The organism is Rathayibacter sp. AY1A4 (assembly GCF_002930955.1).
In the GTDB taxonomy this organism is placed as follows: domain Bacteria; phylum Actinomycetota; class Actinomycetes; order Actinomycetales; family Microbacteriaceae; genus Rathayibacter.
Window position 1 is genome coordinate 1 of the sequence record NZ_PSTN01000011.1, and the last position, 54,954, is coordinate 54,954.

A 54,954-nucleotide genomic window follows, 5' to 3' on the forward strand; every position below is an offset into this window, starting at 1 on the left:
GCAAGCTGGGCTTCATCGTTCGACTTGCATGTGTTAAGCACGCCGCCAGCGTTCGTCCTGAGCCAGGATCAAACTCTCCGTAAAAAAATTACGACCTCCCGAAGGAGAGTCAAGTTTGACCTCTAGCAAATAAGACATCTCTCCGACCCGAAAGCCGGAAGCTGACATCAATTTCCAAAGGAATCCCAACCCGATCCGAAGATCAAGGCCGGGGTATAAAATTGGCATTGAACATAGTGCACGCTGTTGAGTTCTCAAGAATCGGACACATCCCGCCTCCACACCAGAACGGTGCTTCACAACGAAAGTGATCGAAGATGTTGTTGCTTGCGTCATACGCGTCTTCTCGGTAGACTAGGAGAAGTTTCTTTCTCCCTGTCGCCGTGGCAACTTGTATAACTTAGCACATCCGCAGGCCGTGTCAAATCCGGCTTCTTCGCGATGTCGTCACGCTCGTAGGCGCTCCGACGTTGCTCGGTTCAGGACCTGAGTCCTGCGCCGGGCGGCGAAGTTGCTGGATCCGAGGGATCCTGCGAAGGCTTTACATCCGTGCGGCAGACCTGCTCCGAAAAGCCGTCTTGCCGAGTGGATGGTCCCGATTGAGGCCGGGACGTAGGAGCTGCTGCTCTTTCCGTTTCCCTGCGGCCTTTGTGGCGACTCGGAATAAGTTACGCAGCGATCGGGGTGCTGTCAAACGACGGGCCGAAATCGCACATCCCGGGCGTGTCGGGATCGGGGGTCCTCCCCGTCGGCGCCCGGTTCCGCGGGCGGATCCGGGCTCCGAGCCGGCTGCACCGGACCGAGGCGGGCACCCGCGCGCGGGATCCGACTCCACCGAGTGGAAGGACCCTTCCTGGAAACGACGAGGAGCGCGCGGCCCGGATCGCTCCGGTACCGCGCGCTCCTCGAGGGGATGCCGGGACTACGCCCCGATGCCGACCGCCTCGGGGGAGACGTCCGCACCGGGAGCCGAGGGCTCGAGCGCCTCGGCGACGCGCTGCGAGAGCGACGAGTCGACGTTCGCCCAGTACTGGAGCACGCGCTGCCGCAGCTCCGGACGGGTGACCTTCGACACGTGGCCGGCGATGTTCGCGACCAGGCGGGCGCGCGCGTCGTCGTCGAGGACCTCGCGGTAGAGCGTCCCCGCCTGACCGAAGTCGTCGTCCTCCCGGTGGAGGGTCGCCGCGGCGCGCGTCAGCTCGCCGTCGGTCTCCCAGCCGGCCGACTCCGCCGCCCGGGCGGGATCGGCGTGGGCGCCGCCCATCGTGTTCGGCGCGTAGACGGGCACCTCGGACTTCTGGAAGTCGAACCGCATGGGGCCGTCCTTCGAGTACGAGTGCACCGGCGACTTCGGCGCGTTCACCGGCAGCTGCGCGTGGTTGGTCCCCACGCGGTAGCGGTGCGCGTCGGCGTAGCTGAAGATGCGCGCGAGGAGCATCTTGTCGGGGCTGGCCGCGATCCCGGGCACGAAGTTCGAGGGGGCGAACGCCGCCTGCTCGATCTGCGCGAAGTAGTTCTCGGGGTTCCGGTCGAGCGTCATGGTGCCGACCTCGATCAGCGGGTAGTCGGCGTGGGGCCAGACCTTGGTGAGGTCGAACGGGTTGAACCGGTAGCTCTTCGCGTCCTCGTACGGCATGACCTGCACGGACAGCGTCCACGAGGGGAAGTCGCCGCGGTCGATCGCGGAGGACAGGTCGCGGATGTGGAAGTCCGCGTCCTCACCGGCGATCTGGTCGGCCTGCTCCTGGCTCAGGATCTCGACGCCCTGGTCGGTCTTGAAGTGGTACTTGACCCAGAAGCGCTCGCCGGCGGCGTTGATCCACTGGTAGGTGTGCGAGCCGAAGCCGTCCATGTGCCGCCACGAGGAGGGGAGGCCGCGGTCGCCCATGAGCCACGTGACCTGGTGGGCCGACTCGGGCGAGAGGGTCCAGAAGTCCCACTGCATGTCGTGGTCGCGCAGATGGCTGCCGGGCAGGCGCTTCTGCGAGCGGATGAAGTCGGGGAACTTGATGCCGTCGCGGATGAAGAAGACGGGGGTGTTGTTGCCGACGAGGTCGTAGTTGCCCTCGCTCGTGTAGAACTTCAGCGCGAAGCCGCGGGGGTCGCGCCAGGTGTCGGGCGAGCCCTGCTCGCCGGCGACCGTGGAGAACCGCGCGAGCATCTCGGTCTCGACTCCGGGCTGGAAGAGCGCGGCACGCGTGTAGGCGCTGACGTCGGCGGTGGTGGTGAAGCGTCCGAAGGCTCCGCCGCCCTTGGCGTGGACGACCCGCTCCGGGATGCGCTCACGGTTGAACTGGGCCAGCTTCTCGACGAGGTAGTGGTCGTGGAGCGCGAGGGGTCCGTCGGCTCCGACGCTCAGCGAGTGGTCGTCACTCGCGACCGGTGCTCCGGAGTTCGTGGTGGTGAATCGTTCCTCGGTCATGTTCCTCCTGTCGGCGAGGGGCACGGAGCCCGCCGCTGCGGTGTAGCGGATGTCGGTCAGTGGGCCAGGGCCAGGCAGTCGGGGCAGGTGCCCCAGAACGTGACGTCGGCGGTGTCCACGGCGAAGCCGCTCGCGGTCTGCGGATGCAGGCACGGCGCCTCCCCGACGACGCAGTCGACGTCGGCCACGGCCCCGCAGCGCCGGCACACCACGTGGTGGTGGTTGTCGCCGACCCGCAGCTCGAACCGGCGGGGGTGGCCCTCCGGCTCGATGCGGCGGACGATCCCGGCGTCGGTGAACGCCGAGAGCACTCCGTAGACCGCCTGGGCCGAAGCCTCGGGGAGGCCCTCGCGCACTCGGGCCAGGACCGCGTCCACCCCGGAGTGCGGGTGCTCCTCGAGAGCGAGGAGCACCGCGCGCCGGGTGGCGGTGACCTTGAGCCCGGAGGCTCGGAGCCGCTCGTCCACTGTCGTCATGCCGAGGACACTACCCGAGTTGTCTTGAGCGGATCAAAACAACGGGCGGCGTGGCGCGCTCGTCCGGGTGAACGGCCGGGAACGCTCCGGCGGCCACGCGGAGGCTCCGATCAGGCGACCGGACCCTCGACCAGCACGACCTGGGCGGAGCGGGCGGCGCCCGCGGAGTCGGTCCACGAGATCGTCACCGACTCCCCGGGCTCGCGCTGCGCGAGCGAGGCGGACAGCTGATCGGCCGAGGCGACGGCGACCCCGTCGACCGCGGTGACGACGTCCCCCGCCTCGAGGCCCGCCTGCGCGGCCGGCCCGCCCTCGACGACTCCGCCGATCACGGCGCCGGACGCGGTGGTCGCGAGCGCGCGCGAGGTCGGCGACGCGGTGCCGGAGGAGAGGGAGACGCCGAGGAAGGCCGGATAGCCGATCTCGACGGTGGCCGTGTCGGCGCCCGCCTCGATGGTGGCCACGATGTCCAGGGCCTTCGAGATCGGGATCGCGAAGCCGGTGATGTCGGCCGTCCCGCTGGAGGCGGCGGTGTCCATCCCCACGACGCGGCCGGCGGAGTCGACGAGCGGGCCGCCGGAGTCGCCGGAGACGATGTCGGCGTCGGTCTGGATCAGCCCGGTCAGCGTCTCGGCGGAGATCCCCGACTCGGAGCGGGTGGTGATCTGCTGATCGAGACCCGTGACCGTGCCGGTGGCGGCGACCAGGTCGCCCGTCCCTCCCGCGTTGCCGACGGCGGTCACGGTGTCGCCCACAGCGACCCCGTCCGTGTCGAGCGAGGCGGGGGTGAGGCCGGAGGCGTCCTCCAGCTGCAGGACGGCGACGTCGTTCGTCGCGTCGGTGCCGACGACGCGGGCGGTGTAGCTGCGGCCCGTCGACTCCACCGTGACCGAGATCGCGGTGGCGCCCTCGACGACGTGGTTGTTGGTGAGGATCATGCCGTCGGAGGTGAGGATCATGCCGGTGCCGGCCGAGCGGGCGCCCTGGTAGGTGAGCTCGGAGGTGATCGTGACGACGCCGGCGGTCTGCGCGGTGCTCGCGGCCACGGCGTCGGTCGCGCCGGGGGCCGGCTCGGAGGCGGAGGAGCCGCCCTGCGTCGAGCCGTACGGGGAGGAGCCGCCCTGCGTCGAGCCGCCTTGCGTCGATCCGCCCCAGGAGGGGACGATCACGTACCCGCCGCCGAAGGATCCGCGCGAGCCGCCGGGGTAGGCGATCGTGGCGGCGCCGGCCGAGGCCGAGGAGGCCGCCTCGGTGCGGCCGGCGGTGGCGACTCCGCCTGCTGTCGCTCCGATCAGCACGGCGAGGCCGAGGCCGCCGGCGATCAGCGCCCGACGACGACGACGACGGTCGTCCGCGCGCAGCGCGCGCACCTCGTCGGCGCCCGTCGCCTCGGTGGTGGCGGGCTGGTCGGTGAGCTCTCGCTCGTCGGATTCGTGTCGCTCGTTCATGGTGTCGTCCTCGTGCCGGGGCCGCCCCTGACGGCGACCGGTTCCCATTCCACGCCCGGCCTCCCGGCGCCGCCTGGACGATGCTTATGCGGTTCCTATGAGCGCTCGCCCCTCTGAATGGTTGTAGCTTCAACCAAAAGCGGGTAGCGTCTCCGCCGTGACCACCTCCTCTCCCGACCTGCTCGCTCCCGACACCGCGATGGGCGCGGTGACCCTCCGCGTCGCCGACCTCGACGGGATGATCGCCTACTACCGCGACGCCGTGACGCTCGAGCTGCTCTCGCACGACGGACCGGTCGCGGTGCTCGGCCGCGGCGGAGTGCCGGCCGTGATCCTCCAGCACGCGCCCGAGCTGGTGCACGCCTCGCCGCGCAGCGCCGGCCTCTTCCACACGGCGATCCTCTTCGAATCGGAGGCGGCGCTCGCCGCGGCCGTGTACAGCGTCGCGACCCGGCACCCCGGCTCGTTCACCGGCAGCTCCGACCACCTGGTCAGCAAGGCCTTCTACTTCGACGACCCCGAGCACAACGGCGTCGAGCTCTACTGGGACCGCGACCGCACGCAGTGGTCGTGGACGCACGGGCGGATCGAGATGAGCACGCTCTTCCTCGACCCGAACGCGTTCCTGCAGGAGCACCTCACCGAGGAGTCGATCGCGCAGCCGCGCCTCGGCGGCGCCTCCGTCGGCCACGTGCACCTGAGCGTGGGCGACGTCGCCACCGCGAAGGAGTTCTACGTCGACCGGCTCGGCTTCGAGACGACGATCGCGTACGGCGGGCAGGCGCTCTTCGTCTCGGCGGGCGGCTACCACCACCACATGGCGATGAACACCTGGAACTCGGCGGGCGCCGGACGCCGGCAGCAGGCCCTCGGCCTCGGACAGGTCGAGATCGTGGTGCCCGGCGCCGACGACCTCGGCGCGCTCGGCGAGCGGCTGGCCCGCTCCGGAGTCGCCACCCGCGACGACGGCCGCACCCTCGCCTTCGAGGACCCCTGGGCGAACGCGATCCGCGTCACGACCTCCTGAGCGCCGCCGACCGCGGGGACCCCCGCGGGTACGATGGTCGCGCGGAAGACCGCACTCCCCCGAGACTCCGGAGAACACGGTGCCCACGATCGTCGTTGAAGTCATGCCCAAGGCCGAGCTGCTCGACCCGCAGGGGAAGGCCGTCGCCGGCGCGCTCGCGCGGCTGGGCCACTCCGCCCTCCACGGCGTGCGGGTGGGCAAGCGCTTCGAGATCACCGTCGACGAGGTGACCGACGAGGTGCGCGCCTCAGTGCAGCGCATCGCCGACGAGATGCTCTCGAACTCGGTGATCGAGGACGTCGTCGGGATCCACTACCCGGCGGAGGCCGCCCGATGAGGATCGGCGTCATCACCTTCCCCGGCTCGCTCGACGACCGCGACGCCCAGCGCGCCGTCCGGTTCGCGGGTGCGGAGCCGGTCGCGCTGTGGCACGGCGACCACGACCTCGACGGCGTCGACGCGATCGTCCTGCCCGGCGGCTTCTCCTACGGCGACTACCTGCGCTGCGGCGCCATCGCCTCCCACTCCCCGATCATGCGCGAGGTCGTCGACGCGGCGAACGCCGGGACCCCGGTCCTCGGCATCTGCAACGGCTTCCAGATGCTCACCGAGGCGCACCTGCTGCCCGGCGGCCTGATCGCGAACGACATCGGATCCTTCGTCTGCCGCGACCAGCGCCTGATGGTCGCGAGCACCGAGACCGCCTGGACGAACGGCTTCGAGCCCGGCCAGGAGATCACGATCCCGCTGAAGAACGGCGAGGGCGGCTACATCGCCTCGGCCGACACGCTGCTCGAGCTCGAGGCGGAGGGACGCGTCGTCGTCCGCTACCTCGGCCACAACCCGAACGGCTCCATGAACGACATCGCCGGCATCAGCAACCGCCGCGGCAATGTGGTGGGGCTCATGCCGCACCCGGAGCACGCCGTCGAGGAGGGCTTCGGGCCCGACACGGCCGCCGCGATGCGCTCGGGCGTGGACGGGCTGACGTTCTTCACGTCGGCGCTGAAGTCGCTGCTCGCCTCCGCCTGACGCATCCGGTCCGGGCGGCTCCGCCCGCCCGCGACGCACGAGACCCCCGGTTCCGGCCGGGGGTCTCGTGCGTGATGGGCGATGTTCGCGGCGCCGCTCAGGGCCCGGTCAGGACCTCGGGCTCCGGGGTCATCGAGATGGTGGGGATCGAGGCGGTGATCACGGTGCCGTCGGAGCGGCGGGTGCCCTCGATGTCGGACGTGGTCGGCGCGCCGTGCAGGCGGCGGCCCTGGTGCGTGAGCGGGACGCGCACGGGGCTGCCGGCGGCGACGTGCACGCGCTCGTCGCGGACGGTGATCGCGGCGGAGTCGCCGGTCTCGACCGTCAGCAGGACCTCGGTCTGCGTCACCTCGACGCGCACGCGCGTGCCGTGGAGGGTGATGCGGAAGGCGAGGCGGTCCCAGTCGTCGGGCAGGCGCGGGTCGAGCGTGATCCGCCCGCCGTGGTCGCGCATCCCGCCGAAGCCGTAGACGAGGGCGCTCCAGACGCCGCCCGTCGAGGCGACGTGGATGCCGTCCGCGGTGTTGCGGTGCAGGTCGGCGAGGTCGACGAACAGCGCGGACAGGAAGTAGTGGCGGGCCAGGTCGCTGTAGCCGACCTCGGCGGCGATGATCGACTGCACGACGGCCGACAGGGTCGAGTCGCCGGTGGTCAGCGCGTCGTAGTACTCGAAGTCGGCGCGCTTCTGCTCGGCGGTGAACTCGTTGCCCTGCAGCAGCAGCGCGAGAACGACGTCGGCCTGCTTGAGCACCTGGAAGCGGTAGATCACCAGCGGGTGGAAGTGCAGCAGCAGCGGGCGCTTGCTCGCGGGGGTGTTCTCGAGGTCCCACAGCTCCTTCTCGAGGAAGGCCGCGTCCTGCGGGTGGATGCCCGCCCGCGCGTCGAAGGGGATGTGCATCTTCTCGGCGGCGCGCGCCCACTCGAGCACCTCGCCCTCGTCGAGAGCGAGGCGGTCGGCCATCCGCTCGTACGCAGCGGGCTCGACGGCCTTCAGCAGCTCGACGGCGCGGGCGGCCGAGCGGAGGTTCGCCCGGGCCATGACGTTCGTGTACAGGTTGTCGTTGACGACGGTCGTGTACTCGTCCGGCCCCGTCACTCCGTGGATGTGGAAGTGGTCGTCGCCGTTGCTGCGCCAGAAGCCCAGATCGGCCCACATCCGCGCGGTCTCGACGAGGATGTCGATCGCTCCGCGGGCGAGGAAGTCGTCGTCGCCGGTGGCGCCCACGTACTGCATGAGCGCGTAGGAGATGTCGGCGTCGATGTGGTACTGCGCGGTGCCGGCGGCGTAGTAGGCCGACGACTCCTGCCCGTTGATGGTGCGCCAGGGGAACAGCGCGCCGCGCTGGTTGAGCTCGGAGGCGCGCGAGCGGGCCGCCTCGAGCATGTTCTGCCGGAAGCGCAGGGCGTTCCGGGCGACGAGGGGCGCCGTGTAGCTGAGGAACGGGAGGACGTAGACCTCGGTGTCCCAGAAGTAGTGGCCGCCGTAGCCGGAGCCCGAGACGCCCTTGGCCGCGACTCCGCCGCCGTCGGTGCGGGCGGTGGACTGGGCGAGCTGGAAGAGGTTCCAGCGGGTGGCCTGCTGGATCGCGGGCTGGCCGTCCAGCTGCACGTCGGAGCGGGTCCAGAAGTCGTCGAGCCACTCGCGCTGCTTGACGAACTGCTCCTCGACCGGCGTCTCGCGGGCGCGGTCGAGCGTGCGGTCGCAGCGGTCGGCGAGCTCGCGCACGGGCACGCCGCGGGAGGTGTGGTAGGTCAGCGTCTTGACCAGGCGGACCGGCCGGCCGGCCTTGGCCTTCACGCGGTAGACGTGCTTGGCGAGGTCGTCGTCGATCTGGGAGGTCTGGTCCCACTCGTTCTCGGTCTCGAGCTGGTGCTCGGCGCCGCAGGCGACGGTCATCTGGGAGTTGGTGGTGCGGTAGCCGAGGAGGTAGCGGGTGCCGCTGACGCGCTTGAGGCGCGGCTGGAGCACGCGGTCCTCGAACGACTCCGCCTTGCGCGGGTCGAAGCCGGCCCCCTCGCTGCCGGAGGGGGCGTGGTACTCGTCGACGCCGTCCTGGCGGTTGAGGATCTGGCTCGAGATCAGCACGGACGCGTCGTGGTCGAGCATCTCGACCTCGTAGTCGAGGATCGCGAGGTGCCGGTCGGTGAAGGAGACCAGGCGGCGCGAGCGGATCAGGACGCGCTTGCCGGAGGGGGTGCGCCACTCCAGCTCGCGGGTGAGCACACCGTTCGCGAAGTCGAGGCGGCGCGAGTAGGCGAGGACGTCGGCCTCGCTCAGCACGAAGGGCTCGTCGTCGACGTAGAGGCGGATGATCTTGGCGTCCGGCACGTTGACGATGGTCTGGCCGACGCGGGCGAAGCCGAACGCCTCCTCCGCGTGGCGGATGGGCCAGGTCTCGTGGAACCCGTTGATGAAGGTGCCGTAGGCGTAGCCGTCGCGCCCCTCCTCCACGTTGCCGCGGAGGCCGAGGTAGCCGTTGCCGGTGGCGAAGAGCGTCTCGGTGCGGCCCTGCAGCTCGGAGGCGAACTCGGTCTCGACGAGGGCCCACTCGTCGATCGGGAAGCGGTTCCGGTCGAGCGGGTCGGAGGTGATGGGGTTCATGCGGCGTCCTCGGGGGCGGGAGCGGTGGGGAGGAAGGGGAGCAGCTCGGCCAGGTCGTCCACGACCAGGTCGGCGCCGTGCTCGAGCAGGGTGTCGGCCCCGACTCCGCGGTCGACGCCGACGACGAGGCCGAAGCCGCCCGCGCGGCCTGCCGCGACTCCGGAGTGCGCGTCCTCGAGGACGGCGCACTCGGCGGCCGGGAGGCCGAGGAGCTCGGCCGCGTAGAGGTAGGTGTCGGGCGCGGGCTTGCCGGCGATCGAGCGCTCGGCGGCGAGGAGCCCGTCCACGACGACCTCGAAGCGGTCGCGGAGGCCGGCCGCCTCGAGCACCGGCACGCCGTTGCGGGAGGAGGTGACGACGGCGACCTGCACGCCCGCGGCGATCGCGGCGTCGACGAAGCGGAGCGAGCCCGGGTAGGGAGCGACGCCGGTCTCGGCGAGGGTGCGGTTGAAGGCGTCGTTCTTGCGGTTGCCGAGCCCGCAGACGGTCTCGAGCGACGGGTCGTCCTCGGGCGCGCCCTCGGGGAGGGTGATGCCGCGCGAGGCGAGGAGCGCCCGGACGCCGTCGTACCGCGGGCGTCCGTCGATGTACCGGAAGTAGTCGGCGTCGGTGTAGCCCTCGGCGATCCCGCGCGAGGAGAGGTACTCCGTGAACAGCCGCGACCAGGCCTGCATGTGGACGTCGGCGGTCGGCGTGAGCACGCCGTCGAGGTCGAACAGGAGCGCGCGGACGCCGCGGAGGGCGGAGGCGTCGGGGCGCGTCGGGGATGCAGTCACGGCGGGGAGGACCTCTGATCGGGGGCAGGCGTTCGGCGGTTCCGCCGATGACGGTCGTCCGCCGCGGACTGCAGGTATCGTATACGCCCCCCGGCCGCCGTGTGGAACCGTTTACACGTCCGTCATCTGCGCGCCGCCGGGGGCGTCGATCCGCTCGGGGGCGAGGCGGTGCCGCCCGAGGGGGAGCATCAGCGGGGTGCCCGAGGTCGGGTCGGTGATGATGCGGCTGTCGAGGCCGAACACGGCGAGCACCGTCTCCTCGGTGAGCACCGCGGCCGGGGTGCCGGAGGCGTGCACCGCGCCGTGCGCGATGGCCACGAGGTGGTCGGCGTAGCGGGCGGCCATGTTGAGGTCGTGCAGCACCATCACCACCGTCGTCCCGCGGGTGCGGTTGAGGTCGACGAGCAGGTCGAGCACCTCGATCTGGTGGCTGACGTCGAGGAAGGTGGTCGGCTCGTCCAGCAGCAGCACGTCGGTCTCCTGCGCGAGGGCCATCGCGATCCAGACGCGCTGGCGCTGCCCGCCGCTGAGCTCGTCGACGGAGCGGTCGGCCAGGGCGGCGGTGTCGGTCGCGTCGAGCGCGGTCGCGACGGCCTCGTCGTCGTGGGCGCTCCAGCGGCTCAGCATCCCCTGGTGCGGATGGCGGCCGCGGCCGACGAGATCCGCGACGGTGATGCCCTCCGGGGCGATCGGCGACTGCGGGAGGAGGCCGAGCGTGCGGGCGAGCTGCTTCGCCGGCGTCCGGTGCACGGCCCTGCCGTCGAGCAGCACGGCGCCGGAGCGGGGCGCGAGCAGGCGCGACATCGAGCGCAGGAGCGTCGACTTGCCGCAGGCGTTCGCTCCGACGATCGCGGTGATGCGGCCGGGCGGGACGACGAGGTCGAGGCCGTCGACGACGGTCCGGTCGCCGTAGCCGAGGGTGACCCCCTCGGCCGTCAGGGTGTGCGCGGTGGTCACAGTGAGCCTCCCGCTCTGTTGCTGCGGACGATGAGGTAGACGAGGTAGGGCGCCCCGAGGACGCCGGTGACCACTCCGACCGGGTAGCGCAGGCCCAGCCCGAACTGCCCGACGAAGTCGGCGACGAGCACGAGCAGCGCGCCGACGAGGGCCGAGGGGATGAGGAGCGACGCGCCGGGCCCGATCAGGCGGGCGGCGATCGGGCCGGAGAGGAAGGCCACGAACGCGATCGGGCCGGCGGCGGCCGTCGCGAAGGCGATCAGCCCGACCGCGGCGACGATCACGACGAGGCGAGTGGCGTTCACGCGGATGCCGAGCGCGGAGGCGGTGTCGTCGCCGAGCTGCGTGGCGGAGAGGTCGCGCGAGCGCGAGAGCAGGACGGGGGTGAGGACGACGACCGCGGCGAGGACCGGCACGACCTCGCTCCAGCTCGCGCCGTTGAGGCTCCCGGTGAGCCAGCGGGACGCCTCCTGCAGGTCCCACGCGGCGGCCTGCGAGAGCACGTAGGCGGTGAGGGAGTCGAGCATCGCGGCGACCCCGATGCCGATCAGGATCAGCCGGGTGCCGGCGACTCCGCTGCGGTAGGACAGGGCGTAGACGAGCAGGGCGACCACGAGTCCCGCGACGATCGCGAGGGCCGAGACCTGCGCCGCCCCGAGCGAGAGCGTCACGATCGCGAAGGCCGCGGCGGCGCTCGCCCCGGCGCTGATCCCGATGATGTCGGGGCTGGCGAGCGGGTTGCGGAGCATGGTCTGGAAGCTCACTCCGCCGAGCCCGAAGCACAGGCCCACCAGCAGGGCGAGGACGGCGCGCGGGAGGCGGAGGCGCCCGACGGTGAAGCTCGCCCCGGGGACCTGCTCGCCGAGGATCACGCGCAGCACCTCGTCGGGCGAGTAGACGGTCTGGCCGACCAGCAGGGAGACGGCGAGGACGGCCGCGATCAGGACAGCGAGCACGGCGACGACGATCCGGCGGCGGGCCCCGCGGCGGCGGCGGCCGGCCGCGACGGCGCGGGCGGTGGCGGAGGGCGCCTCGACCAGCGCGGTCACAGCTCGCGCACCTTCTGGCGGCGGACGATCGCGATGAACACCGGGGCGCCGACCAGCGCGGTGACGATGCCCACGTCGATCTCGCTCGGGCGCGCGACGACGCGGCCGACGATGTCCGCCGCGATCAGGAGCACGGCGCCGGTCACCGCCGAGAACGGCAGCAGCCAGCGGTGGTCCACGCCGACGAGGAGGCGGCAGGCGTGCGGGACGACCAGGCCGACGAAGCCGATGGGCCCCGTGACCGCGGTCGTCGCTCCGCAGAGCACGACCGCGCCCAGGGCGGCCCCGCCGCGCGCGAGGGCGACCCGCTCCCCCAGGCCCGCGGCGAGCTCGTCGCCGAGCGCGAGGGTGTTGAGGCTCTTGGCCGAGAGCACGCAGAGGACGAGGCCGGCCAGGAGGAAGGGGAGCACCTGCGCGATGCTCGCGGACGTGGCGCCGCCCACTCCGCCGATCTGCCAGGAGCGGATGCCGCCCGCGATGTCGGCGCGCGGCAGGACGATCGCGCTGATCACCGAGACCAGCGCGGCCGAGGTGGCGGCGCCGGCCAGGGCGAGCTTGAGCGGAGTCGCGCCGCCGCGCCCGAGCGACCCGACCGTGTAGACGAAGACCGCGGCGACCGCGGCCCCGCCGATCGCGACCCAGACGTAGGCGGCGGAGCTCGTCAGCCCGAAGAAGACGATGCCCGTCACGACCGCGAGCGAGGCTCCGGTGTTCACCCCGAGGATGCCGGGGTCGGCCAGCGGATTGCGGGTCACCCCCTGCATCAGCACGCCGGCGACGCCGAGGGCCGCCCCCGCGATCGCGGCGAGCACGGTGCGCGGGATGCGCTTGGCGACCGCGGCCTGCGCGAACCCGTCCGTGGACCCGCCGAACGCGGCGACCACGTCGCTCCATGCCACCTCCCGCGACCCCACCAGCACCGAGACCACGGCGGCGGCGAGCAGCACGGCCACGGCCGCGAGCAGCCAGAGGGCGCGCAGCCGCCTCGGGCGGCGCACGGCGGCGACGCCCGAGGCGGCGGAAGGAGCGGCGAGGGTCACGCGGGTCGGGTCCCGGCTCAGGCGGCCGGAGTGCTCTGCGCGGCCTTGGCGGCGGCCTCGTCGAGCAGGTCCAGGTAGTCGTCGAGGACCCACGAGATCGAGAGCGGCGTCGGGTTGGCGGCGGTGCCGAGCGGGGTGGAGGGCAGGCGCACGATGGCGTCGTCGGCGACCGCGGGGATCTGCGAGAGCAGCGGGTCGGCCTTGAGGGTGCTCACGAGCTCGTCGTCGCCGTAGGTGACGATCACGTCGACGTCGCTGAAGGCGTCGGCCTGCTCGGCGCTCTGCGTGAGCGAGAACTTGTCGGTCACGGCGGAGGCGGTGGCGATGCTGCCCGGGGTGGCCATGCCGAGGTCCTCGAAGAACGCGGGGCGGGTGTCGTGCGAGGTGTAGAAGCTGACCTGGCTGAGGTCCGTCGGGTCGACGTGGGTGAGGAACATCGCCGAGGTGCCGGCCAGCTGCGGGTGCGCGGCGACCTTCTCCTCGATCTCGCCCTCGAGCTCGGTGATCAGGGCGGCGCCCTCGTCGGCCCTGCCCATCGCCTCGCTGTTCAGCGTGATCATGTCGCGCCAGGAGGTGCCCCAGGCGGTCTCGGGGTAGGCGACGACGGGGGCGATCTCGCTCAGGGTGTCGTAGTCCTCCTGCGTGAGGCCGGAGTAGGCGGCGAGGATGACGTCCGGGTCGGTGTCCGAGACGGCCTCGAAGTCGATGCCGTCGGTCTCGTCGAAGAGGACGGGGGTCTCGGCGCCGAGCTCGTCGAGCTTCTCGCTCACCCAGGGGAGGAGCCCGTCGCCGTCGTCGTCGCCGAAGTTGGCGGCGGCCATGCCCACGGGGACGACACCCAGCGCGAGCGGGACCTCGTGGTTGGCCCAGTTGACGGTCGCCACGCGCTCGGGCGCCGACTCGATGGTGGTGGTGCCGAGAGCGTGCTCGATCGTGATCGGCGTGAAGCCGCTGTCGGCGGCGGCGTCGTCTCCGGCGGCCGAGCCGCTGCAGCCGGCGAGGCCGATCGTCAGCGCGGTGGCGGCGAGCAGGGCGAGGGGCGTGGTGGCGCGGGGCATGGGTCCCTTTCGAGAGGCTGTGCGGGAGGCGGCGCAGGGTCCGAGTGGACCGGCACTAAGGACAGCCTAACCAAAGAATGTGCGTGCTCTCAGCCCCGATTCCTCGCCTCCCGAGGTCGGAGGCGCCCGGAGGTGCCGCTCGCGGAGCCCGGAGACGGCCCTGCCACGGCCGCGGACGTCACGCCGTCGCGAGCCTCTCGACGGTGCGCAGGTTCCGGGTCGTCGTGGTGGAGCGGTAGGCGGATCGGGCGAGGATCCGTGCGACCGGCGTGTCCGTCGAGGAGCCGCGCGGGCAGCGCCAGTAGAGGACACCGGCGCCCCGGGCGACGAGCTCGACCGCCGGATCCGGCTCGCCGATCGCGGCCTGCGCGGCGTCGAGCGCCTCCTCGTCCGAGCCGAAGACGACGTACGGATGCGCCTCCTCGTCGATCCGCGGGAACGGGTAGGCGGTGAGCACCGCGGCGAGCGCCTCCTGCGTCACGAGCACGATCCAGGCGTCGTAGCCGAACCGCTCGGCGAGCGCCGCCTCGAGCGCGGGCTTCAGCTCGGCGGCCGGGCGATCGGAGTCGAAGGCCGCGTTGCCGCTCGCGAGGACCGTCCGCACCCGGTCCACGCCGATCCCGGCGACCGTCTCGGCGAGCTCGGCGCTGCGGACAGTGCGGCCGTTGACGTTCACTCCGCGGAGGAGGGCGAGGAACCGGGTCATGCGGCCGACGGTAGCGTGACGGCATGGCGCGCGGAAGCGGACGACGACGACCCCGGCGGACCCTCGAGGAGGAGATCCTGCGGGCGAGCGGGCGCGGACCCGGGGCGAGGACGCGGGCGGAGACCGTCCCTCCCTCCGGACGCCGGCTGGTGGCGCCGCCCGCCTCGGGCACCCTTCTCCACGTCGACGTGGACGCGCTGGTGGCGCTCGCCGCGCGGGAGGACCTGCTGATCGCGCTGGAGCGGCGGATCGGCGAGCACGCGGTGGCCGCGACTCCGGTGCTCTCGTGGTGGTCGGCGACTCCGTCGGTCCCGGGCGAGGAGGAGGAGCGCCGGCTCGACGCGCTCGTGCTGCGGACGGTGGAGCTCGGGGCGGGACCGGCCGAGGACGTGGACTCGCGGCTGCGGGAGCTGGCGCACGAGGGCGGTCTGGACGAGCTGGGCTCCGCTCTGGCACTGCTCGCGCGGGTCCCGGATCCGCCGGCGGCGTTCCAGGATCCGGAGGGGTTCCTGCGCGTGACGGTCCCGGAGTCGCCGTTCGAGCGGCGGCTCGAGGTCCTCGCGGAGGCGCAGGGCCGGGCGGGCGAGCTGCTGGTGCTGCTGCGCGACTGCGCGTTCACCGCGACCCTGCCGCGGCGGCGCTCGGCGATCGCAGCGATGAGCGGGCGGATCCGTGCGGCCGCGGACCCGGGGCGCCTCGACTCCCGGCGGCTGGACGAACTCGCGGAGGCGGTGGACGCGGCGCTCGAGAAGCGGTGGACCGTGCTCTGACGGCGGTCGGCGTTACGGGCGCGCCCGTCGCGGTGACCGTTCGCGCACCGGTTCAGCCCCCGCGCACCCCGGGTGAATAGGCTGGACGGATGCCTCTCACCGGTCTCGACCTCCGCCGCTTCCCCGCCGCCCTGAACGACGAGGGCGGTCCCGATGCCGCCACCGCCGCGTGGGCCACCGCGATCAACGCGGGCTTCCACGAGAAGGAGTTCACGCCGGAGAAGCTGCGCGACTGGGCCGAGCACATGGTCGCCGACCAGCGCGTGCTCACCGCGGTCGTCGACTCCTCCGCCCCCGAGGGGCTCGACGGCGCGGGCGTGCCGGTCGGCACCTACGCGGCGTTCCCCGGGGCCCTGCAGGTCGGCGGCGGACGCGAGCTGCCGACGCACCTCGTCTCGCAGGTGACCGTGCGGCCCACGCACCGGCGCCGCGGCATCCTGCGCGCGATGATCACCGAGGATCTGCGCCTGGCGAAGGAGGCCGGCACCCCGGTCGCCGCGCTCACGGCGAGCGAGGCCTCCATCTACCGCCGGTTCGGCTTCGGCCGCTCGGCCTTCACCCGCTCGATCCGCGTCGACACCGGGCCGCGCTTCGGCCTGCAGACCGAGCCCGCCGGCCGCGTCGAGGTGGTCGCGACGAGCTGGCTGCAGCCGCGCATCCCCGCGGTGTTCGCCGCGTTCCAGGCGTCGACCCCCGGCTCGCTGACCCGCCAGTCGCGCTACGAGGCGAACTCCGTCGGCACCGCGTCCGGCGAGACCACGCCCGGCCTCGACGTCCGCTCGGCCGTCCACCTCGACGAGGAGGGGACGCTCGACGGCTTCGTGACCTACCGCGCGGTCGGGCCCGAGGACGACAAGACCCTCGAGATCGTCGACCTCGTCGCCCCCGGCGCCGACGCCTACCTCGCGCTCTGGGGCTACCTCGGCGCGGTCGACCTCGCCTCCGCGGTGACCTGGGACATGGCGCCGGTGGACGATCCGCTGACCTGGGCGCTCCGCGACGCGCGCGTGGTGCAGGTGAGCCACGTGGGCGACCTGATCTGGCTGCGGATCCTCGACGTCGCCGCCGCGTTCTCGGCCCGGCCGTGGACCGCTGACGGCTCGGTCGTCGTCGAGGTGGCCGACGGGCTCGGGCTCGCCGACGGCCGCTACCGCCTCACCGCCTCGGGCGGCTCCGCCACCGTGGAGCGCACCGGGGACGAGGCCGAGCTCGCGCTGGACGTGGCCGACCTGGGCTCGCTGCTGCTGGGCTCGGTGCGGCCGTCGATCCTGGCGAAGGCCGGGCTGGCGCGCGTCACGGGCGAGGCGGGGCGGATGGACCGCCTGTTCGCGCCGATCGCGACGCCGTACTGCATCTCGTTCTTCTAGGGGGCACCGCCCTCCCGGCGGCACCGCCGTCGGGGGCAGCGCGCGGCCGGCGGTGTCCGGCTCCCGCGCCGCCGCCGCCCCCGCGCACCGCGGCCGCCGCGGACTGCCAGCCGCCTCCGGGCGTCCGCGCATCCCGCGTCGGTCATGCTGGAGGACCCGTCCCCCGACACCGGCAGGAGTTCCGCGTGGGTGCATCCGTGATCGTCGACGTCATCGTCGTGCTGAGCCTCATCGGCGCGCTCGTCGACGGTCTGCGGCGCGGCCTGCTCCGGACCCTCGGCGGTCTCGCCGGGATCGTCGCGGGCGCGATCGGCGCCTCGTTCGCCGTGCCCGCCGTCTCGTCGTGGGCGGCCGGCAGCGAGTGGCGCCTGCTCGCCGTGATCGGCACCGCCGTGCTGCTGCTGGGCGTCGGCTACGCGATCGGAGCGACGCTCGGCGCGGTCATCGGCCGCGGAGCCGACCGGGTGAAGCTCGGCCTGCTCGACCGGCTCGCGGGTGGCGTCGCCGGCGTCGCGATCTCCGGCCTGGTCTGGATCGCCGTCACCTCGGCCGTCTCCCTCCTCGGCGTCCCCCTCGTCACGACCTCGGTCGCCGGCTCGACGGTCATCCGCACGATCGACGACCTCACCCCCTCCCCCGTCCGCGCCTTCCTCGCCCAGCTGCAGTCGACCGTGGTCGACGAGGGCACGTCGTGGGTCGTCGAGGCGCTCGACGCTCCGACCCAGGCGCCCGCGATCCCGGACGTCTCGACCGACGACCCGGAGGTCGCCGCCGCCACCCGCTCGGTCGTGCGCGTCTCCGGCACGGCCTGGGCCTGCGACGTCGGAGTGACGGGCAGCGGCTTCGTCGTCTCGGACGACCGCGTCATCACCAACGCGCACGTGGTCGGCGGAGTCTCGCAGCCGGTCGTCGAGGCGCCGGGCGAGGCCCCGCGCACCGGCCGAGTCGTCTACCTGGACCCGGCCGCCGACCTCGCCGTGATCGCCGTCGACGGGCTCGACGCCTCCCCGCTCCCGCTCGACGACGCCGTCGCCGCCGGGGACGACGCGGTGGTCGCGGGCTACCCCTTCGGCGGCCCGCTGACCCTCGGCTCGGCCGAGATCTCCTCCGACGCCACGGTCTCGCTGATGGTCGACGGAGCACCGACCTCACGGGAGGTGCTGACCCTCGCCGCCGTCGTCAACCAGGGCAACTCGGGCGGCCCGCTGCTCTCTCTCGAGGGCACCGTGTCGGGCGTCGTCTTCGGCAAGGCCGCCTCCGTCGACAACGTCGGCTACGCCATCCCGCTCTCGGTCCTCACTCCCGTGGTCGAGCAGGCCGCCTCGCTGACGGACGCCGTCGATCCGGGGGCCTGCCGCTCGAAGTGAGCGGTCACGGCAGCGGTCCGTCGACCAGCACGAGGGTGAGGTCGTCGAGCCGCACCGTCTCGGGCCGCGCCGACTCGAGGTAGGCGGACACGCGCGGATCGACGGGGAAGCGCGCCGACCGCTCGATCGCGATGGCGACGATCCCGGCGGAGGACGGATCGGTCGTCACCCGATCGCCGATGTAGGGCACGTAGACGCCCGAGGACATGCCCTGCGCGAGGACCAGGCCGCCGTCGAGGCCGCGCTCGCGCAGCACGTCGGCCACCCGCGCGATCCCGGTCGGCCGCTCCTGGGCGATCCCCACCGAGGTGGCGATCGCGATCACGAGGGAGGCGGCCAGCAGCACCGCGCCGGCGCCGCGGGCAAGGGGTGCGGGCAGCACGATCCCGCCGTGCAGCGCCTCCGCGATGCCGACGCCCGCCAGCGCGCAGAGGAGCCACGCCCACGCCGCGTAGTAGTGCGGCAGCGCGACCGAGCTGATCGCCAGGTGGAACACGAGGAGGAGCAGCGTCGCGGCGCCCAGGTAGAGCACCAGCGCGCGGCGCCGCGGAGCGAGCAGTGCCAGCAGGGTCCCGAGGAGCAGCACGGCGAGCGCCGCCGGCCCGATGCCGACGAGCATGAACCAGAGGTTCGCCCACCACGGAGGGAAGACGTACGCGGTCCCGGCGACCTCGATCAGGTGGCCGTCGGCGTTGTGCTCGGACTGGAACTCGAGCAGGTACCGGACCGCCTCGACTGGGTGCACCGGCAGGTAGGCGAGCACCCCGGTGACGACGAACGCGACGGAGAGGGCGAGGCCGCCCCGCAGAGCCCGGGCCCTGCTCCCCGACCACAGCAGCGGCAGCAGGAGCACGGGCGCGAGGACCGCGGTGGTCAGCTTCGAGGTGACCGACAGCGCCAGCAGCGCACCGGCCAGCGCGATCAGCCAGCCGCTCCGCCTGCCCGGGGAGGCGTGCGACCAGGTCCACGCCGCCGCCATCGCCGCGACGGCGAAGAGCACCATGAACGGCTCCAGGAGCGCGAGGCGGTCGATCCGGGTGCCGGCCCCTACGGCGGTGCGCGGGAGGAGGAGGAACAGGCCGGCCGGGACGAGCGCGAGGGTCGGGCCGAGCTCGCGCCGGAACCAGAGCCAGAGCACCAGCCCGGTGAGGAACGAGGCCGCGCCGGCGGCGATCCTGCCCGCGAGCAGCCCCTCGCCGAGCAGCACCTGCGCGAGCCCGATCAGGTACTTCGCCGTCGGCGGATGCTCGAGGTTCGCGCTCACGTCGCCGTGCAGGTAGTCCCACCCCGCGGCGAGGTACACGGGCTCGTCCGACGAGATGTTCGCCGCTCCGAGGTTCCCGAAGCACTGGTAGAGCCCCCACAGCACGGTCCCGATCAGAGCCGCCCGCTTCACCCGCCCGATCCTAGGCGCCGGTGCCCGCACCGCTCCACCGGAGGGCCCGGGCCGCGGCGACCGCGGCGGGTAGGATCGACGCGCATCCCGTCCCCCTCCCCTGGAGCCTCCAGCACATGGCAGACAGCCGCACCGCCGTTCCCGACACCACTGCGAACGCGGAGGCGACGCCCGAGCGGGAGCAGCCCTACGCGGCCCTCGGACTCAAGCCCGACGAGTACGCGAGCATCCGCGAGATCCTCGGCCGCCGCCCCACGAGCGGCGAGCTCGCGATGTACTCGGTGATGTGGAGCGAGCACTGCTCCTACAAGTCGTCGAAGATGTACCTCCGCCAGTTCGGGCAGAAGGTCTCCCCCGCCATGAAGAAGAACCTCATGGTCGGCATGGGCGAGAACGCCGGAGTGGTCGACGTCGGCGAGGGCTGGGCCGTCACCTTCAAGATCGAGAGCCACAACCACCCGAGCTACATCGAGCCCTTCCAGGGTGCGGCGACGGGGGTCGGCGGCATCGTCCGCGACATCATCTCGATGGGCGCCCGGCCGGTCGCGGTCATGGACGCGCTGCGCTTCGGGGCGATCGACGACCCCGACACCGCGCGCGTGGTCCACGGCGTCGTGGCCGGCATCTCCTTCTACGGCAACTGCCTCGGCCTGCCGAACATCGGCGGCGAGACCTACTTCGACTCGGTCTACCAGGGCAACCCGCTCGTCAACGCGCTGGCCGTCGGCGTCCTCCGCCACGAGGACCTGCACCTCGCGAACGCCCGCGGCGTCGGCAACAAGGTCGTGCTCTTCGGGGCGCGCACCGGAGGCGACGGCATCGGCGGCGCGTCGATCCTCGCCTCCGACACCTTCGCCGACGGCGGACCGACCAAGCGTCCCGCGGTGCAGGTCGGCGACCCGTTCGCCGAGAAGGTGCTCATCGAGTGCTGCCTCGAGCTGTTCCGCAAGGACCTCGTCGAGGGCATCCAGGACCTGGGCGCCGCGGGCATCTCGTGCGCCACCTCGGAGCTGGCCTCCAACGGCGACGGCGGCATGTTCATCGAGCTCGACTCGGTGCTGCTGCGCGACCCCTCGCTCACGGCGGAGGAGATCCTCATGTCGGAGTCGCAGGAGCGGATGATGGCCGTCGTCACGCCCGAGAAGCTCGACGCGTTCCTCGAGGTCGTCGGCAAGTGGGACGTCGAGACCAGCGTGCTCGGCGAGGTCACCGACTCCGGCCGCCTCATCATCAACTGGCACGGCGAGGAGATCGTCAACGTCGACCCGCGCACCGTCGCGGTCGACGGCCCGGTCTACGAGCGCCCGATCGAGTACCCCTCCTGGCTCGACGCGCTGCAGGCCGACTCCTCCTCCCGCCTGCCCCGCTCGACCGGCGGCGACGCGCTGCGCGCCGAGACCCTGGCGCTGCTGGGCTCGGCGAACCTCGCCGACAAGAGCTGGATCACCTCGCAGTACGACCGCTACGTGCTCGGCAACACCGCGCTCAGCTACCCCGACGACGGCGGCATGGTCCGCGTCGACGAGGAGTCGGGCCTCGGCTTCGCGGTCGCGACCGACGCGAACGGGCGCTGGTGCCAGCTCGACCCGGCGCAGGGCGCCCGCCTGGCGCTGGCCGAGGCGTTCCGCAACGTCGCCGTCACCGGAGCGACCCCGGTCGCCGTCTCGGACTGCCTCAACTTCGGCAGCCCCGAGAACCCCGAGGTGATGTGGCAGTTCCGCGAGGCCGTGGGCGCGCTCGCCGACGCCTGCCTCGAGCTCGAGATCCCCGTCACCGGCGGCAACGTCTCGTTCTACAACCAGACCGGCGACGTGCCGATCTTCCCGACCCCCGTCGTCGGCGTCCTCGGCGTGATCGACGACGTCGCGCGCCGCATCCCCTCCGGCTGGCAGGACGAGGGCGACAACCTCTACCTCCTCGGCACCACCCGCGACGAGCTCGACGGCTCCGCGTGGGCCGGCACGATCCACGACCACCTCGGCGGGCTGCCCCCGCAGCTCGACCTGGCCGCCGAGCGCGCGCTGGCCGAGCTGATCTCGGCGGGCGCGAAGGAGTCGCTCATCGCCTCCGCCCACGACCTCGCCGACGGCGGGCTCGTGGTGGCGCTGGCCGAGTCCGCGCTGCGCTTCGGCGTCGGGGCGCGCATCTGGCTCGACGAGCTGATGGAGCGCGACGGCGTCGACGCGACGGCCGCGCTGTTCTCGGAGTCGACCGGCCGCGTGCTCGTGTCGGTGCCGCGCGAGGACGACGTGAAGTTCCGCGGGCTCTGCGAGGGCCGGGGCTACCCGGTGCTGCGCATCGGAGTGACCGACGCGGCGACCCCCGCGGTCGAGGTGCAGGGCCTCTTCACGCTGCCGCTGGACGAGCTGCGCTCGGTGAACGGCGCTGTACTGCCGCGCCACTTCGGCTGAGCCTCCGGGCGATCCGAGTCCGCAGGAGTCGCGGTGGTCGAGCTGGACCACCGCGACTTCTGCGGTACCGGCTCCTCTCGGGAGTTCCGTGATTACGGAATGTTTGCAATAGTGGAGGCATGACCCCCTCCCGAGACCTCGCCGGCGAGGTCGACGAGCTCCGAGCGCGGCTCGACCGCCTCGAGCGCGCCGACACCCCCGCCGCGCCCGCCGCCGACGATCCGCTCTGGGCCCTGACCGCTCTCCGCGAGCGCCTGCCCTCTCCCGGCGGAGTGGTCTTCGCCGGCTCGGTCGCCACCCCGGCCGGCCCGGTCGAGTGGCAGTACGGCCTCAGCACCGACGCGTTCTTCGAGCGCGACTGGGGAGCGAGCCCCGGGCCGACCGCGCTCGCCGCGCTGGGCAGCCCCGTGCGTCTGCGGTTCCTGCAGGCGGTGGCCGGCGGAGTCGAGACCGTCGCCCAGCTCGCCGAGAGCGAGGGCGCGGGCACCACCGGGCAGATCTACCACCACGTCAACCAGCTGGTCGCCGCCGGCTGGCTGGAGGCGCGCGGCCGCGGCCGCTACGGCGTCCCGCCGGAGCGGCTCGTCCCCCTGCTCGTGATCCTGCTCGCCTCCGGAGGACCCCGATGACCCGCCGCCGCCTCGCTCTCGCCGCCGTCTCCGCCGCGGCCGTCGTCCTGCTCGGCGGAGTGCTGCTCCGCCCCTCCGCTCCCACCCTCTCGACCGAGGCGACGGGCGACGCCGAGATCGCCGAGTGGCTCCGGACCGACGTCGGAGACGGGGCGCGGAACCACCTCGTCGCCGCCGTGATCACGCCCGACGGCGTGCGCTACGGCGGACTCGGAGCCGACGAGCGGACCGAGGTCGAGATCGGATCGGTCACGAAGACGATGACCGCGCTCCTCCTCGCCCGGAGCGCCGCCGAGGGGACGGTCGGGCTCGAGGACCCCGCCGCGGAGCACGCCGACGTCGGCGGCTTCACCGGGACGCTCGAGGAGCTGGCGACCCACCGCTCCGGCCTGCCGCGCCTCCCCACCGGTGTCGGCGATCTCGCCTCGACGCTCGTCGCCCAGCTGCGTGGCACGGACCCCTACGCGGGCTGGTCGGCCGACGACGTCCTCCGGCAGGCCGCCGAGGCGGACCAGGGCGAGCACGTGCACGCCTACTCGAACCTCGGTGCGGCGGTGCTGGGCCAGACGCTCGCCCGTGCCGAGGGCCGCGACTACGCCGACCTCCTCCGCGAGCGCGTCCTCGATCCGCTCGGGATGACCGCGACCTCCGTCCCGGAGACCGCGGACGCCCTCCCCGGCGACGCGCCGACCGGCTTCTCGGCGAGCGGGCGGTCCGTCGACGCGTGGACGATGGCGGGCTACGCGCCGGCGGGCGGCGTCCGCTCCACGGCGGCGGACATGGCCCGCTACGCGCAGGCCCTCCTCACCGACGACCCCGCGCTGGGGGTGCCCGCGGCGAGCGTCCTGGATCCGCGGTTCGACGCCGACGGGGCGCGGATCGGCCTCGGCTGGTTCACCTCGGAGTCGGAGGACGGCGGATCCGTCACCTGGCACAACGGAGGGACCTCCGGCTACTCGACGATGCTCGCGATGGACCGCGAGCGCGGCGTGGCCGTGTTCGTCAACGGGGACACGGCGAGCTCGGTCGACGAGCTCGGCCTGCGCCTGCTGCAGCGCGCCGGGGAGGAGTCGTGATGACCGCCTCGATCCTCGTCCTGCTCGTCGTCGCGTTCACCGTCGGCCGCTTCGCCCTGGGGAGCGTCCCCCGGCGCCGGGCGGCCGGGCTCCTCGACCGCGACCGCGTCCGGACGCTCGCCCGCGGCGTCGAGGCCGTCGCCGTGCTGCTGCTCGGGCGGGCGCTCGTCGACTGGTCGGCGCTGACGCTGCTCCCCTGGGCCGTGCTGGTGGCTCTCACCGCGGCCGGGGCGGCCGGCGCCGTGCTGCGCTGGGGCGGGCTGCCGTGGTTCGAGGATCCGGCGCGCCGCCGCTCGCGGACGACCGGGCTCGCGGCGACCGTCGCCGTGTCGGCGGTCCTGATCGGCGTCCTGGGCTGAGTGCCGCGCACGTGCCGTCGGATCCGCGCCTTCCGCGGTGGTCGCGTGCTGCTGCGAGGCGGGAGGAGTGGCGGCGGGCGTCGGCGGCGTCAGCCGGTCTGCGCGGGGAGGTCGTCGGGCTCGGCGTTGTCGAGGACGCGGCCGTTCTGGTCGCCGACGCTCAGGACGGTCGCCGGGCGGAGGTTGAGGGTGTCGCCGCCGTAGAGGCTGTCGATGTCGACGCCGTCGCGGCGCACCGAGTTCAGCGCGGAGAGGTAGTCGGAGCTGATGCAGAACCGGTCCGCGATCCGCTCGCTGATGTCGCCCGCTGCCACCAGGTAGGAGGCCGGGGCGCCGTCGGAGGCGGTGCTCGCCGTCCCGGTCGCGCCGGCGCGGGCGCCGCGGTCGCGCACGCGCTCGAGGTCGACGCCGTCGAGCGTCCCCTCGTCGAGCGCCTGGACGACGCACTCGCCCGAGACGTCCTCGACCGGTGCGGGAGTGGTCGAGACGCTCGGCACCGGCCGCGGCGTGGACTCGGCTCCGGCGGCGGGCGGCGCCGTGGAGGCGGACGGCCCGGCGGGTGCGGCGGCGGGGCTCGTCGCCTCCGCCGTGCAGCCGGCGAGCAGGACCACGGCGGAGAGGGCGATCACGAGGCGCTGCGTCGTCCGGACCATTCCGCGACTCTAACCCGGCACCCGGGCGGCCGGGCGCCACCGCGCCCAGCGGGCTGTGGGCGATCCGGTCGAGGCCGCTGGACCCGGCCGACGCGCAGGCCCGAGGCGGGGCGCGGGGCGGCCGCTGGCCGGCGCGCCCCCGATTGACCTCCCCCGTCGATCGCACCCATGCCGAGCACCTGTTGGACACGCGGCCCGAACCGGAGTCGACTGGGACCATGCAGTACACGCACCTCGGTCGCACCGGCCTGTCCGTCTCCCGCACCGTCCTCGGCACCATGAACTTCGGCATGCAGACCGAGGAGTCCGACTCGTTCGCGATCATGGACCGCGCGCACGAGCTCGGCGTCAACTTCTTCGACACGGCCAACGTGTACGGAGGCGAGGCCGGCCGCGGCGCCACCGAGGAGATCGTGGGCCGCTGGTTCGCGCAGGGCGGCGAGCGCCGCGAGCGCACCGTCCTCGCGACCAAGGTCTTCGGCGACATGGGCGAGTTCGCCGCTCCCGGAGCCGAGCGCGGCCGCGACTCCTGGCCCAACGGCGGCCGCCTCTCGGCGCTCACCCTGCGCCGCGCGCTCGACGAGAGCCTCCGCCGCCTGCAGACGGACCACATCGACCTCTACCAGTTCCACCACGTCGACCGGACGACTCCCTGGGACGAGATCTGGCAGGCGATGGAGGTCGCCGTCCAGCAGGGCAAGGTCCTCTACGTCGGCTCCAGCAACTTCGCCGGCTGGCACCTCGCCCAGGCGCAGGAGGCGGCGCGCGCCCGCCACTTCACCGGCCTCGCCTCCGAGCAGTCGATCTACAACCTGCTCGTCCGCGACGTCGAGCGCGAGGTCCTGCCCGCCGCGCTGCACTACGGGCTCGGCGTCATCCCCTGGTCGCCGCTGCAGGGCGGACTGCTGGGCGGCGTGCTCGAGAAGACCGCGGAGGGCGGGCGCCGCTCCTCCGAGCGCACCCTCGCCGCGATCGAGGAGCACCGTCCCGCGCTGGAGCAGTGGGAGGCGTTCGCCCGCGAGCGCGGCGAGGCGCCCGGCGAGCTGGCGCTGGCGTGGCTCCTCCACCAGCCCGCCGTCACCGGTCCGATCACCGGGCCGCGGACGCTCGAGCAGCTCGAGAGCGCCGTCGCCGCCGTCGACATCACCCTCGACCCCGAGGCCCTCGCGCGCCTCGACGAGATCTTCCCCGGCCACCGGACAGCCCCCGAGGACTACGCCTGGTGACCACCCACCCCACTGCGAAGGAGCATTCATGAAGCAGCGCACTCTCGGCGACGTCCAGGTCGGCGCGATCGGACTCGGCGGCATGCCGATGTCGATCGAGGGCCGCCCGGACCGCGAGCGCTCGATCGCCACGATCCACGCCGCCCTCGACGCCGGCGTGACCCTGATCGACACGGCCGACGCCTACCACCTCGCCACCCAGGACGACCTCGGCCACAACGAGCTGCTGATCGCGGAGGCGCTGCGCAGCTACGGCGGCGACACCTCCGCCGTGCTCGTCGCCACCAAGGGCGGCCACCTGCGGCGCGAGCCCGGCCCCTGGGATCAGGACGGCCGCCCCGAGTACCTCAAGGAGGCGGCTCGCGCGTCCACGAAGCGCCTCGGCGTCGACGCGATCGGCCTCTACCAGTACCACCGGCCCGACCCGGCGGTCCCCTACGCCGACTCGATCGGAGCGCTGGCCGAGCTGCTCGACGAGGGCGTCGTCCTCCGCGCGGGCATCTCGAACGCCGACCCGGACCAGATCCGCGAGGCGCACGGCATCCTCGGCGAGCGCCTGATCTCGGTGCAGAACCAGTTCTCGCCGTCGTTCCGCTCCAGCGAGCCGGAGCTCGAGCTCTGCGCCGAGCTCGGACTGGCGTTCCTGCCGTGGAGCCCGCTCGGCGGCATCTCCTCGGCGGGCGAGCTCGGCTCGCGCTACTCCGCGTTCGCGGCGGTCGCCGAGGCCCGCGGCGTGACGCCGCAGGTCGTCTGCCTCGCCTGGGAGCTGGCGAAGGCCCCGGTCGTGCTGCCGATCCCGGGCGCCTCCCGCCCCGAGAGCATCCGCGACTCCGCCACGGCGGCCGACCTGGAGCTCACGCCCGAGGAGCTGGCCTCGCTCGACTGACCCCGTTCATGACGGAGGAGGGATCCGGTCGAGGCACCGGTCCGACGCGGATCGCGGGATCTCGGCGCTGGTCCCTCCTCCGTTGCGAGCGCGATCCCGCTCAGACCGCGTCCTGCAGCGGCTGCGGGAGGGCCGAGACGAACGCGCGGGCCGCGGCGCTCGGCCGCTCCGGCACCGCCACCATCGTCCGCCACACCAGGAGCGGATCGGCGAGCGCCACCGCCCGCAGCCCGGCCGGACGCTTCTCGGCGAAGTGCGCCGGCACGACCGCGATCCCCATGCCGTACTCGACCAGGTCGAGCAGCGTGTGCACGTCGTTCACCTCGAGCTCGACCTCGAACGCGAGGCCGTGCGCCGCGAACGCCCGCGCCGCGAGGTGACTCGCCGCCCAGTGCTCCTGCAGCCCCACGATCGTCTCGCCCGCCAGGTCCGGGATGCGGCAGCCGACGCGGCTCGCGAGCGGGTGACCCGGGCGCACGAGCACCGCGAAGCCCTCGCTCGCCAGCGGCATCGTCCGCACGCCGCCCGGCACGGCTCCGATGTCGGCGACCAGCGCCAGGTCGAGGCGGCCGGCGGCGACGGAGTCGAGCAGCGTGCCGGACCCCTCGTGGATCAGCCGGAGCGCGACTCCCGGGTGCTGCTCGCGGAAGGTCGCGAGCTCGCGCGGCAGGTGCACGCCGCCGAGGCACTCCTCCGTGCCGACCGCGAGGCTCCCGCGGAGCACCCCCTGCACGGCGAGAACCGCGTCGCGGGCGGCGAGCGCGCTGGCGACCGAGCGCTCCGACTCCGCGAGCATCGCCCGGCCGGCCGGCGTCAGCTCGACCCGGCGCGTGCTGCGGGTGAAGAGGGGGCTGCCCAGCTCGCTCTCGAGCGCGCGGATCGACGCCGAGAGGCCCGACTGCGAGATCTGCAGAGCGCTCGCGGCGCGGGTGAAGTGCTGCTCCTTCGCGACGGCGAGGAAGTGTTCGAGCTGTCGCAGTTCCATGGGTCCATCCTCGTCGCGCGGGCGGAGGAGCGGGGACCGGACCCGGCACTCCCCAGCGGCCGCTCGGCCTGCCTGTGCGGAGCCGACCGTCGGGTACGGCGGCCGCCGTCGCGAGCGCCGGCCCGGCTCAGGCGTCGGCGGACGAGATCGCGAGGACGATCGCCGTCAGCGTCGCCCGCAGGCGCTCGAGCGACGCGGGCTCCGACTCGTCCTCGAGGATCGACTGCTTGACCGCGTCGTCGTAGCCCGCCACCAGCAGGCGCACGGCGGTCGTCGGCTCGAGGGAGAACTCGCGGCGCACCTGGCGCAGCGCCCCGTGCACGATCTGCACGAGCGAGGCGTCGAAGCCGGCGCGGAAGTCGCGGTACTGCGGAGCGATCCGCGGGTCGCGGAGCGCGAGCAGCTCGAACTCCGACTCGACCACGCACCAGCGGCGGTTGTCGGTGGCAGGTCCCTGGAGGAAGTCGAGGATGACGACGGCCAGCGTCTCGGCCGTCAGCGGCTCGTCGGCCGAGACGACGCGCGGGATCGTGCGGTCCATCTGCTCGACGAGGGCCGTCACCCGGGCGCCGTTCTCCCGCTCCATGAGCGCGAAGAACAGCTCCTCCTTGCTGGAGAAGTTGGAGTAGAAGGCGCCGCGCGAGAACCCGGCGCGCTCGCAGATCTGCTCGACGGACGCGCTGTGCACGCCGGTCTCGGCGAAGACGTCGTAGGCCGCGTCGAGCAGGCGCTCGCGGGTGCGGCCGCGGCGGGAGGTCTCGGGAGGGGTGGAGTCGATCGCCGTCATCACCAGCCTCCTGCCCGCCCTGTCAACACCTCCGACGCCGTTCACCCTATCCGATACATTCACGTATCGAATACGGTCCTGTATCGGATACGCTCGTGTATCGGAGCCCGGCTCCGCCCTGGTACAGAGACGTATCGCCATCCTCCCCACCCATCGTCAGGAGACCGCGTGTCGTCGCTGCTCTACCGTCTCGGTCGTCGCGTGTACCGCGCCCACCGCCTCGTCGCCGTCCTGTGGCTGCTGATCGTGGTGGCGGGCGGAGGAGGAGCGCTGCTGCTCAACCAGGGCACCGACAACACGTTCTCCATCCCGGGCACGCAGTCGCAGACCGCCCTCGACCAGCTCGAGCGCACCTTCCCCCAGGTCAGCGGCACGTCCGCGCGGTACGTGGTCGTCGCGCCCGACGGAGGCAGCGTCCAGGACGCCGACGTGAAGGGCCCCGTCAGTGACGCGGTCGCCGCGCTCGGCGACGTCGACGAGGTCGCGGCCGTCACGGACCCCTACTCCGACAGCGTCTCCGGCACGATCTCCGACGCCGGGAACGCCCTCGTCATCACCGCGCAGATGGACGGCTCCGCCACCACCACGAGCCCCGAGAGCCGCGACGCGCTGAAGGCCGAGGCGACGACCCTCCAGGACGCGCTGCCCGCCGGCTCCGTGGTCTCGCTCGGCGGCGACCTCTTCGCCCAGAACCTCCCCGGCGTGACCATCACGGAGGCGATCGGCCTCGTGGTCGCCCTCGTCGTCCTCGTGCTCACCTTCGGCTCGTTCCTGGCCGCCGGCATGCCGCTGGTCACCGCGCTGCTCGGCGTCGCCCTCTCGATGTCGGCCATCTTCATCGCCACCCGCTTCGCCTCGATCTCCTCGACCACGCCGCTCCTGGCGCTGATGCTGGGCCTGGCGGTCGGCATCGACTACGCCCTCTTCATCATCAGCCGCCACCAGGACCAGCTGAAGCAGGGCATGGACCCGGAGGAGTCGACCGCGCGGGCGACCGCGACCGCGGGCTCCGCCGTCGTCTTCGCGGGCCTGACCGTGATCATCGCGCTCGTCGGCCTCTCGGTCGCGGGCATCCCGTTCCTCACCACGATGGGCGTCGCAGCGGCGGGCGGAGTCGCGATCGCCGTGGTCATCGCGCTCACCCTGACCCCCGCCCTCCTCGGCTTCGCCGGCGCGCGGCTGCGCCCGAAGGAGCGCCGCGCGAAGAAGAAGGCCGCGAAGGCCGCCGCCGCCGCGGGCACCCACGTCGACACCGAGGCGCACGAGGAGGCGGCGACCGCCTCCCCCGGCGGCCACGTGCACGCCGAGGTCCCGCGCGGGTTCTTCCGCGGCTGGGTCCGGGTCGTCACGCGCTTCCCGATCGTGACGATCATCGCGGTGATCGGCGTGCTCGGCGTCGCGAGCATCCCGGCGCTCAGCCTCCGCCTCGCCCTGCCGGACGCCGGCTACCAGGCCGAGGGCACTCCCGCGCGCACCACCTACGACCTGCTCGCCGAGAACTTCGGCGCCGGCTACAACGGCCCGCTCATCGTCACCGGCACGATCATCGGCTCGACCGATCCGCTCGGCCTGATGGACGACCTCAAGGGCGAGATCGAGAAGCTCGACGGAGTCGCCTCGGTGCCGCTCGCGACGCCCAACGAGACCGCCGACACCGGGATCATCCAGGTGATCCCCGAGGGCGGCCCCGACTCCGAGGCCACCAAGGCGCTGGTCGCCGAGATCCGCGACAAGCACGACTACTTCCAGCAGGAGTACGGCGTCGACCTCGCGGTGACCGGCCAGACCGCGGTCGGGATCGACATCTCGGACACTCTCGCCAAGGCCCTGCTGCCGTTCGGCCTGCTCGTCGTGGGCCTGTCGCTGGTGCTGCTGACGATGGTGTTCCGCTCGCTCTGGGTGCCGATCAAGGCGACGCTGGGCTACCTGCTGTCGGTCGGTGCGTCCTTCGGCGCCGTGGCGGCGGTGTTCGAATGGGGATGGTTCTCGGACGCTCTGCACGTCGACAAGACGGGCCCGATCATCAGCTTCATGCCGATCATCCTGATGGGCGTGCTCTTCGGCCTCGCGATGGACTACGAGGTGTTCCTGGTCTCGCGGATGCGCGAGGACTACGTGCACGGGAGGCCGGCGCGCGCCGCCGTCGAGTCGGGCTTCGTCGGCTCGGCCAAGGTGGTCACGGCCGCCGCGGTCATCATGTTCTCGGTCTTCGCCGCCTTCGTGCCGGAGGGGGACACCAACATCAAGCCGATCGCGCTCGGGCTCGCCGTGGGCGTCTTCGTCGACGCGTTCATCGTGCGGATGACGCTGGTGCCCGCCGTGCTGCACCTGCTCGGCGACCGCGCCTGGCACATGCCGCGCTGGCTCGACCGCATCCTCCCGTCCTTCGACGTCGAGGGCGAGGGCCTCACGAAGGAGCTCGCGCTGGCCGACTGGCCGGAGCCCGGATCCACGGACGTGATAGCGGCCGAGGACCTCCGCCTCGACGGACCCGACGGTCCCGTCTACAGCGGCGTCTCGCTGCGGGTCGCTCCCGGCTCCTCCCTCGTGGTCCACGGGCCGCACCGCTCCGGCCGCACCGCGCTGCTGCTGAGCATCGCCGGTCGGCTCGCCCCCGACTCCGGGCGCCTGAAGGTCGCGGGCCTGGTCGTGCCGATCCGCTCCGCCGCCGTGCGCGGCCGGGTCGGGCTGGTGCGCCTCGCCGGAGCCGCCGACCCCGTCGCCGACGTCCGGTCGGCCCTGGAGTCGGCTCCGCCGATCCTGGTGCTCGACGACCTCGACACGGTCACCGACCCGCAGCTGCGCGGCGCGATCCGGGCCGAGCTCGACGCCGCCCGCGCCGCCGACGACGCGTTCACCGTGGTCGCCTCCTCCGTCGACGCCGAGGCGCTCGACGACCTCCTCCCCTCCGACCGCGGCGTGCTCGCGGTCTCGCCCGCGGCCGAGCGCCGCGCGATCGCAAAGGTCCTCTGACAGATGGCTCTCCTCTCCCTCGAACGCCCCCGCGGCGTCAAGAAGGTGTCCTGGCTGACCCTTCTCGGGATCGTCCTGGTCCCCCTCGTCATCGGCGGCCTCCTGGTGTGGGCGCTGTGGAACCCGACCGAGCGACTCGACACGATCACGGCCGCCGTGGTCAACGAGGACACCCCGGTCGAGATCAACGGGCAGACCGTGCCGCTCGGGCGCCAGCTCGCGGCCGGCCTGGTGACGGGCGGCACCGACTCCGCGAGCTCGGACGCCCCCTCCTCCACCCCCTCGGCGAGCGCGACGCCGTCCGCGAGCACGACCCCGGTGCCCAACGTCTCCGGCTCGGACTCGACGGGCAACTTCACCTGGGTCCTCACGGACAAGGACGACGCCGCCAAGGGCCTCGCCGACGGCAGCTACGCGACCGTCGTGACGATCCCCTCGTCCTTCTCCGCCGCCGCCACCTCGTACTCCGGCGACGCCGCGGAGGCGACGAAGGCGACCATCGACATCGCCACCAGCGAGAAGGCCAAGCTCGTCGACGACGCCATCTCGGCCACCGTGACCAGCACCGCCACGTCGCTGCTCAACACGCAGCTGACCACGGCCTACCTCGAGAACGTCTACGTCGGCTTCAACACCCTCAACGAGCAGATCGGCCAGGCGGCCGAGGGCGCGGGCACGCTCGCCGACGGCGCCGACCAGCTCGGCACCGGCGCCTCCACCCTCGCCGACGGCACCAGCAGCCTCGCCGACGGGATCGACGAGCTCGCCACCGGCGCCTCCTCGCTCTCGGACGGCGTCGGGCAGATCGGCACCGGAGCCTCGTCCCTCGCCGACGGCGTGGGGCAGCTGGGCACCGGAGCCTCCGACCTCTCCGGCGGAGTCGCGCAGCTGGCCACCGGTGCGCGCGGCCTCTCCGGCGGAGTGGGACAGCTCGCGACGGGCGCCCGCGACTCGGCGACCAAGACGACCGCGCTGCAGGGCGGCGCCTCCGACCTGGCCGACGGGCTCGACCAGCTGAGGGAGGGAGTGGTGAGGACCGGCGACGGGACCCAGCAGGTCGCCGCCCTCAGCGCCGGCGCCGCCGCCGCCACTGCGGGGACCTTCGAGGCGCTCAGCGCCGCGCTCGAGGGCTGCGAGACGACGCAGTGCCTCGCCGCGCGCGCCGTCATCGCCTCGGCGGGCGGACCCACCGGCGCGACCACCCTCGCCACGACGACCGCGGGAGCCGTCGCCGGGATCGACGCGGGCATCCGCCTCGGCGGCGACGGGCAGCCCTCGCTGATCGACGCGGTCGGGCAGTCCGCCACCGGCGCGCGCACTCTCTCGGGGGGCATCGGACAGCTGTCCGGCGGCCTGACGCAGCTCGCGGACGGCGCGGACGACGCCGCGGACGGAGCGTCCCAGCTCGCCGACGGCCTCGACACCACGGCGGCCGGGTCGGCGCAGCTCGCGACCGGCGCCACCACCGCCGCGGCCGGCGCCCGCGACCTCGCGACCGGCGCGACCACGGCCGCGGGCGGTGCCGCCGACCTCGCCACGGGAGCCTCCTCCGCCGCCGACGGAGCCGACCAGCTCGCCGACGGAGCGAGCGGGGTCTCGGACGGCGCCGTGCAGCTCGCCGACGGCACCCGCACGCTCGCGACCGGCCTCGACGCCGCCGTCGCGCAGCTCCCGACCTACACCGAGTCGGAGTCGACGAACCTCGCCGACGTCGTCTCGGACCCGGTCGAGAACGCGAGCAGCGCGACCGACCTGTTCGGAGCCTCCAGCGTCCCGTTCTTCGCGACGATCGCCCTCTGGCTGGGCGCCCTCGCGACGTTCCTGGTGCTCGCGGCGTTCTCGCACCGTGCACTCTCCTCGACCCGCTCCTCCGCGGCGCTCGCCCTCTCCTCCTACGTGCCGGCGCTCGTGATCGGCGTGGTGCAGGGACTCGCGGTCGCGATCGTGATGAGCGGGGTCGCGGGCCTGGAGCCGGGCCGCTGGGTCGGCTTCGCCCTCCTGGCGATGCTCACCGGCGCCTCGTTCGCCGCGGTGAACCAGGGGCTGGTCGCCCTGCTCGGAGGGATCGGCCGCTTCCTCGCGATGGTCGCGGCGGTGATCGCGCTCGGCGCGGGCATCATCTCGACGGTCCCCGGGCTGTTCGACGACGTGCTCGGGTTCCTGCCGCTCTCGGCGGCGCAGAACGCGCTGTCCGGAGTGGTCGAGGGCACCGACGGCACGGCCGGCGCCGTCGTCGGCCTGGTGATCTGGCTGCTGTTCGGCCTGCTGCTCACCGTCGCCGCGATCGCCCGCCGCCGGGTCGTCTCGGTCCGCGCCCTGCACCGCACCGCGGAGGCGTAGGCCGCGCCTCGCGCCACTCCTCCCCCGAACCGGGGACGGGTGGCTCGAGGATCGCGCCACCGCCGCGCCTCTCCGGGCGACCGGCCCCGGCCGGGGCTAGCCTGACGCGATGGAGTCGGAACCGATGGCGATCCGGACGCGACGGGTGTACGGCCCGTCGGTCCTGCGGCGCCTCCGCGCCCTCCTCCTGCGGCTCCTCGGCGCCGGCCTCGCGGCCGTGCTCATCCCGTTCGCCGTCCTCGCGGACCGCCGCGGGGTCCTCGACGAGTCGGTGCTCGCGCTCGGCCTCCTCGCCCTCACCGTCGTCATCGGACTGGCCTCGGCGGTCTCGCTCTTCGTCGTCTCCCCCACCCGCGTGATGACGACCGAGACGCAGGTCGTGCTGATGCGCGGCCGCCGCCGCCGCGAGCAGTGGCCCCGCCGGTCGGTCCGCTTCCTCGAGTCCGCCGACGGCGACGGCTTCGTCGCCTGGTGCCGCGGAGACGGAGTCGAGGTGCGCTGCAGCCACTTCCGCCCGGAGGACCTCGCCGCCCTGCTCGCCGACCTCGGCGCCGCCGCCCGCGTCCGCGACGCCCTGCCGCCCGCTCTGGCCGGGCCCGCCTCGGCCGTCCGCTTCCGGCCGCACCGCGCTCCGCTCCAGCGCCGGGCGGTCGCCCTGGTCGTCGTCGCCACGGAGGCGTTCGCCGCCGGCGTCCTGGCCGTCGCCCTCGCGGGATCCCCGTCGGGCGACCGCGCGCAGATCGCGCTGGGGGCGGTCGTCGTGGCGCTCTCCCTCCCGCTCGGGCTGGTCGCCGCGCGGCTGGCGCTGCGGCCCGGGCTGCCGGGCTCGATCGTGGTGTCGGAGTCGGCCATCCAGATCGACGGGCTGATCTTCCCGCTCGAGGCCCTGCGCTCGGTCGTCGCCTCGAGCCCGACGGGGAGCCATAGCCTCCGCCTGACCCTCACCGAGACGAACGGCCGCATCACGGAGGTCCCCCTCGGGCTGCGGGTGCCGACGCTGCGGCGCGACCAGCTCTTCCCCGACTACCCGCTGCTGCTCGGCGTGCTGCGCGAGCGCACGGCGGGGCTGCTGCGGATCGAGGGCTGAGCCTCAGTCCTCGGCGCCGTCGGCGATGCGCTGGTGGTGGTGGATGACCTCGGCGACGATGAACCCGAGGAACTTCTCGGCGAACGCCGGGTCGAGGTGCGACTCCTCGGCGAGCGCCCGCAGCCGCGCGATCTGGCGCGCCTCGCGCTCGAGGTCCGCGGCGGGCAGCCCGTGCGCGGCCTTCAGCCGGCCGACCTTCTGCGTGAACTTGAAGCGCTCGGCGAGCAGGTGGATCAGCGCCGCGTCGATGTTGTCGATGCTCTGACGGATCTGCACGAGCTCGGCCCGCGCCAGGGACTCCTCGTGCGACGGCTCCTCGTGCGACAGCTCCTCGGTCATGCCCCGACCCTAACGGACCGCCCCCGGACACGACGACGGCCCCTGCCCGGAGTCCGGGAGGGGCCGTCGAGAGGGCCCGGTCAGTCGACCAGGTTGATCTGCACGGGGATGTTGCCGCGGGTGGCGTTGGAGTACGGGCAGAGCTGGTGCGCCGCATCGGCCACCTTCTGCGCGTCCTCGGAGCTCGCCTTCGGCACGTAGACGTCGAGCTCGACCGAGAGGCCGAAGCCGTCGGAGTCGTTCTTCCCGATCGAGACGCTGGCCGAGACGGCCGCGTCGGTCGTGTCGATCTTCAGCTGGCGACCGGCTCCGTGCAGGGCGCTGAGGAAGCAGGCGGAGTAGCCGGCCGCGAACAGCTGCTCGGGGTTGGTCCCCTCGCCGGAGCCGCCGAGCTCCTGCGGGGCGCGGGTGTCGAGGTCGAGACGGTCGTCCTCGGTGCGGACGTGGCCGTCGCGTCCTCCACCGGAGGCGTGGGCGATGGCGGTGTAGAGAGCATCCATCCCCCCATCCCACCACTCGGCCGCCGTGAGTCGGGTGAACGCGGGATGCACGTCCGTGCGTTCTCCCGGGAATCCCCCTCGGGAACGCTCCGGGGAGCGTCAAGCCCCTCCCCCTCGGCGCCCTCCGGGTGTGCGGTGGAGGGACACCGACCCCGACCGGCGCGAGCCGGAGAACGGACACGAGCATGCGAGCACTCACCTGGCAGGGCATCGAGAAGGTCTCGGTCGAGACCGTCCCCGACCCCCGCATCCAGCAGCCGACCGACGCGATCGTCCGGATCACCTCGACCGCGATCTGCGGCTCCGACCTGCACCTCTACCGCCTCCTCGGGCCCTACATCGACCGCGGGGACGTGCTCGGCCACGAGCCGATGGGCGTCGTCGAGGAGGTGGGCTCCGGAGTCACCACCCTCAAGCCCGGCGACCGCGTCGTCGTGCCCTTCACCATCGCCTGCGGCGAGTGCTTCATGTGCCGCCGAGGGCTGCAGTCGCAGTGCGAGACGACGCAGGTCACCGAGTACGGCTCGGGAGCGGCGCTCTTCGGCTACACGAAGATGTACGGCCAGGTCCCCGGAGGGCAGGCCGAGCTGCTCCGCGTGCCGCTGGCCGACTACAACACGATCGTCGTCAGCACGGACCTGCCGGACGAGCGCTACCTCTTCCTCAGCGACATCGTGCCCACCGCCTGGCAGGGGGTGGAGTACGCGCAGGTGCCCGACGGCGGGACCCTGGTCGTCTTCGGACTCGGCCCGGTCGGCCAGTTCGCGGCGCGGATCGGCGCCCACCGCGGCTACCGCGTCCTCGCCGTGGAGCCCGTCGCCGAGCGGCGCGCGATGGCCGAGCGGTACGGCGTGGAGACGTTCGACCTGTCCGACGACATCGCCGCGCAACTGCGCGACCTCACGGACGGGCGCGGCCCCGACTCCGTCGTCGACGCAGTCGGCATGGAGGCGCACGGCTCGCCGGTCGGCTCGTTCGCGCAGTCGATGGCGGGGCTCCTGCCCGACCCGATCGCCCGCAAGGCGATGGACACGGTCGGCGTCGACCGCCTCGCCGCGGTGCACGCCTCCCTCGACCTGGTGCGCCGCGGCGGCACCGTGTCGCTGAGCGGGGTCTACGGCGGAGAGGCCGACCCGATGCCGCTGAAGTCGATGTTCGACAAGCAGGTGACGGTGCGGATGGGCCAGTGCAACGTGAAGCGCTGGATCGACGACCTGCTGCCGCTGGTGGAGGACTCCTCCGATCCGCTCGGCGTGATGGACCTCGTGACCCACCGGGCGCCGCTCGAGGACGCTCCGGCCCTCTACGAGACCTTCCAGAAGAAGGAGGACGGCTGCATCAAGGTCGTCCTGCACCCCTAGCCGGGGAACAGCGAAGGCGGCGCCCCCCGAGGGGAGCGCCGCCTTCGCTCTACTGCCGAGACCTACTTGAAGACGTCCTTGACGTCCTCGCCGGCCTTCTTGGCCGAGGCCGCGGCCTGGTCCTTCTGGCCTTCGGCCTTCAGGCTGTCGTCGTTCTTGTGGTCGCCCAGGGCTTCCTTCGCCTTGCCGGCGATGTCCTGAGCGGCGTTCTTGATCTTGTCATCGAGCCCCATGGTGGTGCCTCCTTCGCTGATCGTTGGCACGACCGTAGGACCGGGAACTGCCCGCTTCCTGGGAGCGGGAAGGGGCTTGCCCGGGCGCCCGCTGGACTGCGATGATTCGCGCCCTCGACCGGTGCCGGCCGGCCGAGGGCGCGGGATCAGGTCGCCGGGGTGGCGGACTCGGACGGAGCGGACTGCGAGGGCGCGTTCGTGGGCGTCTGCGACGATCCGTCGTCGGCGCTGGTGGGCACCGCGCTCCCCGACTGGTAGGGCGTCTGGGCGTCGCCGGTGCAGCCGGCCAGCAGGCCGATCGTCAGGGCGGAGGCGCCGAGCGCCCCGAGGACCCGTGCGGCGCTCACTTGCCCGTCACCGCGTCCTTGACGGCCCCCACTGCCTTCTCGACGATGTTCGGCTTCGGGTCGGTGCCGTAGAGGCGCTCGTCCGGCTGCGTGGGCGGGGGCATCGGGACGTTGCCGCCGGGCTCCGCGACACGGTAGCTGAACTCTCCCTTGCCGTCCGGGGTCGGGCCCGAGGCCCAGCTGCCCTCGGAGGCCGCTGCTCCGTCCGAGAAGTTGATGTACTCGTACGACACGGAGCGCTCCTCCTTCGAGATCGGGAAGTTCGAGGGCACGGGCAGGTCCTCCCGGCCCTCCGCGCGCAGCTCGGCGGCTGCCGCGATCCACTGGTTCTGGTGCATGGTGTCGCGGGCCAGGAGGAACGACAGGAGGTCGCGCACGCCGTGGTCGTCGGTCATGTGGTAGAGCCGGGCGACCTGGAGCCGGCCCTGCATCTCCGCGTTCGCGTTGGCGGTGAAGTCCGCCAGCAGGTTGCCGCTGGCGGTGATGTAGGAGCCCTGCCACGGGTTGCCCATGCTGTCGACGGGGCGCGCGCCGGCGCCGGCCACGATGGCGTGCTGCACGTCGGAGCCGCCGATGACCGCCGCGAGCACGGGGTCCTTCTTCATCGCGTCCTCGGACTGCTCGACCGGGGCCTTCTCGAGCAGCTGGGCGATCATCACGGCGATCATCTCGACGTGGCCGAACTCCTCGGCGCCGATGCCGAAGAGCAGGTCCCGGTACTTGCCCGGGTCGTGGGCGTTCCAGGCCTGGAAGCCGTACTGCATCGCCACGGTGATCTCGCCGTACTGGCCGCCGAGCACCTCCTGGAAGCGGCGGGCGAAGACCGCGTCGGGCTTCGAGGGCGTGGACGTGAACTGGAGTTCCTGACGGTGGAAGAACATGACTGGTTGCCTTTCCGGGGTAGCCGGGCGGATCCGGGTGCGGACGTCCGATGTCTGTCCTCTCGACGGTAGGGAGCCCTGTTCGCGGGTCAGAAGGGGCTTGACGAGGCGGCGGAGCAGTCGATCCACGGGCCCTCTGCGACCCGCCCTCGTGGGCGCGGGATGGTAGCCCCATCGGGGGGTCAGCCGCTATGCCCTTCCCGGTACTCGAGGGCCCGAACAGACTGGCGACGCCGGCACGCATTCATTCCCCACTCGATCCTGGAAGGGACAGACGATGTCGAACATCGATCCCGCTTCACCTCCGTTCGGAGACGGCGCCGCGAACTTCGGCGCGACCGAGACCCCCATCGACAGCGGGGCGCACGTCGCCTCCACGGACACCTCCTCCGGCTCCTCCTCGGGCGGCACGGCCGACTCCGCGAAGGAGAAGGCGAGCGCCGCCGCGGGCACCGCCAAGGACCAGGCCGGCGCCGTCGCCGGCGACGCCAAGCAGGCCGCGAGCGAAGTGCTCTCGACCGGCAAGGACGAGGCCGCCAACGTGGTCCAGGAGGCCAAGGTCCAGGTCAAGGACCTCTACGACCAGAGCCGCACCCAGCTCACCGAGCAGGCCCACGCCCAGAAGGAGAACGCCGCCAAGGGCGCCCGCGCCTTCAGTGACGACCTGACCGCGCTGGCCAACGGCGAGGGCGGCAGCGACAACGCCGCCGCGAAGCTCGTCTCCCAGGCGGCCACCCGCGTGCACGGTGTGGCCTCGTGGCTCGAGAACCGCGACCCGTCCGAGCTCCTCGACGACGTCCGCGCGTTCGCCCGCCGCCGCCCGGGTGCCTTCATCCTCATCGCCGCGGCGACGGGACTCGTCGGCGGGCGCCTCATCCGCGCCCTGACCGCCGAGGCGAAGGACGAGAAGGAGGCGACGAGCACCCGCACCGACGGGCCCGAGTTCGACGCCCCCGCCTCGACCACCGCGTACTCCGACGCCTCCGCGTACGACGCGCCCGTCGCGTCCGCCTACGGCACCGTCGGATCGAGCTCCCTCGAGCGCGACTACGCGCCGACCGAGCCCGTCGCCGACCCGCTCGACGGCGGCTTCCCGAACGGCGGCCGGCTGTGACCGACCCGACGGGCGTCCACCGCTCGACGGAGACGCCCGACCAGCGGGCCGGGTCGACGTCGCTGGGCGATCTGCTCGGCGAGGTCTCGCGCGACCTCTCCACCCTGATCCGCCAGGAGATGGCCCTCGCCAAGGCCGAGCTCAAGGAGTCCGCCGGCAAGGCGGGCAAGGGAGCGGGCCTCCTCGGCGGGGCGGGGTACGCCGCGCTGATGGCCGTGCTCTTCCTCTCGATCGCCCTCTGGTGGGGCCTGGGCACTCTGATCGGCAACGGCTGGTCCGGAGTGGTCGTGGCCGTCATCTGGGCGATCGTGGCCGCGATCCTCTACGCGGTGGGCCGCAAGAGCCTGAAGCAGGTCGACGGCGCTCCCGAGACGGTCGACTCCCTCAAGAAGATTCCCGACACCCTCAAGCCGAACGGGGCAGGACGATGACGTACGACGCAGGACAGAACAAGACACCCGAGGAGATCCGGGCGGACATCGAGCGCACGCGCCTCGAGCTCGGCGGAGACGTCGACGCGCTGGCCGAGAAGGTCAGCCCGTCCGCCATCGCGCAGCGTCAGACCGACAAGGTCAAGTCGGCCGTGGGCTCCGTCCGCGACCGCGTGATGGGCTCGGCGCACGACGCCTCCGACTCGCTCTCGAGCGGTGCGGGCTCGGCGAAGGCCAAGGCCGAGGGCAACCCGTTCGCCGTGGGGCTCATCGCCCTCGGCGCCGGACTCCTCGTCGCCTCGCTCATCCCCGCTTCCAGCAAGGAGAAGGAGGCGGCGAGCCGCGTCAAGGAGCAGGCCCAGCCGGTCGTCGACAAGGTGACCGACGCGGCCAAGGAGGCGGCGAGCGAGCTCCGCGAGCCCGCGCAGCAGGCCTTCGCCTCCGTCAAGGAGACCGCGACCGACGCCGCGCAGAACGTCAAGGAGGCGGGCACCTCCGCCACCGACGACGTGAAGGACTCGGCCCGCGAGGCCAAGCACGCCGTCCAGGAGGACGTGCAGCACTGATCCCTCGGCGCTGACAGGGCGGTGGGCCTCCGGGCCCGCCGCCCTTCGTCGTGCCGCCGGGAATACACCGCCGCCCGCGCTCCTTGCCCTCCGTATGCGATCGATCGTCTACTCCCGCACCGGTGACTCCTCCGTCCTCTCCCTCGTCGACCGGGAGGAGCGGGCGCCGGGCGCCGGCGAGGTCCGCGTCCGCGTCCTGGCGTCGGGCGTGAATCCGACCGACTGGAAGGCGCGCGCAGACGGCGACCTCGCGTTCGACGAGGTCGTGCCGAACCAGGACGGCGCCGGTGTCGTCGAGGCGCTCGGCGAGGGCGTCGAGGGCCTGGCCGTCGGCCACCGGGTCTGGATGTACCTCTCCGCGCACCGCCGCCCCACCGGCACCGCGCAGGAGTCGGCGGTGCTCGCCGCCGAGCACGTCGTGCGCCTGCCCGAGGGCGTCGGCACCGACGTCGCCGCGAGCCTCGGCGTCCCCGCGATGACCGCCCACCGCGCCCTCACCGTGCACGAGCACGGCCCCTCCCGCCTCGCCCCCGGCGCCCTCGCCGGCCGCACCGTCCTGGTCCAGGGCGGCGCCGGAGCCGTCGGGCACGCCGCGATCCAGCTCGCGGTCTGGGCCGGGGCGACCGTCATCGCGACGGTGAGCAGCGACTCCAAGGAGCGGCTCGCCCGTGCGGCCGGTGCGCAGCACGTGCTGCAGTACCCGGACGACGCCCTCGCCGACCGGATCCGCGAACTCGCCCCCGAGGGCGTCCAGCACGTGGTCGAGGTCGCACCGGCTCAGAACGCCGCGCTCGACGTCGAGGTGCTCGCCAACCACGGCAGCATCGGGTACTACGCGAACAACAACGGCGACGAGTTCACCGTGCCGATCGTCGCGAGCTTCGCGAAGAACGCCCGCTGGCAGGGCCTGCTGCTCTACACCGTGGGCGAGGAGGCACTGCAGGCCGCGGCCGAGGACATCACCGCGGCGCTCGTCGACGGCGCGCTCCCGGTGGGCGAGGAGGCGGGCCTCCCGCTGACCTGGTTCCCGCTCGAGGAGACCGCGGCCGCCCACGACGCGGTCGAGCAGGGCGCGACGGGCAAGGTGCTCATCCGCGTCGCCGACTGACCGGGAGGGCTCGCCTCTGATCGACTCCCGGCCGGATCAGCCCCGGAGCGGGGGCGAGCCCGGGACGGTCGAGCGGTCGGCCAGACCGGTCACGAGCTCGGCGAGCGCCTCCTCCGCCGTGCGGGTCGGCGCCCAGCCGAGCTCGGCGCGGGCGCGCTCGGTCGACATCACCGGGACGTTGCCCGCGATGTCGAGCCAGCCCGCGTCGGTGCGCTGCAGGCGCAGGTGCCAGGTCGCGGTGACGACGGAGCGGAGCAGCCCGAACGGCACCGTGACCAGGCGGGCGCCGAAGGCGTGCGCCAGCCGCTCCGGAGTGAGGACCGGCTCGGCCGCGATGTTGAAGGCCCCGCCGGCGCGCCGGTCGAGCGCGCGCCAGAAGGCGTCGGCCACGTCGTCGGCGTGCACGCCCTGGAAGACGATGCTTCTCGGCAGCGGAAGGACCGGGATCCGGACCGCCTTCAGCCACCGCGTCGGGTAGTGGGGTCCGGCGAAGAGCCCGGCGATCTCGGTCGCCGCTCCGCGCTGGAAGACGAGCCCCGGGCGCAGGCGCGTGACGACGATCTCGGGATGCCGCTCCTCGAAGGCGTCGAGCTGCCGCTCGTTCGCGGCCTTGTGGCGGCTGTAGGTCGAGGTGTGCAGGCCGCCCGTGGGCCAGTCCTCGGTCACCCGGATCGACTTCGGCGCCGCGCTGTAGGCACCCACGGACGAGGCGACGGCGACCTGGCCGACTCCCGCGGCGGCGACCGCCTCGAGCACGGCCGCGGTGCCTCCGACGTCGACCAGCCGCTGGAACGGCTCGTCGTGGCTGGGCTGCAGCGCCCAGGCGAGGTGGACGACGGCGTCGACGCCGGCGAAGGCCTCGCGGAGCCGCCGCGGGGCGACGCTCGACGCGAGGTCGATCTCGACCCAGCGCACGTCGCGGTACTCCTCCGAGCGGAGCCGAGGGGCCCGGCGGGCGATGCCCACGATCTCCTCCACCCCGGCCTCGCCGTGCAGGCGCCGCAGCAGGGCCGTCCCCAGGTTGCCGGTCGCCCCGACGATCGCGATCCGCATGGCGTCATCCCTCCGGGAGCGGCGCACGCCGGCCCCCTCCTCCGAGGCTAGGCAGGGGCGCCGCCGCGGAGGAGCCGCTTGACAGCGCCCACACGTCCGGCGCTGCAGGCCCAGCTCCAACGAGGACCATGAGCACTCAACCCATATGGCCCCGCTCGAGCCCGCGCGCCGCGCCGTATACTCGCGCGTCCTGCGACTCTCCTGGCGGAGGGCCGATAGGGTGCGGGAGAGTCCACCCGCGAACAGAACGGTGCCTGCATGCCCTCGACCATCGAACGACTCCGCGTCAACGACTTCACCGTATTCTCCGGCCTAGATCTTCCGATGGCTAGCGGCATCAATGTATTCGCGGGTGAGAACGGGGCTGGGAAGTCTCACCTCCTCAAGGCGATGTACTCAGTACTCTCCGCGGACGAGACGCCACGAGACTCGCTTTCCGCGAGCCTAGGTAATCAGGTCGCCGCGAAACTGGTTAGCGTCTTCAGGCCGGAAAGTCTGGGGCGCCTCGTCCGTCGACGTGTAGGGCGCGGTCGCGCGGAAGTCGAGCTGCAGTTCTCGGGAGCCCGTCAACGCATCGCCTTCTCGTTTGCAACGAACTCGCAATCAGAGGTCAAGGTTGAGCACCGACTCGCCGCGCCCCTTCAAGGCACGCCCGTCTATCTGCCTACGCGGGAACTACTGACGATCTACCCCGGGTTCGTGTCACTGTACGAAAGGACTTCCTTGGAGTTCGAGGAGACGTGGCGTGACACGTGCGTCCTTCTAGGTCTTCCACTCAGCCGCGGTCCTCGTCAGGAACGCGTGAAAGAGTTACTCGCACCTCTTGAGGACTCCTTGGGCGGTAGCGTCGTCGAAGAAGGAGGTCGTTTCTATCTCAAGGTCTCGGGCGGCGGCAAGTATGAGATGCCGCTTGTCGCCGAGGGAATGCGGAAACTGGCGATGCTTGCTAGGCTCATCGCCAATGGAACCCTGTTTGACAGTGGTTTCCTTTTTTGGGACGAACCGGAAGCGAATCTGAACCCGCGGGTGCTTCGTCACGTCGCGCGCACGATAGCGCAGCTCGCCCGCTCGGGCGTCCAGGTCTTCGTCGGGACGCATAGTCTTTACCTGATGAAGGAACTCGAGATCCTTAAGCGCACCGAAGGCGACACGTTCCCGGCCATGCAGTTCGTCACTCTTTCCAGAGGTGAAGACGGGGTCAGGACAGACGCAGGTCAGTTCCTCGACGAATTGGAGAGTCTCGCTGTCCTCGATGAGTCGCTCGCCCAGTCGGATCGTTACCTCGACGCCATGAGCGAAGCATGATCCTCGACGTAGATGGCGCCGACTTCTCGTTTCCCGAGAACTGGGACGTCCTTAAGTACGACGAGTCCGACTTCTTTCGGAATATTTTCCTTCGAGTTCACGACGGCATCAAGGCAGTCGACGTTGTCGCCATTGAGCGCAATCCCGACGGTATCGATCTCCGCCTGGTCCTGATAGAGGTCAAAGACTATCGGCACGCAAATGCAAGAGGATTGCATCCGACCGAGCTAGCCGTGACCGTCGCGAAGAAAGTTACCGCCACCCTCGCCGGACTAGCTGCCGCGACTCGGAAGGCGGAGGACTCGGCCGAGAAGAATCTCGCGATCCGCTCCGGTCAGGTCCTTTCCGTGAAGATCGTTCTCCATTGCGAGGACCGGGCCGTTCCGATCGTCGACCCGTCCGAGTTGCTCATCAAGTTACGGCAACGGCTCGGCCCGATCGCTGACGTCGTGACCGTCGGGTCGTCCCGGAACACCCGAGGAGAGTGGGCTGTACGCATGCCGATTCTTTCGTGAGATCCGCAAGAGGCGAGCTCCCTTTGTTCTCTGTGCGTTCGACCAGGGCCTCGCCGCCTTAAGTCACAGAATCGATGGGCGAATCGCACCACGTCGACTGTCGAATCTCTAGCCTGGGGAAGTGCTCCTGAAACGACTTCGCCGCTCCGGCTTCATCCAGCACTCCGTCGAGGGCGTCACGCTGCGGACGGTCGACACCGGTCCGGCCGGAGCGGGCGCGGTGTTCGTCCTGATCCACGGGATCGGGATGTCGCACCACACCTTCTCGCCGCTCGCCGCCCGCCTGAAGCGGCACGGCCGGGTGATCGGCGTCGACCTCGCCGGCTTCGGCGCGAACGGGCGACCGCGGCGGAGGGTCGGCCTCGAGGACCACGCGCGGCAGGTCGAGCAGGTCCTCCGCGGACTGGGCGTCTCGCGCGCGGTCGTCGTCGGGCACTCGATGGGGTCGCAGGTGGCGGTCGAGCTGGGGCTGCGCGCGCCCGGCCTGGTCGACGGCGCGGTGCTCATCGGGCCGGTAGTGGATCCGCAGCGGCCCGGAGCGGTCCGCCAGGGGCTCGCGCTGCTGCGGGACTGCCTCGGCGAGCCGGTGGGCGTCGACGCGATCCTGCTGGCCGACTACCTGCGCGGCGGCCTGCGCTGGTACCTGCGCCAGCTGCCCGAGATGCTGAGGCATCCGGTGCAGGAGCGCGTCGCCCGGCTGGAGGTGCCGGTCCTCGTCGCCCGCGGCCGCGACGATCCGATCGCCACCCGTGACTGGTGCGAGCGGCTCACGGCCCACGCGCGCGAGGGGCGGCTCGTCGAGTTCGCCGGCTCGCGCCACGTCGTCCCCCGCACCGAGCCCGGAGCGCTCGCCCGCGAGATCCTCCGCTTCGCCGCTGCGCTCGGCGAGAGGCCCGCCGCCCCGCTCCCCCTCCGGTCGGAGCCGGCCGCATGAGCCGGCTCCGACGCCTGGTCCGCGACGCCGTCTGGTGGATCCGCGACTACGCCTACGCCGTCGCCTGGCAGGTGCGCGGCGTCCTCTCGCGCCGTGCCCCGGACGACTACCTCGACGGCGACCGGCGGCCCGTCGTGGTCCTGCCGGGGATCTGGGAGACCTGGTCCTTCCTCCGCCCGATCATCGATCCGCTGCACGAGCGCGGGCACCCTCTCCACGTGCTGACGAGCCTCGGCCGCAACGGCCGCCCGGTCGCCCGGACGGCCGAGGACGTGGCCGCCTACCTCGCCGAGCACGGGCTCCGCGACGTGGTGATCGTCGCCCACAGCAAGGGCGGACTGATCGGCAAGTACGTGATGACCGAGCTCGACCCGGACGGCCGGGTCGACCGGATGGTCGCCGTGGCGACCCCGTTCGGCGGCTCCCGCTACGCGCCCTACCTGGTCCTCCGGAGCCTGCGCGCCTTCTCGCCGCGCGACGCCACGACCCTGCTGCTGTCGAGCCGCTCCGGAGCGAACGCGCGGATCACGTCCGTGTTCGGCCTCTTCGATCCGCACATCCCCGAGGGCAGCATGCTCGAGGGCGCGGTCAACGTCCGGATCGAGACCGGCGGGCACTTCCGCATCCTGAGCGACCCCGAGACGCTCACCGCGGTCGTCACGGCGGTCTCGGCGGAGGAGCGCGCCGACGGAGAGGCGCCCTGACGACGGCGGAACCCCTGACGACTCCGTAGCAACCCGCGTCGCCGCGGCGGAACCCCCTGGCGCCTCCGGCCCGCGAGGCGGAGCGTGGAGCCATGCCCGCCTCCTCCACCGGCCCGACCGAGCTCCTCCTCGTCCGCCACGGCGAGAGCCTCGCCAACATCGCGGCGAGCGCCGCCGAGGCCTCGGGGGCGCACGAGATCGCCGTCGACCGCCGCGACCCCGACGTCGAGCTCTCCCCCGCCGGCGAGGAGCAGGCGCGCGCGCTCGGCCGCTGGCTGGCCGAGGAGGCGCGGCCCGCCTCCGCCTGGACGTCGCCCTACCGCCGCGCCTCCGCGACCGCCCGCCTCGCCCTCGGCGAGGCCGGCATCGACCTGCGGCTGCGCCCCGACGAGCGCCTGCGCGACCGCGACCTCGGCGTCACCGACCGCCTCACCTCCGCCGGCGTGCGGGCCCGGATGCCCGAGGAGGCGGCGCGGCGCGAGTGGCTCGGCAAGTTCTACTACCGGCCGCCGGGAGGCGAGGCCTGGACGGACCTCGCGCTCCGCGTCCGCGCCTTCGTCGACCACCTCGCCGTCGCCGCGCCTCCCGGGCCGGCGATCCTCTTCTGCCACGACGCGGTCGTCCTCGTCCTCCGCTACGTCCTCGAGGGCCTCTCCGAGCACGAGCTGCTCGACATCGGCGCTTCGACGCCCGTCGCCAACGGCTCCGTCACCCGTCTCGTCCGCGACGGCGACGCGTGGCGCCTCGAGCTCTTCAACCGCACGTCCCACCTCGAGCGCTCCGGCGCCCCCGTCACCCGGCACGACGACCGCGCGGACGGAGAAGGAGACCCTCATGAGTGACCTCGTCTCCCGCGCCCTGCTCGAGCAGCGCTGGCCCCTCCCGGAGCCCGGAGGCTCGAAGCACTCCCGCGGCGACGTGGTCGTCGTCGGCGGCGCCCGCAAGACGCCCGGCGCCGCGATCCTCGCGGGGATCGCCGCGCTGCGGACCGGCGCGGGTCGCATCACGCTCTGCGTCGCCGAGTCGGTCGCGTCGGCCACCGCGGTCGCGCTGCCGGAGTGCGGAGTGGTCCCGCTCGCGGAGACGCGCACCGGCTCCGTCTCGGGCCGCGGGCTCGACGTCCTGGCCGGCGAGCTCTCCTCCGCCGACGTCGCCCTGATCGGACCCGGCCTGGACAACCCGCGCGCGACCGCCGCGACCCTGCGGGCCCTCGCTCCGCTCCTCGACGACGTGCCGGCCGTGCACCTCGACGCCTTCCCGCTCGGGGTCCTCCCCGGGCAGCGCCGTCTCGCGCGGAGGCTCGCGGGCCGGCTCCTGCTGACCCCGAACTCGGAGGAGGCGTCCCGGCTCCTCGGCGAGGAGGTCGACGACGTCGAGCGGGCCGCCCTCGCTGTCGCCGAGCGCTACGGCGCGGTGGTGAGCCTGTTCAACACGATCGCCTCGCCCGACGGCGCCGCGGTGCGGATCGAGGGCGAGCACCCCGGGCTGGCCACCGCGGGCAGCGGCGACGTGCTCGCCGGAGCGACGGCGGGCCTGCGCGGGCGCGGCGTCGACCCGATGGGCGCGGCCGCCTGGGGCGCGTTCCTGCACACGGAGGCGGACACGCGCCTCTCCGCGCGGATCGGCCCGGCCGGGTACCTCGCGAGCGAGATCCCGGGGGAGTTCCCGCGCGTGCTGGCGGGCTGAGCGGGGCGGGTGCGCTGAGGACGGCAGTCGTTCCGAGGCGGGCCGGCGGTGCGAGCGCCCCGGACCGAGCCTGCAGCGCGAGCCCCGGCGGTCACCGTGACCGCGGCGTCGACCTCAGCGCGCGACGTCGGCGACCGAGAACGCCACTCCCGGCGTGATCAGGATCGAGGTCTCGCGGGGCTCGCCTTCGCCCTGGTTCACCGTGATCCAGCGCGACGCGGAGCCGTCCAGGGCGCGGTCGATGCTCTCGCGCACCTCCGCGGCCGACGTCTCGCTCAGGCTGAACGGCGCTCCGCCGTAGATGATCTCGACGCGCTTCACAGCATGCTCTCCTCGCTCTGACGGGCGGTCCCGTGGGGCTCCTCGCTGATCCGCAGCCCATGCGCCGTGTGCGAGTCGGCGAGCAGCTGGCGGATCCAGTCCGGGTTGATGTTCGGGGCACGGCCGCCGTGGTACTTGAAGCGCAACGGGATGGCGGGGTGCAGCCAGATCGAGGTGCGTCCGTCGCCGACCGCTTGCGAGTCCTTCCACGAGAAGTAGAAGGACTCGTTGCGCGCGAGCTTCGAGCCGATCACGATCTGCAGGTGCGCCAGCAGACGGTCGTCGAAGTCGGCCTCGAGGGTCGAGTCGTAGATCAGTCGCCCCATCAGGCGGTTCTCCGTTCGGGAAGTCGCCCGTCCGCGAAGGATCGGGCGGAGTCGTGAGTGTCGATCCTACCGGCGCCCCGGATGCTCACCAGGAGTCGTCCTCCCCGTGGAAGTGCGGGATCTCGGTGTCGACGGCGGAGAGGGGCCCGGCGCCGCCGTCCTCCTCGGCCACGGGGTGCGAGACGCCCAGGCGGGCCGTCTCCCGGGTGAAGCGCTCGACGAGCTCCTCGTCGAGCAGCTCCTCGGCTCCGTCGTCCTCGGACTCCGAGAACAGCTGGCTCGCCGGTCCGATCAGCAGCGCCGCCCGTCCGGGCCGGCCGGACTCCTGGCGGATCGGGATGTCGACCGTGATCGACCCCTTGGTGAGCGCCAGCGCCTCCGCGTAGGCCAGCAGCGACCGCGCGATGGCGGTACCCGTCAGCACGGAGCTGCCGGCGTAGTGGATGCGTTCCATGCCTCCTTCCTACTCCTCGGGCGGCCGCCCGGTCAGCGGTTGCGCGGTCGAGGGAGGGAGCGCTAGCGCCGCGTCGATCCGGCGGTCGAGCGCGTCGCGGACGGCCGGCCACTCGGCCGCGAGGATCGAGTGGACGGCCGTGTCGCGCCACGAGCCGTCGGCCCGGCGCTGGTCGTGGCGGAGCACCCCCTCGAACACGGCGCCGAGGCGGAGGATCGCGGCCCGCGAGCGCGCGTTCACCGCATCCGCCTGGAGCTTCACCCGCTCGTAGCCGCTGTCGAAGGCGAGCCCGAGCACCAGCCGCTTCGCCTCCGGGTTCACGACGGTGCCCCACGTCTCGGGCGCGTAGGCCGTCCAGCCGAGGTGGGCCGCCTCGCGCGCCTCGTCGAAGTCGGCCAGCGAGGTCGTGCCGACGACGCGTCCCTCCTGCAGCACGGCGAACGGCAGGCCCGTGCCCCAGGGGTAGTAGCGGTCGACGAAGGCGCGGAACTCCTCCGGGGTGCCGGGGAGGCCGGACGGTCCTCCTCCGTAGCCGCCGGCGAACACCTCCGGACGTCCGATCGCCCGCCCGAGCGGCTCGACGTGCTCGGCGGCGAGCGGCTCGAGGACGATCGAGCGGCCGACGAGCGTGACGGGACCGGGGCGGCGGGGACTGCTCATGCGATCAGTGTGGGGCACCGTGCCAGCATGGCTCCATGAGCACCGCCGCGCTGTTCGAGTCCGCCGCCGCCGCCCTCGTCGGCCTGCTCGCGCAGGTGCGGGAGGACCAGTGGGAGCAGCCGGGGCTCGGTGTCTGGGACGTCCGCGGCCTCGCGGGCCACGCGTCGCGGGCGGTGCTGACGGTCGAGGCGTACCTCCTCGCTCCGGAGCCGCCCGAGCCGACCATCGAGGACGCGCTCGACTACTACGCCGCGCTGGCCGGGAACGTCGCCGACCCCGCGGCGGTGGCGCGGCGCGGGGTCGAGGCGGGGCTGCTGCTCGGCGACAGGCCGGCTCAGGCGCTGGCGGAGGCGGCGGGCCGCGCGGTCGAGCTGGTCGCCGCTCAGCGTCCCGGCCGCCTCGTCGCCGTGGGCGGCCACGCGATCGAGCTGGACGAGTACCTCCGGACCCGGCTGCTCGAGCTGGTCGTGCACACGCTCGACCTCTCGCGGGCCACCGGGATCCCGCACGTGCTGCCCGCCGAGGCCGTCGAGGCGTGCTGCGCGCTGACCGGTGGGCTGGCCGCTCGAGCCGGACGCGGCGAGGAGCTCCTGCTCGCGCTGAGCGGGCGGGAGCCCCTCGCCGCGGGGTTCTCGGTGGTGTGAGGGCGCCGGCCCTCCGGCTGCGGGTTCGGCGTGGTGCCGGCTCTCAGGCCACGGCGAGAGCGGCGACCGGCGACACCTTCGTGGCGCGGCGGGCGGGGAGCACGGCCGAGACGACCGTGATCACGACGCCCACCACGAGCACCGCCACCAGGATCGGCACCGGGACGGTCGGCGGGATCAGTCCGATGCCCGGCAGCGAGCCGAACACCGAGATCGCGCCGCACCAGCCGTAGACGATCCCGAGCACGATGCCGAGCACCGCGGCAGCGATGATCATCTGCGCCGCCTCGAGCACCACCATCGACCGCACCTGCGAGCCGGTGAAGCCGAGCGCGCGGAGCAGGCCCAGCTCGCGCCGGCGCTGCAGCACGCTGAGCGACAGCGTGTTGACCATGCCGACGGCGGCCAGGACGACCGAGAAGCCGAGCAGGACGCTCATCACCGCGGTGCTCACCTGGATGAACTGCTCGAACGCCGCGATCACCTCGGGGTTCGTCTCGCCCGAGCGCTCCATGATCGTGCCGAAGGTGGCGGCGGCCACCGCGAACATCGTGACCAGCGACACTCCGATGACCAGTCCGATGACGGCGCGGGCGCTGCGCGCCGGATTGCGGACGGCGTTGGCGGACGCCAGTCGGGCGACGGGGCCCCGGCCGAAGGCGCGGCCCACGAGGGCCGTGAGCGGAGGGAGCAGGACGGGCGCCCCGAGGATCACGCCGGTGAAGGACGCCATGCCTCCGACCAGCCCGAGCAGGACGCCGCCGGGGTTGGCGAGCCCGAGGACCACGCCGGCGGCGAGCAGCAGCGCGCCGACCACGACGAAGACGATCGCCGTGACGTTGCGGGCGGTGCGGCCGCGCAGCTCCTCGTAGCGGGGCTCGGCGGACGATCCGGCGGCCTGCGACGGCGCGACCGCGAGCACGCGGCGCGATCCGGACCACGAGGCGATGACCGTCGAGGCGACCACGGCGATCAGCGGCAGCACGAGGCCGGGCGAGACGAGCGGGTAGTCGAAGCGGGGCAGGGTGCCGCTCCGGATGGCGAGCTCCGCGGCGAGCGCCACGAGAGCGACGCCGGCGACCAGGCCGATCGCCGCTCCGAGGAGCCCCTGCAGGAGGCCCGTGCGGACGATCCCGCTGCGCAGCGACCGGCCGGAGGCGCCGAGCAGGCGCAGCAGGGCGATCTCGCGGGTGCGCCCGGCGATGACGGTCGAGACCGCGTTGGCCGTGACGATCCCGCCCACGAACACGGCGATGCCGAAGAAGACGGCGCCGACCATCCCGAGCATGAGGGCGACCTGGCCGATGCCGTCGATCCCCGCGGCTGCGAAGGCCGCGACCATGTCGGCGATGACCTGCACGAGCACGGCGCCGAACGCCGCGGCGAGTGCGGCGACGATGACGATGGCGCCCCCGCCCTGGCTCGAGCCCGTGCGCACGCCGCTCACGCCGCGCCCTCCATCGTGAGCATCGCGCGCGAGATCTCCTCGGCGCTCATTCCGCGGCGGTCGTCGACGACGGCCCCGTCGCGGAGGAAGACGATGCGGTCGGCGTAGGCCGCCGCGATCGGGTCGTGGGTGACCATGGCGATCGACTGGCCGTACTCGCGGGTAGAGGCCCGGAGCAGGCTGAGGACCTCGCGGCCGGTGCGCGAGTCCAGGTTGCCGGTGGGCTCGTCGGCGAAGATCAGCTGCGGTCGGGTGGCGAGGGCGCGGGCGATCGCCACGCGCTGCTGCTGCCCGCCCGAGAGCTCGTGGGGCCGGTGCGTGAGGCGCTCGCGGAGCCCGAGGGACTCGATCAGCCGGGCGATCCACTGCTCCTCGTCGCCGGTCACGGAGCGGCCGTCGAGCTCGAACGGGAGGCGGATGTTGCCGCGCACGTCGAGCGTGGGGACGAGGTTGAAGGCCTGGAAGACGAAGCCGACGCTGCGGCGGCGGAGCACGGTCAGCTCGGCGTCGCTCATCGAGGTGATCTCGGCGTCTCCGAGGAACACGCGGCCGGAGGAGGCGGTGTCGAGGCCGGCGAGGACGTGCATGAGCGTCGACTTGCCGGATCCGCTGGGGCCCATCACCGCGGTGAACTCGCCCCGCTCGATCGAGAGCGTGACGTCGTCGAGGGCGACGACGGGCGGCGTGCGGCCGTAGAGCTTGCGCACGCCCTCGACGCGCGCCACGACGGAGGAGGTCTGGTTCTGCATGTCCTCGACGCTACGGAGGCACCCGTGTCGCCGGCGTCGTCCGCAGTGGCTCGCGGCGTCATCCCTCCGGCGGACCCGCGGTGGTCCTCCGGGGTCAGCGGGGCCGGAGCCCCGCCCGGCGGAGGGCGAGGGCCGCCAGCGCGGCGGTGACGGCGGGGTCGCCGGTCCGCCAGCCCGCGGCGGCGTCCGGGTGCGCGGCGAGGATGTCGCGGGGGGACGCCTGGGTGAGCGCGCGCAGGGCCAGCAGCTCGGTTCCGCCGCCGGTCGAGCCGAGGGCGCGCAGCTCGGCGGTCCGGCGGGCGAAGCGGAGCCGGGGCCGGAGCCAGAGCACGGCCAGGAGCAGGAGCGGGAGGCCCCCGACGGCGAGCCCGGCGACCACGGCCAGGGCGCTCGCGAGCTGCTGCTGGTCGCGTCCGGCGGCGGCCAGCACGGAGCCGGCCCCGCTCGCCTCGTCGAACGGCGCACGCACGGCGTCGCCGAGCAGGGGGATGCCGCCGAGGGTGGTCCCGGCGTCGCTCATCGTCGAGCCGAAGCCGCTGCCGGCGCTCTCGAGCCGACGGCCGATCTCGGCCAGGCCGGCGATCAGCGAGCCGACCGCGATCCCCGCGGCGATCGCCACGACGGCCACGCCGAGAGCGAGGGCGTCGGCCAGGATCTGCCGCGCGCGGACGGCCGGGAGGTCGGCGTAGATCTGCATGCGCCGATTATCCGGCGCGCTCGGCGGCGGTCGTGTCCACACCGCAGGAAGGATTCGTCGACAGGGCCCGGGATCCGCGTCTCTCCGCGAGGTCACCGATGTTCTTCCTCCGCTGTGACCACGTCGGCCGCCTCCGAGAGGGCTGCCCGGCCCGGCTCCTCGCCGCTTCTAGTCGAGCAGGTCGTGCAGCACGACGACCTGCTCGCGCTCCGGCCCGACGCCGATCGCCGAGAACCGGGCGCCGCTCATCGCCTCGAGCGCGCGCACGTAGTCCTGCGCGGTCTGCGGCAGGTCCGAGAACTCGCGGCAGCCGGAGATGTCCTCCTGCCAGCCGGGGAACTCCTCGTAGATCGGCTTCGCGTGGTGGAAGTCGCTCTGCGAGACCGGGACCTCGTCGTGGCGCACGCCGTCGACGTCGTAGGCGACGCAGACGGGGATGGTCTCGAGGCCCGAGAGCACGTCGAGCTTGGTGAGGACGAAGTCGGTGACCCCGTTGATCCGCGCCGAGTAGCGGGCGATCGGGGCGTCGTACCAGCCGCAGCGGCGCGGGCGGCCGGTCGTGGTGCCGAACTCGAAGCCCTGCCGGCGGAGGTACTCGCCCCACTCGTCGAAGAGCTCGGTCGGGAACGGGCCGGCGCCGACGCGGGTCGTGTACGCCTTGATGACCGCGATGACGCGGTCGATGCGGTTCGGTGCGACTCCGGAGCCGGTGGCCGCTCCTCCCGAGGTCGCGTTGGAGGAGGTGACGAACGGGTAGGTGCCGTGGTCGACGTCGAGCATCGTGGCCTGGCCGGCCTCGAACAGCACCGTCCTGCCGGCGTCGAGCGCCTGCGAGAGGATCAGCGACGTGTCGGCGACCATCGGGCGCAGGCGCTCGGTGTACTGCAGCAGGTCCTCCAGCACCTGCTCGACCAGGATCGCGCGGCGGTTGTAGACCTTCACCAGCAGGTGGTTCTTCTGGTCGAGGGCGCCCTCGACCTTCTGGCGGAGGATGTTCTCGTCGAAGAGGTCCTGGATGCGGATGCCGACGCGGTTGATCTTGTCGGCGTACGCCGGGCCGATGCCGCGGCCGGTGGTGCCGATCTGGCGCTTGCCGAGGAAGCGCTCCGTCACCTTGTCGAGGGTGCGGTGGTAGCTGGTGATGACGTGCGCGTTGGCGCTGACGAGCAGCTTCGACACGTCGACGCCGCGCGCGCTCAGCGCCTCGAGCTCGTGGAACAGCACCTCGATGTCGACGACGACGCCGTTCGCGATGACCGGGACGACGCCCGGGGTGAGGATGCCGGAGGGGAGCAGGTGCAGGGCGTACTTCTCGTCGCCCACCACGACCGTGTGCCCGGCGTTGTTGCCGCCGTTGAACTTCACGACGTAGTCGACGCGGCTGCCGAGGAGGTCGGTGGCGCGTCCCTTGCCCTCGTCGCCCCACTGGGCGCCGGTGATGACGATTGCTGGCATGGCGTGTCCTTCTCGACGGGAGGGGCGGGGGTGGGCGGGTGCGGCGCGGCAGTCGTGCCGCCTCCGCGCGACCAGCCGCTCGATTCTAGCGGAGGGGCCGGAGGACGGCTCCAGCGCGCGGGGGCGGCACCGCGGACTCCCCCGGCTCCGGGCCGGCACCGCGGACGCATCGCCGAGCAATGCTCTCGATCCCGTCATGCGCAGTTCACACGCGGCGCA

General features: G+C 72.9%; 55 protein-coding genes and 1 rRNA gene. 27 read left to right on the plus strand and 29 right to left on the minus strand.

Going from position 1 to position 54,954, the window contains the following annotated elements; translation table 11 throughout:
- The 4 genes from C5B92_RS08235 to C5B92_RS08250 form a co-directional block, all read right to left on the minus strand.
- Positions 1-84, minus strand: a 16S ribosomal RNA gene (locus tag C5B92_RS08235); the annotation flags it as partial.
- An 838-nt stretch (positions 85-922) separates the two neighbouring features.
- Positions 923-2,422: a catalase gene (locus tag C5B92_RS08240; protein ID WP_104255972.1), complete on the minus strand. Its 1,500-nt coding sequence runs from the start codon at positions 2,420-2,422 to the stop codon at positions 923-925.
- A 56-nt stretch (positions 2,423-2,478) separates the two neighbouring features.
- Positions 2,479-2,898: a Fur family transcriptional regulator gene (locus C5B92_RS08245; RefSeq protein WP_104222735.1), complete on the minus strand. Its 420-nt coding sequence runs from the start codon at positions 2,896-2,898 to the stop codon at positions 2,479-2,481.
- Between the two features lie 110 nt (positions 2,899-3,008).
- On the minus strand, positions 3,009-4,346 hold the full coding sequence (locus C5B92_RS08250) for a S1C family serine protease (protein ID WP_104255973.1): 1,338 nt from the start codon (positions 4,344-4,346) through the stop codon (positions 3,009-3,011).
- Between the two features lie 199 nt (positions 4,347-4,545).
- On the opposite strand from C5B92_RS08250, the gene C5B92_RS08255 reads away from it, so the two are divergent.
- The 3 genes from C5B92_RS08255 to purQ all read left to right on the plus strand — a co-directional run bounded on the left by C5B92_RS08255 (position 4,546) and on the right by purQ (position 6,405).
- Entirely contained in the window at positions 4,546-5,373 is an 828-nt protein-coding gene (locus tag C5B92_RS08255; RefSeq protein WP_104239376.1) for a VOC family protein, read from the plus strand.
- A 79-nt stretch (positions 5,374-5,452) separates the two neighbouring features.
- Complete coding sequence (gene purS, locus C5B92_RS08260; protein WP_104222736.1) at positions 5,453-5,710, plus strand: phosphoribosylformylglycinamidine synthase subunit PurS; 258 nt, start codon at positions 5,453-5,455, stop codon at positions 5,708-5,710.
- Entirely contained in the window at positions 5,707-6,405 is a 699-nt protein-coding gene (gene purQ, locus C5B92_RS08265) for a phosphoribosylformylglycinamidine synthase subunit PurQ (RefSeq protein WP_104222737.1), read from the plus strand. The genes purS and purQ overlap by 4 nt, the downstream gene beginning before the upstream one ends.
- Before the next feature lie 97 nt (positions 6,406-6,502).
- Here the strand turns inward: purQ and C5B92_RS08270 are convergent, their stop codons facing one another.
- From C5B92_RS08270 to C5B92_RS08295, 7 genes are all read right to left on the minus strand, one after another.
- Positions 6,503-9,007: a glycoside hydrolase family 65 protein gene (locus tag C5B92_RS08270; RefSeq protein ID WP_104255974.1), complete on the minus strand. Its 2,505-nt coding sequence runs from the start codon at positions 9,005-9,007 to the stop codon at positions 6,503-6,505.
- The gene (locus tag C5B92_RS08275) at positions 9,004-9,783 is read right to left on the minus strand and encodes an HAD family phosphatase (protein WP_104222739.1); all 780 of its coding nucleotides are present in this window, start codon (positions 9,781-9,783) and stop codon (positions 9,004-9,006) included. The genes C5B92_RS08270 and C5B92_RS08275 overlap by 4 nt, the downstream gene beginning before the upstream one ends.
- Before the next feature lie 111 nt (positions 9,784-9,894).
- Entirely contained in the window at positions 9,895-10,740 is an 846-nt protein-coding gene (locus C5B92_RS08280) for an ABC transporter ATP-binding protein (RefSeq protein ID WP_104222740.1), read from the minus strand.
- Positions 10,737-11,789, minus strand: a complete 1,053-nt coding sequence (locus tag C5B92_RS17660) for an iron chelate uptake ABC transporter family permease subunit (RefSeq protein ID WP_244230540.1) — start codon at positions 11,787-11,789, stop codon at positions 10,737-10,739. Before C5B92_RS17660 ends, C5B92_RS08280 begins: the two co-directional genes overlap by 4 nt.
- The gene (locus C5B92_RS17665; RefSeq protein WP_258061315.1) at positions 11,786-12,829 is read right to left on the minus strand and encodes an iron ABC transporter permease; all 1,044 of its coding nucleotides are present in this window, start codon (positions 12,827-12,829) and stop codon (positions 11,786-11,788) included. Before C5B92_RS17665 ends, C5B92_RS17660 begins: the two co-directional genes overlap by 4 nt.
- A gap of 17 nt (positions 12,830-12,846) precedes the next feature.
- On the minus strand, positions 12,847-13,887 hold the full coding sequence (locus tag C5B92_RS08290; RefSeq protein WP_104255975.1) for an iron-siderophore ABC transporter substrate-binding protein: 1,041 nt from the start codon (positions 13,885-13,887) through the stop codon (positions 12,847-12,849).
- A 178-nt stretch (positions 13,888-14,065) separates the two neighbouring features.
- Entirely contained in the window at positions 14,066-14,593 is a 528-nt protein-coding gene (locus C5B92_RS08295) for a DUF1697 domain-containing protein (protein ID WP_104255976.1), read from the minus strand.
- A gap of 23 nt (positions 14,594-14,616) precedes the next feature.
- On the opposite strand from C5B92_RS08295, the gene C5B92_RS08300 reads away from it, so the two are divergent.
- From C5B92_RS08300 to C5B92_RS08310, 3 genes are all read left to right on the plus strand, one after another.
- On the plus strand, positions 14,617-15,363 hold the full coding sequence (locus C5B92_RS08300; protein ID WP_104255977.1) for a DUF2254 family protein: 747 nt from the start codon (positions 14,617-14,619) through the stop codon (positions 15,361-15,363).
- An 89-nt stretch (positions 15,364-15,452) separates the two neighbouring features.
- On the plus strand, positions 15,453-16,730 hold the full coding sequence (locus tag C5B92_RS08305; protein ID WP_104255978.1) for a GNAT family N-acetyltransferase: 1,278 nt from the start codon (positions 15,453-15,455) through the stop codon (positions 16,728-16,730).
- A 185-nt stretch (positions 16,731-16,915) separates the two neighbouring features.
- Positions 16,916-18,097: a MarP family serine protease gene (locus tag C5B92_RS08310; RefSeq protein WP_258060556.1), complete on the plus strand. Its 1,182-nt coding sequence runs from the start codon at positions 16,916-16,918 to the stop codon at positions 18,095-18,097.
- Positions 18,098-18,101: 4 nt separating this feature from the next.
- Here C5B92_RS08310 and C5B92_RS08315 read toward each other — a convergent pair whose 3' ends face one another.
- Complete coding sequence (locus C5B92_RS08315) at positions 18,102-19,493, minus strand: glycosyltransferase family 39 protein (RefSeq protein WP_181028779.1); 1,392 nt, start codon at positions 19,491-19,493, stop codon at positions 18,102-18,104.
- Positions 19,494-19,609: 116 nt separating this feature from the next.
- Between C5B92_RS08315 and purL the strand changes: the two genes are divergently transcribed.
- From purL to C5B92_RS08335, 4 genes are all read left to right on the plus strand, one after another.
- Positions 19,610-21,904 (plus strand): phosphoribosylformylglycinamidine synthase subunit PurL, encoded by a 2,295-nt coding sequence (gene purL / locus C5B92_RS08320; RefSeq protein ID WP_104234263.1) that lies wholly within the window; start codon positions 19,610-19,612, stop codon positions 21,902-21,904.
- A 119-nt stretch (positions 21,905-22,023) separates the two neighbouring features.
- On the plus strand, positions 22,024-22,533 hold the full coding sequence (locus tag C5B92_RS08325) for a winged helix-turn-helix domain-containing protein (protein ID WP_104255980.1): 510 nt from the start codon (positions 22,024-22,026) through the stop codon (positions 22,531-22,533).
- Positions 22,530-23,609, plus strand: coding sequence for a serine hydrolase (locus tag C5B92_RS08330; RefSeq protein WP_104255981.1), 1,080 nt, complete (start codon positions 22,530-22,532; stop codon positions 23,607-23,609). The genes C5B92_RS08325 and C5B92_RS08330 overlap by 4 nt, the downstream gene beginning before the upstream one ends.
- Positions 23,609-23,968, plus strand: a complete 360-nt coding sequence (locus C5B92_RS08335; protein ID WP_104255982.1) for a hypothetical protein — start codon at positions 23,609-23,611, stop codon at positions 23,966-23,968. Before C5B92_RS08330 ends, C5B92_RS08335 begins: the two co-directional genes overlap by 1 nt.
- A gap of 89 nt (positions 23,969-24,057) precedes the next feature.
- On the opposite strand, the gene C5B92_RS08340 is transcribed toward C5B92_RS08335, so the two are convergent.
- Positions 24,058-24,621, minus strand: coding sequence for a hypothetical protein (locus C5B92_RS08340; RefSeq protein WP_104255983.1), 564 nt, complete (start codon positions 24,619-24,621; stop codon positions 24,058-24,060).
- A 218-nt stretch (positions 24,622-24,839) separates the two neighbouring features.
- On the opposite strand from C5B92_RS08340, the gene C5B92_RS08345 reads away from it, so the two are divergent.
- Both C5B92_RS08345 and C5B92_RS08350 read left to right on the plus strand, forming a co-directional pair.
- Positions 24,840-25,847: an aldo/keto reductase gene (locus C5B92_RS08345; RefSeq protein WP_104255984.1), complete on the plus strand. Its 1,008-nt coding sequence runs from the start codon at positions 24,840-24,842 to the stop codon at positions 25,845-25,847.
- 28 nt (positions 25,848-25,875) lie between these two features.
- Positions 25,876-26,733 carry an aldo/keto reductase gene (locus tag C5B92_RS08350; RefSeq protein ID WP_104255985.1) on the plus strand — a complete coding sequence of 286 codons (858 nt, stop codon included), beginning with the start codon at positions 25,876-25,878 and terminating at the stop codon, positions 26,731-26,733.
- A 100-nt stretch (positions 26,734-26,833) separates the two neighbouring features.
- Here C5B92_RS08350 and C5B92_RS08355 read toward each other — a convergent pair whose 3' ends face one another.
- Together C5B92_RS08355 and C5B92_RS08360 are read right to left on the minus strand one after the other, a co-directional pair.
- Positions 26,834-27,718, minus strand: coding sequence for a LysR family transcriptional regulator (locus C5B92_RS08355; RefSeq protein ID WP_104222755.1), 885 nt, complete (start codon positions 27,716-27,718; stop codon positions 26,834-26,836).
- A gap of 127 nt (positions 27,719-27,845) precedes the next feature.
- Positions 27,846-28,505 carry a TetR/AcrR family transcriptional regulator gene (locus C5B92_RS08360; RefSeq protein WP_104234269.1) on the minus strand — a complete coding sequence of 220 codons (660 nt, stop codon included), beginning with the start codon at positions 28,503-28,505 and terminating at the stop codon, positions 27,846-27,848.
- A gap of 168 nt (positions 28,506-28,673) precedes the next feature.
- Between C5B92_RS08360 and C5B92_RS08365 the strand changes: the two genes are divergently transcribed.
- The 3 genes from C5B92_RS08365 to C5B92_RS08375 all read left to right on the plus strand — a co-directional run bounded on the left by C5B92_RS08365 (position 28,674) and on the right by C5B92_RS08375 (position 34,905).
- Positions 28,674-31,478, plus strand: a complete 2,805-nt coding sequence (locus tag C5B92_RS08365; RefSeq protein ID WP_104250664.1) for an MMPL family transporter — start codon at positions 28,674-28,676, stop codon at positions 31,476-31,478.
- A gap of 3 nt (positions 31,479-31,481) precedes the next feature.
- Positions 31,482-33,818 (plus strand): YhgE/Pip domain-containing protein, encoded by a 2,337-nt coding sequence (locus C5B92_RS08370; RefSeq protein WP_104326939.1) that lies wholly within the window; start codon positions 31,482-31,484, stop codon positions 33,816-33,818.
- Between the two features lie 109 nt (positions 33,819-33,927).
- Positions 33,928-34,905 (plus strand): hypothetical protein, encoded by a 978-nt coding sequence (locus C5B92_RS08375; protein WP_146079284.1) that lies wholly within the window; start codon positions 33,928-33,930, stop codon positions 34,903-34,905.
- A 3-nt stretch (positions 34,906-34,908) separates the two neighbouring features.
- Here the strand turns inward: C5B92_RS08375 and C5B92_RS08380 are convergent, their stop codons facing one another.
- Positions 34,909-35,244, minus strand: coding sequence for a chorismate mutase (locus tag C5B92_RS08380; protein WP_104222760.1), 336 nt, complete (start codon positions 35,242-35,244; stop codon positions 34,909-34,911).
- A gap of 80 nt (positions 35,245-35,324) precedes the next feature.
- Positions 35,325-35,744, minus strand: a complete 420-nt coding sequence (locus C5B92_RS08385; protein ID WP_104222761.1) for an organic hydroperoxide resistance protein — start codon at positions 35,742-35,744, stop codon at positions 35,325-35,327.
- Between the two features lie 185 nt (positions 35,745-35,929).
- On the opposite strand from C5B92_RS08385, the gene C5B92_RS08390 reads away from it, so the two are divergent.
- Positions 35,930-37,105: a zinc-dependent alcohol dehydrogenase gene (locus C5B92_RS08390; protein WP_104274549.1), complete on the plus strand. Its 1,176-nt coding sequence runs from the start codon at positions 35,930-35,932 to the stop codon at positions 37,103-37,105.
- 62 nt (positions 37,106-37,167) lie between these two features.
- Here C5B92_RS08390 and C5B92_RS08395 read toward each other — a convergent pair whose 3' ends face one another.
- The 3 genes from C5B92_RS08395 to C5B92_RS08405 form a co-directional block, all read right to left on the minus strand.
- Positions 37,168-37,338 carry a CsbD family protein gene (locus tag C5B92_RS08395; RefSeq protein ID WP_104222763.1) on the minus strand — a complete coding sequence of 57 codons (171 nt, stop codon included), beginning with the start codon at positions 37,336-37,338 and terminating at the stop codon, positions 37,168-37,170.
- Between the two features lie 146 nt (positions 37,339-37,484).
- Positions 37,485-37,685 (minus strand): hypothetical protein, encoded by a 201-nt coding sequence (locus C5B92_RS08400; RefSeq protein WP_104222764.1) that lies wholly within the window; start codon positions 37,683-37,685, stop codon positions 37,485-37,487.
- Positions 37,682-38,566, minus strand: a complete 885-nt coding sequence (locus tag C5B92_RS08405; protein WP_104222765.1) for a manganese catalase family protein — start codon at positions 38,564-38,566, stop codon at positions 37,682-37,684. Before C5B92_RS08405 ends, C5B92_RS08400 begins: the two co-directional genes overlap by 4 nt.
- A gap of 277 nt (positions 38,567-38,843) precedes the next feature.
- On the opposite strand from C5B92_RS08405, the gene C5B92_RS08410 reads away from it, so the two are divergent.
- The 4 genes from C5B92_RS08410 (at position 38,844) to C5B92_RS08425 (ending at position 41,785) form a co-directional block, all read left to right on the plus strand.
- Positions 38,844-39,680 carry a hypothetical protein gene (locus tag C5B92_RS08410; RefSeq protein ID WP_104274550.1) on the plus strand — a complete coding sequence of 279 codons (837 nt, stop codon included), beginning with the start codon at positions 38,844-38,846 and terminating at the stop codon, positions 39,678-39,680.
- Positions 39,677-40,111, plus strand: coding sequence for a phage holin family protein (locus tag C5B92_RS08415; RefSeq protein ID WP_104222767.1), 435 nt, complete (start codon positions 39,677-39,679; stop codon positions 40,109-40,111). The genes C5B92_RS08410 and C5B92_RS08415 overlap by 4 nt, the downstream gene beginning before the upstream one ends.
- Positions 40,108-40,677: a DUF3618 domain-containing protein gene (locus C5B92_RS08420; protein ID WP_104222768.1), complete on the plus strand. Its 570-nt coding sequence runs from the start codon at positions 40,108-40,110 to the stop codon at positions 40,675-40,677. Before C5B92_RS08415 ends, C5B92_RS08420 begins: the two co-directional genes overlap by 4 nt.
- A gap of 94 nt (positions 40,678-40,771) precedes the next feature.
- Positions 40,772-41,785: an NADPH:quinone reductase gene (locus tag C5B92_RS08425; protein WP_104274551.1), complete on the plus strand. Its 1,014-nt coding sequence runs from the start codon at positions 40,772-40,774 to the stop codon at positions 41,783-41,785.
- 36 nt (positions 41,786-41,821) lie between these two features.
- Here the strand turns inward: C5B92_RS08425 and C5B92_RS08430 are convergent, their stop codons facing one another.
- Positions 41,822-42,838 carry an NAD-dependent epimerase/dehydratase family protein gene (locus tag C5B92_RS08430; RefSeq protein ID WP_104255992.1) on the minus strand — a complete coding sequence of 339 codons (1,017 nt, stop codon included), beginning with the start codon at positions 42,836-42,838 and terminating at the stop codon, positions 41,822-41,824.
- 258 nt (positions 42,839-43,096) lie between these two features.
- On the opposite strand from C5B92_RS08430, the gene C5B92_RS08435 reads away from it, so the two are divergent.
- The 6 genes from C5B92_RS08435 (at position 43,097) to C5B92_RS08460 (ending at position 47,982) form a co-directional block, all read left to right on the plus strand.
- The gene (locus C5B92_RS08435) at positions 43,097-44,143 is read left to right on the plus strand and encodes an ATP/GTP-binding protein (protein WP_104255993.1); all 1,047 of its coding nucleotides are present in this window, start codon (positions 43,097-43,099) and stop codon (positions 44,141-44,143) included.
- The gene (locus tag C5B92_RS08440; RefSeq protein ID WP_104255994.1) at positions 44,140-44,658 is read left to right on the plus strand and encodes a hypothetical protein; all 519 of its coding nucleotides are present in this window, start codon (positions 44,140-44,142) and stop codon (positions 44,656-44,658) included. The genes C5B92_RS08435 and C5B92_RS08440 overlap by 4 nt, the downstream gene beginning before the upstream one ends.
- Before the next feature lie 121 nt (positions 44,659-44,779).
- Complete coding sequence (locus C5B92_RS08445; protein ID WP_104255995.1) at positions 44,780-45,592, plus strand: alpha/beta fold hydrolase; 813 nt, start codon at positions 44,780-44,782, stop codon at positions 45,590-45,592.
- The gene (locus tag C5B92_RS08450) at positions 45,589-46,296 is read left to right on the plus strand and encodes a triacylglycerol lipase (RefSeq protein ID WP_104239324.1); all 708 of its coding nucleotides are present in this window, start codon (positions 45,589-45,591) and stop codon (positions 46,294-46,296) included. Before C5B92_RS08445 ends, C5B92_RS08450 begins: the two co-directional genes overlap by 4 nt.
- 92 nt (positions 46,297-46,388) lie before the next feature.
- The gene (locus C5B92_RS08455) at positions 46,389-47,138 is read left to right on the plus strand and encodes a histidine phosphatase family protein (protein ID WP_104247480.1); all 750 of its coding nucleotides are present in this window, start codon (positions 46,389-46,391) and stop codon (positions 47,136-47,138) included.
- Positions 47,131-47,982: an NAD(P)H-hydrate dehydratase gene (locus tag C5B92_RS08460; RefSeq protein ID WP_104274502.1), complete on the plus strand. Its 852-nt coding sequence runs from the start codon at positions 47,131-47,133 to the stop codon at positions 47,980-47,982. The genes C5B92_RS08455 and C5B92_RS08460 overlap by 8 nt, the downstream gene beginning before the upstream one ends.
- Positions 47,983-48,096: 114 nt before the next feature.
- On the opposite strand, the gene C5B92_RS08465 is transcribed toward C5B92_RS08460, so the two are convergent.
- The 4 genes from C5B92_RS08465 to C5B92_RS08480 all read right to left on the minus strand — a co-directional run bounded on the left by C5B92_RS08465 (position 48,097) and on the right by C5B92_RS08480 (position 49,743).
- Positions 48,097-48,303 carry a hypothetical protein gene (locus C5B92_RS08465; protein ID WP_104274503.1) on the minus strand — a complete coding sequence of 69 codons (207 nt, stop codon included), beginning with the start codon at positions 48,301-48,303 and terminating at the stop codon, positions 48,097-48,099.
- A complete protein-coding gene (locus C5B92_RS08470; protein ID WP_104222776.1) occupies positions 48,300-48,629 on the minus strand; it encodes an ATP-dependent DNA ligase in 330 nt (109 codons plus the stop codon). Before C5B92_RS08470 ends, C5B92_RS08465 begins: the two co-directional genes overlap by 4 nt.
- An 85-nt stretch (positions 48,630-48,714) precedes the next feature.
- Positions 48,715-49,083, minus strand: a complete 369-nt coding sequence (locus C5B92_RS08475; protein ID WP_104222777.1) for a hypothetical protein — start codon at positions 49,081-49,083, stop codon at positions 48,715-48,717.
- Positions 49,084-49,092: 9 nt separating this feature from the next.
- Positions 49,093-49,743: a GNAT family N-acetyltransferase gene (locus C5B92_RS08480; protein ID WP_104274504.1), complete on the minus strand. Its 651-nt coding sequence runs from the start codon at positions 49,741-49,743 to the stop codon at positions 49,093-49,095.
- Between the two features lie 35 nt (positions 49,744-49,778).
- Here C5B92_RS08480 and C5B92_RS08485 point away from each other — a divergent pair, with 35 nt between their 5' ends.
- Complete coding sequence (locus C5B92_RS08485) at positions 49,779-50,387, plus strand: maleylpyruvate isomerase N-terminal domain-containing protein (RefSeq protein WP_104274505.1); 609 nt, start codon at positions 49,779-49,781, stop codon at positions 50,385-50,387.
- A gap of 43 nt (positions 50,388-50,430) precedes the next feature.
- Here the strand turns inward: C5B92_RS08485 and C5B92_RS08490 are convergent, their stop codons facing one another.
- From C5B92_RS08490 to C5B92_RS08505, 4 genes are all read right to left on the minus strand, one after another.
- The gene (locus C5B92_RS08490; protein ID WP_104350281.1) at positions 50,431-51,834 is read right to left on the minus strand and encodes an ABC transporter permease; all 1,404 of its coding nucleotides are present in this window, start codon (positions 51,832-51,834) and stop codon (positions 50,431-50,433) included.
- Positions 51,831-52,583 (minus strand): ABC transporter ATP-binding protein, encoded by a 753-nt coding sequence (locus C5B92_RS08495; RefSeq protein WP_104274507.1) that lies wholly within the window; start codon positions 52,581-52,583, stop codon positions 51,831-51,833. The genes C5B92_RS08490 and C5B92_RS08495 overlap by 4 nt, the downstream gene beginning before the upstream one ends.
- A 94-nt stretch (positions 52,584-52,677) precedes the next feature.
- A complete protein-coding gene (locus tag C5B92_RS08500) occupies positions 52,678-53,280 on the minus strand; it encodes a hypothetical protein (protein ID WP_104234281.1) in 603 nt (200 codons plus the stop codon).
- A gap of 168 nt (positions 53,281-53,448) precedes the next feature.
- Positions 53,449-54,735 carry an adenylosuccinate synthase gene (locus C5B92_RS08505; RefSeq protein ID WP_104234282.1) on the minus strand — a complete coding sequence of 429 codons (1,287 nt, stop codon included), beginning with the start codon at positions 54,733-54,735 and terminating at the stop codon, positions 53,449-53,451.
- Positions 54,736-54,954: the final 219 nt, after the last annotated feature.

Coding starts and splice junctions, on each gene's coding strand:
- C5B92_RS08250 (WP_104255973.1), bottom strand. CDS start 4,346: ATGAACGAGCGACACGAATCCGACGAGCGAGAGCTCACCGACCAGCCC.
- purQ (WP_104222737.1), top strand. CDS start 5,707: ATGAGGATCGGCGTCATCACCTTCCCCGGCTCGCTCGACGACCGCGAC.
- C5B92_RS08495 (WP_104274507.1), bottom strand. CDS start 52,583: ATGCAGAACCAGACCTCCTCCGTCGTGGCGCGCGTCGAGGGCGTGCGC.
- C5B92_RS08425 (WP_104274551.1), top strand. CDS start 40,772: ATGCGATCGATCGTCTACTCCCGCACCGGTGACTCCTCCGTCCTCTCC.
- C5B92_RS08295 (WP_104255976.1), bottom strand. CDS start 14,593: ATGACCCGGTTCCTCGCCCTCCTCCGCGGAGTGAACGTCAACGGCCGC.
- C5B92_RS08270 (WP_104255974.1), bottom strand. CDS start 9,007: ATGAACCCCATCACCTCCGACCCGCTCGACCGGAACCGCTTCCCGATC.
- C5B92_RS08385 (WP_104222761.1), bottom strand. CDS start 35,744: ATGGATGCTCTCTACACCGCCATCGCCCACGCCTCCGGTGGAGGACGC.
- C5B92_RS08380 (WP_104222760.1), bottom strand. CDS start 35,244: ATGACCGAGGAGCTGTCGCACGAGGAGCCGTCGCACGAGGAGTCCCTG.
- C5B92_RS08375 (WP_146079284.1), top strand. CDS start 33,928: ATGGAGTCGGAACCGATGGCGATCCGGACGCGACGGGTGTACGGCCCG.
- C5B92_RS08330 (WP_104255981.1), top strand. CDS start 22,530: ATGACCCGCCGCCGCCTCGCTCTCGCCGCCGTCTCCGCCGCGGCCGTC.
- C5B92_RS08300 (WP_104255977.1), top strand. CDS start 14,617: ATGGCGCGCGGAAGCGGACGACGACGACCCCGGCGGACCCTCGAGGAG.
- C5B92_RS08340 (WP_104255983.1), bottom strand. CDS start 24,621: ATGGTCCGGACGACGCAGCGCCTCGTGATCGCCCTCTCCGCCGTGGTC.
- C5B92_RS08345 (WP_104255984.1), top strand. CDS start 24,840: ATGCAGTACACGCACCTCGGTCGCACCGGCCTGTCCGTCTCCCGCACC.
- C5B92_RS08395 (WP_104222763.1), bottom strand. CDS start 37,338: ATGGGGCTCGATGACAAGATCAAGAACGCCGCTCAGGACATCGCCGGC.
- C5B92_RS08350 (WP_104255985.1), top strand. CDS start 25,876: ATGAAGCAGCGCACTCTCGGCGACGTCCAGGTCGGCGCGATCGGACTC.
- C5B92_RS08505 (WP_104234282.1), bottom strand. CDS start 54,735: ATGCCAGCAATCGTCATCACCGGCGCCCAGTGGGGCGACGAGGGCAAG.
- C5B92_RS08475 (WP_104222777.1), bottom strand. CDS start 49,083: ATGGAACGCATCCACTACGCCGGCAGCTCCGTGCTGACGGGTACCGCC.
- C5B92_RS08325 (WP_104255980.1), top strand. CDS start 22,024: ATGACCCCCTCCCGAGACCTCGCCGGCGAGGTCGACGAGCTCCGAGCG.
- C5B92_RS08240 (WP_104255972.1), bottom strand. CDS start 2,422: ATGACCGAGGAACGATTCACCACCACGAACTCCGGAGCACCGGTCGCG.
- C5B92_RS08435 (WP_104255993.1), top strand. CDS start 43,097: ATGCCCTCGACCATCGAACGACTCCGCGTCAACGACTTCACCGTATTC.
- C5B92_RS08255 (WP_104239376.1), top strand. CDS start 4,546: ATGGGCGCGGTGACCCTCCGCGTCGCCGACCTCGACGGGATGATCGCC.
- C5B92_RS08355 (WP_104222755.1), bottom strand. CDS start 27,718: ATGGAACTGCGACAGCTCGAACACTTCCTCGCCGTCGCGAAGGAGCAG.
- C5B92_RS08460 (WP_104274502.1), top strand. CDS start 47,131: ATGAGTGACCTCGTCTCCCGCGCCCTGCTCGAGCAGCGCTGGCCCCTC.
- purL (WP_104234263.1), top strand. CDS start 19,610: ATGGCAGACAGCCGCACCGCCGTTCCCGACACCACTGCGAACGCGGAG.
- C5B92_RS08480 (WP_104274504.1), bottom strand. CDS start 49,743: ATGAGCAGTCCCCGCCGCCCCGGTCCCGTCACGCTCGTCGGCCGCTCG.
- C5B92_RS08455 (WP_104247480.1), top strand. CDS start 46,389: ATGCCCGCCTCCTCCACCGGCCCGACCGAGCTCCTCCTCGTCCGCCAC.
- C5B92_RS08245 (WP_104222735.1), bottom strand. CDS start 2,898: ATGACGACAGTGGACGAGCGGCTCCGAGCCTCCGGGCTCAAGGTCACC.
- C5B92_RS08410 (WP_104274550.1), top strand. CDS start 38,844: ATGTCGAACATCGATCCCGCTTCACCTCCGTTCGGAGACGGCGCCGCG.
- C5B92_RS08290 (WP_104255975.1), bottom strand. CDS start 13,887: ATGCCCCGCGCCACCACGCCCCTCGCCCTGCTCGCCGCCACCGCGCTG.
- C5B92_RS08335 (WP_104255982.1), top strand. CDS start 23,609: ATGACCGCCTCGATCCTCGTCCTGCTCGTCGTCGCGTTCACCGTCGGC.
- C5B92_RS08440 (WP_104255994.1), top strand. CDS start 44,140: ATGATCCTCGACGTAGATGGCGCCGACTTCTCGTTTCCCGAGAACTGG.
- C5B92_RS08450 (WP_104239324.1), top strand. CDS start 45,589: ATGAGCCGGCTCCGACGCCTGGTCCGCGACGCCGTCTGGTGGATCCGC.
- C5B92_RS08390 (WP_104274549.1), top strand. CDS start 35,930: ATGCGAGCACTCACCTGGCAGGGCATCGAGAAGGTCTCGGTCGAGACC.
- C5B92_RS08370 (WP_104326939.1), top strand. CDS start 31,482: ATGGCTCTCCTCTCCCTCGAACGCCCCCGCGGCGTCAAGAAGGTGTCC.
- C5B92_RS08420 (WP_104222768.1), top strand. CDS start 40,108: ATGACGTACGACGCAGGACAGAACAAGACACCCGAGGAGATCCGGGCG.
- C5B92_RS08360 (WP_104234269.1), bottom strand. CDS start 28,505: ATGACGGCGATCGACTCCACCCCTCCCGAGACCTCCCGCCGCGGCCGC.
- C5B92_RS08305 (WP_104255978.1), top strand. CDS start 15,453: ATGCCTCTCACCGGTCTCGACCTCCGCCGCTTCCCCGCCGCCCTGAAC.
- C5B92_RS08500 (WP_104234281.1), bottom strand. CDS start 53,280: ATGCAGATCTACGCCGACCTCCCGGCCGTCCGCGCGCGGCAGATCCTG.
- C5B92_RS08430 (WP_104255992.1), bottom strand. CDS start 42,838: ATGCGGATCGCGATCGTCGGGGCGACCGGCAACCTGGGGACGGCCCTG.
- C5B92_RS08405 (WP_104222765.1), bottom strand. CDS start 38,566: ATGTTCTTCCACCGTCAGGAACTCCAGTTCACGTCCACGCCCTCGAAG.
- C5B92_RS08470 (WP_104222776.1), bottom strand. CDS start 48,629: ATGGGGCGACTGATCTACGACTCGACCCTCGAGGCCGACTTCGACGAC.
- C5B92_RS08485 (WP_104274505.1), top strand. CDS start 49,779: ATGAGCACCGCCGCGCTGTTCGAGTCCGCCGCCGCCGCCCTCGTCGGC.